We start from the raw sequence: 57,671 nt of genomic DNA on the forward strand, positions 1-57,671 counted from the left end.
TCAAAAATCCAGTAATAACATCTGTCTTTTTCTCAAGAATAAGTTTCTTAAACTGGTCTTCAGGAATATCCACACCTGCTACCTTACCTACATAGAAGCTGCAGCTATCCACATTGTCCCTAATATTATTCTTACAGCGATACCCAAAATGATTCTTAATAATTGGTTCACCGCATTTAGGGCACTTAAGACCTGGCATAACCTTTTCTTCATCCTCAAAAACAAACTTAATTCCAGATACCTTGCCATTTTCATCCTTGTTAAGTGCTAGCTTGGCATCAAATTTTGTTCCTTTCTTTGATTTAAAGCCAGATATAGTAGATGTTATACCTTCTTTTAATAATTCTTTAACCTGTGCTTCCTTAATCTTAACACCAGCAATTTGGCCAATGTTAAAGCCACAGGAATTATCAGGATCATCCTTTTTATAATTGCTACAACCGTAACCAAATGGTGTTACAACTATCTTGCCCCCACAAATAGGACATGAGACACCCTTAATATCCTTAGCTTCTACATTGTCAAAATCAAAAGAAACTTCGCTTTTTCCTGTTTCTTCATTCTTTTTAAGAAGCAGACAGGCATCAAATTTCTTTCCTGATTTTCCTTTAAAGCCCCTGATAGTCTTGGTATGGCCTTCTGTTAACAGCTCCTTGGCATCAGCATCTGTAAGCTTTTTGGATGCTATTTCTCCAAGAACAAAGCCACATTTATTGTCACTATCAAAATACTTTTCACAGGCAAAGCCAAAATTAGTCTTAATAATCTTGCTGCCACAGTCCGGACAAGCTACATCAGCTAAATAGTTTGGCTCTACATCATCAAAATCAAACTGTGCCTCAGTTCTACCAGTTTCTTCGTTTTTCTTAAGAACAAGCCTTGCATCAAATTTCTTTCCTGACTTTCCTTTGAATCCACGTATAGTTTCTGACTTACCATTAAGTAGCAGCTCAGTGACAACTCCTCCTCCAATATTCTTACCTGCAATAGTCTTTCCTATATAAAATTTGCAGGAATTTTCATCTTTGGCATTAAAGTTAGCACAGCCATATCCGCTAGGACGTATTAATATATCTCCTCCACAATCAGGACATTTGCAGCCTTCTAGCTTTTCAGCTTCTATTCCATCAAAGTTAAAGCTAAGAACCTTCTTGCCTTCTTCGTTTTCCTTAAGCTGAATCCTTGCGCTAAATTTTTGATTGGTTTTAGATTTAAAGCCTGTAAGGACTTCTGTAATACCATTTTCCAAAAGTGATTTCAGTTCATCTTCAGATAGCCTTCTAGAGGCAATTTCTCCAACAGAAAAATAACACTGATTTTCTTCCTGGAAACGATGCTCACATGCAAAACCATAGCCTGTTTTCGCAATCCTGCCACCACAAACAGGACAATTCATTCCTTCTATATATTCTGTAGGTGTTTCAGAGAAGTCAAAGCTTACATTAAACTCTCCGTCTTCATTCTTGCCAAGCTTAAGAACTGATTTAAATGGTTTGTTAGATTTGCTCTTAAATCCCTCTATTAAATCTGTCTTACCTTCTAAAATAAGCTTTTTAAATTGTTCCTCTGGAAGTTCAACTCCAGCTATAGTACCAATACTAAATCTACATTTAATTTCATCGTTAGTGTAGTTACTGCAGCCATAGCCAAATGATGTAGTTGTAAGCTCTCCTCCGCAGGCTGGACACTTTATACCAAGTGGCTTTCTGGTGGCAAGTCCCTTAGATTCCTTACCTGTAAACTGATTAATATTAAGAGCAATTGTCTGTGTTAAATCCTGCTCTATCATATTCCTGGTTTCAGTACGGATGTATTCCTCTAGCTCATTACGATAATCACCAAACTCAACTGTTCCATTAATGATTCCCTCTAAGCCCTTTTCCCAGTTTGCAGTCTGCTCTGGCTTAAGAAGACTTGGGGTTGTAAGAAGAACTACCTCGTAAATCATCTCTCCCAGCTTTTCAGGAGTAATTACCTGAGTCTTGTTGTTCTGATTTAAGTAACCAATTCTTACAAGCTTTTCTAATATTTCACCTCTGGTTGCAGATGTGCCTATTCCAGTTGTTTTAATCTGTTCTCTAAGCTCTTCATCCTCAATAAGCTTTCCTGCATTTTCCATTGCAAGAATCAGAGAACCTGAAGTATATCTCTTAGGTGGAGATGTCTTACCCTCCTTTAATTCAAAACCGTTAACATCAATAGAATCACCAATGTTACAGCTTTCTACAAACTCTACAAACTTCTCTTTTGAGAAATCATCTTCTTCGTTTTCAGAATCATCTTCTGAATCTGTTCCTTCATTATTTTTGTTCTTTGGCAAACCTGCTATTTCTAAATAGCCAGGCTTAACTAACAATTTAGCTCCTGCAAAGAAACTTTCAGATTCTATCTTAACTTCTATCTTTACATTTTTATATTCTGCTGGTGGATAGAAAATAGACAGAAACCTGCGTACTATCAAATCATAAACCCTTTGACTAAGACTGGAAAGATTCTCTATACCATTACACTGACCTGTAGGAATAATAGCATAATGGTCAGTTACCTTGCTATCATCTGTATAGCTGGTCTTCTCAATTCCTATATATTTTCTGTCTGCAAGTATTTCATGTACATATTTAGCTGTTGGGCCGTAAGATTGGAGCTTATTAAGATTCTTATTAATCTCCTTAGCAACAGCTGTAGTAAGTACTCTAGCATCTGTACGAGGATATGTAGTGTACTTTTTCTCGTAAAGCTCCTGAATAATATCAAGTGTCTGAGCTGGAGAAATCTTAAATCTCTTTGAACATTCAGACTGTAGCTCCGCTAAGTTAAATAATAAAGGAGCTCTTTTCTTAGAAATACCTGAATCCTTATCAGTAATTGTAGCATTCTTGTTTGTTAAATCTTCAATTAATTTTTCAGCGCTAGCCTTTTCTTTAAAGCCGTTCCCCTTATCTCCATATAATAGAGAGGATTCGAAATACTTAGATGACTCTACAGCCTTCCATTCCGCTGGGAAATTTACATCAGAAAACTTTCCAAGCACCTTAAAAAATGGATCCTCATTAAAGCCCCTAATTTCCCGTTCTCTTTCTACAACCATGCCAAGGACGCAGGTCATAACTCTACCTATTGCTATAGCTGAATAGCTGGTTGTAGCGGCGGCATCATTAATAAGCCTTCCATATTTAACAGATAATGCTCTGGAAAAATTAATTCCCAGGCTATAATCCTCTATGGTACGCATAATACCAGACGCACCAAGCCTAGCGTAATCGCTCATTGGCTTAGCTTCTTTAATACCACGCAAAATCTCATCATCAGTCTGTGAATCAATCCACACACGAAGCTCTGTCATGCCTTCACGAACACCACCGTAATTTCTGATATTCTCCTCGATTGTCTGTCCTTCTTTTCCCGAATCACCTGCCCAGTAAACAGTGTCAATATCCTTTCTGTGAAGCAGCCCGTTAACTACCTTATACTGATCCTTAGCGGATTCCACAACGCCGTATTTGTAATCCTTAGGTAAGAATGGCAAATCTTCAAGATTCCAGGTTTTGTATTTAATATCATATTCTTCAGGATAAACCATCTGCACCAAATGACCGTAGCACCAGCTGATGACATATTCATTATTCTCTATAAAGCCATTCTGATTGCCAGAAACCTTTAGTACCCTGGCAAAATCCCTTGCAACAGATGGTTTCTCTGTGATAATTAAACTCTTTCCCAAATCATTAAACTCCCTAAAAATTAATTTTAAAATTAACAAAAGTCGAAGCCTTTGCATTGTACTGCAAAGGCTTCAATCATTATTAACTATTCAATTATATCAATTATAGCTCTGTCATGTCTACCAGAACAATAGATTTATTTTCCTTTGAAAGCTGGGTAAGCTTGCTGTCAAATCTGGTAGCTGAGAAAAGGAAAATTGTATTTGCTGTGATCCTTGCCTGCTTCATAGATTCTAAAAGCTTCTCATAAGATTCATAGCCCATAGACTTTTCAGTCCAATTGCAAATACCAACAACATTCTCTCTGTTATCACTTTGACCAATTACATCAATAGTTCCTTCCTTACCAAGCCATGTTCCAATCTTTGTAAGCTTAATTGGAAGCTGACCTACCATATTAAGCAGGTGTAGGTATTCTCTACATACATCTACAAAATAATTTTGCAAATACTTATCCAGGTTTGGTGCAATAAATGTATCGTAAAATCTTTCAGGAGTGAAAGAAATCAATTCTGAAAGATGTGGATATACAAATGTAAACCAAAAATTAATGTATGGGTCTACAATTCTGTATATACCCTTTTTAGTATTGTCCCATCCTCCTGTTTCAAAGGATACCACCTTATCAACCACATCAAAGGCTGCAAGATTCTTAATATAAACAGAAATCTTAGCTCTTGAATAGCCTGTATCCTCAAACAAATCATTAAGCTTTTCATTACCTGCAGCTATGGAGCCAAGAATAGTATCATAGCAGGATAATTCTCTAAGCTCAGAAGCAATATAGTCCTCTGCTTCTGTATATAAAAATCCTGTAGGTGAAAGAATATTTTCGCATACATTAGCCTTAATAGACTTCTTAGCGTTCCATCTATCTAAATAATCAGATACACCTCCTATAATTCCATAGGTACTTACGCACTGAGCCACACTATAGCTAGGGAATGCTCTAACCACATCAAGGAATGAATGATTCTCCATTTTTATAGCTTCATCAATATAGGATTTAGAAGCGAAAGCAGGATCGTTAAGCCAATTATTAGTCCACACAAGTGAGGAACTAACCACAACTATCATAACCTTACCAGGATAAAGCTTCTTATTCTTTAAAGAAATGAGGCTACTAAATAAATCATTAGTCTTCTTAATTGCATATTGAGCTTCATCAATAATAACAATAAGCTTTGATCCATCCTTAGATGAAAACTTCTTAAAGGATGCCTCATAACTAGTACTGCCTTCAGCTTTATTATATGTAGATGAAATCTGATCATCCAAATATTTTAACTGCTTGGCATCTGAACACTGACGACTTCGATAGTAAAAATAAGATTTACCGGTAGTAAACTCGTCTAACAACGCTTCCTTGCCACAACCAAGCCTGCCGTAAAGCACTACTAAATTGTTTTCTGCAGATTGGTAAATAGCATCCAACTTCTTCACTTCATTTGTGTGTGTCATAATCACTATCTCCCTAGTTTGTGCATTACTTAACTAATTCGTGTAATATAATAACACATTTCACTTTAGCAGACTACACTAAAAAAGAATTTTATTTGAATTTAATTTATCTTATTTGTAAATTGTCAAAAAAATTCCGCATCACAAAGGATGCGGAATTAAAATTTTAATTATTATTTTGCTGTAATATATCCCTGTGCCTTAAGAAGCTCAGCGCAAAGAACAGCACCACCAGCAGCACCACGAACAGTGTTGTGTGATAATCCAACAAACTTCCAGTCGTAAATGCTATCCTCTCTAATACGTCCTACAGATACACCCATACCATTCTCGTAATCTACATCGAGGGCTACCTGTGGTCTGTTATCCTCTTCCATGTAACGAATAAACTGCTTTGGTGCGCTAGGAAGCTGTAGCTCCTGTGGCTTGCCAGAGAAGTTATTAATTGCATCAATAAGCTGCTGCTTTGTAGGAGACTTCTTAAACTTAACAAAAACAGCTGCTGTATGTCCGTTAAGAACTGGAACACGGATACACTGGCTTGTAATCTTTACATCATCTGCAGGTACGATTACGCCGTTTTCAATCTTACCCCAGATTCTAAGTGGCTCTTTCTCTGATTTTTCTTCCTCACCTGAGATAAATGGGATGATATTGTGCTCCATTTCAGGCCAATCCTTAAATGTCTTACCAGCACCTGAAATAGCCTGATATGTAGTAACAACAACCTCGTAAGGCTCAAACTCTTTCCATGCTGTAAGTACTGGTGCATAAGACTGGATTGAACAGTTAGGCTTAACTGCAACGAAACCTCTTGTTGTACCAAGTCTCTTTTTCTGGAAATCAATAACCTGCATGTGCTCTGGGTTAATTTCTGGTACTACCATAGGAACATCAGGAGTCCATCTATGTGCAGAATTGTTTGAAACTACTGGAGTCTCTGTCTTAGCGTATGCTTCTTCAATAGCTTTAATCTCGTCCTTAGACATATCAACTGCTGAGAATACAAAATCAACTTCTTTTGCGACTTCCTCAACCTCGTTAACATTCTTTACAATGATGTCCTTAACTGCATTTGGCATTGGAGTATCCATCTTCCAACGATCACCAACTGCATCTTCATAACGCTGTCCTGCTGAACGTGGGCTGGCTGCAATAGTTGTAACCTCAAACCAAGGATGGTTCTCAAGTAGAGAAATAAATCTCTGACCAACCATACCAGTTCCACCAAGAATACCGACTCTTAATTTCTCGCTCATTTCAAACATCTCCTCACTTTTGTTTTTGTCACACGGACATTTGTCCGTCATTTGAAACGATTATAAACAAATCGCATAAATAATGCAAGTAGAAATTAAACAAATTTACTAACTTAATTTTCAAACATATCTGGAACAGTACTTAAGAATTCTTTACATGCGCTAATTTCCTCTTCCATAGCATTATGTCCCGGTGCTCCTACAGTAAGTCTGGTATTAACACATGTCTCCATAGAAATAGCATCATATATATCCTCTTCAAACACTGGCGAAATAGCCTTAAGCTCAGAAAGGGACATATCATCTATGGCAATTCCCTTATCTATGCAATAAAGAACTACCTGTCCAATAATTCCGTGGGCATCTCTAAATGGAACACCGTGATTAACAAGATAATCTGCAGCATCAGTAGCATTTGTAAATCCATTTCTAGCTGATTTAGCCATATTTTCCTTGTTGAATTTAATGGTTGAAAGCATTCCATCGAAAAGTACAATTGAATCCTGAACAGTTTTCATAGCATCAAAAGAAAGTTCCTTATCCTCCTGCATATCCTTGTTATATGCAAGTGGAATACCCTTCATTGTAGTAAGAAGGGACATAAGTGCACCATATACTCTACCTGTCTTACCTCGTACGAGCTCTGCTATATCAGGATTTTTCTTCTGTGGCATGATAGATGAGCCTGTAGAATATGCATCATCAATCTCAACATATCTGTATTCATTGCTATTCCAGATAATCACTTCCTCTGAAAAACGGGAAAGATGCATCTGAATAATAGAAAGAGCAGATAAGAATTCAATAAGATAGTCTCTGTCAGAAACACCATCCATTGAATTTAATGTAGGTCCCTCAAATTCAAGCAAATCTGCTGTCATATACCTGTCTAAAGGGTATGTAGTACCAGCAAGAGCACCAGACCCAAGGGGACAAGACCACATAGACACCTTTATATTTGAAAGACGAACAATATCCCTTTTAAACATTTCAAAATATGCACCCATGTGGTGGGCAACAGTTATAGGCTGCGCTTTCTGCAAATGGGTAAAGCCTGGCATAATTGTGTCGATATTCTCCTCCATTATGCCTACAATTGTAGTAAGTAAATGTTCAAGTGCCTTAGCTGTAGAAACAACCTGGTCTCTGGTGTAAAGCTTCATATCAAGAGCCACCTGGTCATTTCTAGAACGACCTGTGTGAAGCTTTTTACCGGCATCACCAATTCTATCTATAAGATTTGCCTCTACAAAACTATGAACGTCCTCGTACTCAGAAGTGATTTTAAGAGTGCCGTCATTAACATCTGTCTCGATACTATCAAGCCCCTTAAGGATTTCATCCCTTTCTTCTTCAGTGATAACACCTACGGCTGCAAGCATTCTAACATGAGCTCTGCTGCCTCTAACATCCTGCTCAAAAAGCTTCTTGTCAAAGTTAATAGAAGCGTTAAAATCATAAACCATCTGGTCTGTAGATTTGGTAAATCTACCGCCCCACAATTGTGCCATAACTAATCCTCCATCTTTGTTGCCTGTTTTTGTAGTTGCCTTTCATTATATGAATACACACAGCCGCAATAGTCCTGCCTGTACATATCATATTCTTTAGATATCTCAGTACTTCTCTTGTAGCCTTCTCTCTTTTTAAAATCGCTATAAAGCCAATTAATCCCTAGCTCTTTTCCTATAGAATCGCCTATTTCGTTAAGCACCTGAGAATCTTTCATTGGTGATATTGTAAGTGTTGTAGAAAAAAAGTCAAACCCTTTTTCTTTAGCAACTTCTGCTGTACGTCTTAATCTAAGATCATAGCATCTATGGCAGCGTTTCCCCTTTTCAGGCTCCTTTTCAAGACCTTTAGCTATTTCATAGAAGCTGCTTTTATCATAATCTCCTTCTATGAATTTAACTGGATACTTAGTAGGAAATTCCTTAATAAAACGCTGCTGTTCCTTAACTCTGTGGTAATATTCTTCATCAGGATAAATATTAGGATTATAGTAAAATACTGTAACATAAAAAAACTGACTTAAATATTCAATACAGTAGCTGGAGCATGGAGCACAACAGCTATGTAACAATAAAGAAGGCACTTGGCCTTCTTCAGTAAATTTAATTATTAATTTATCTAATTCCTTTTGATAGTTAATCTTATTCATTATCTATTAGCCCAAATATACAAAAATGCTGTTGCAAACACATAAATAAACACCATAAAAATCATAAATGGTACCTGAGATGCCATTATGCCACATACAATCTGAGCAATAAAAACAAGCCCATGAATCCAAAGTGGGATTCTGTTAAGTGTAGCTGCAAGTGCTGCCTCAAGAATAACCATCACACAGGCAATAACAGGATTAATTGAAAATGCCACTATGGAAATTACGATTGCAACAATTGCAAAAATGCCTACAAATATAAGTGATAATAGAGGAAGATTATCCTTGGAAAAAAACTTCCCTAAATTAATTGATGCTGTATTTTTCTTCTTTGCTTCCATTATATATTCTCCTAAAGGTTATCTTTTTTCGTACAAGTGTCATTATAATAAAAACCCTGTTTTTTCTCAACAATTTCGTTGATTTTTTTCTTTTAATATATTAATATTTCTATGGTTAGCTCCGATAGCTCAGTTGGTAGAGCACCTCACTCGTAATGAGGGGGTCGTCAGTTCGAGTCTGATTCGGAGCTCTTTTTATATATAGGAGGAAAATCTTTTGGAATTTATTCAATACGACCACGTTTCAAAAAGCTACGGCAAGCAGCTGGTTCTAGATGAACTAAACCTGTATGTTAAGGAAAATTCATTTGTGACCTTACTTGGTCCATCAGGCTGTGGCAAAACAACTACACTTAGATTATTAGGAGGCTTCGAAAAGCCTGATTCAGGTAAAATCTATCTTAACGGAAACGACATCACTGCTCTACCTGCCAATCTTCGTCCAATCAATACGGTATTTCAAAAGTACGCTTTATTCCCACACATGACAATTGCAGAAAATATCGCCTTTGGATTAAAGATTCAAAAGAAATCCAAAGAATATATTGATGACAAAATAAAATACGCCCTTAAGCTTGTTAACCTTGACGGCTTTGAAAAACGTTCCATCGATTCACTTTCCGGTGGACAGCAACAGCGTATAGCCATTGCAAGAGCTATTGTTAACGAACCAAAGGTTCTTCTTTTAGATGAGCCTCTAGGTGCTCTTGATTTAAAGCTCCGTCAAAGCATGCAGTACGAGCTTATGAAGATTAAGCAGGAGCTTGGCATTACATTTATATATGTAACCCATGACCAGGAAGAAGCTCTTACTATGTCTGATACTATAGTTGTTATGAACCAGGGCTACATCCAGCAGATTGGAACTCCTGAGGATATATATAACGAGCCTGAAAACGCCTTCGTTGCTGATTTCATTGGTGAGAGCAATATTATAGAAGGAATCATGATTAAGGATGAGCTTGTTTCATTTCTTGGTGTTCAGGTTCCTTGCGTTGATAAGGGCTTTGGTACTATGAAGCCTGTAGATGTAGTTATCCGTCCAGAGGACGTTGAGCTTGGCGAACCAGGTAAAGGCTTCATGGATGGAGTTATCACTGATTGTCTATTTAAGGGAGTACACTACGAATTAGATGTTCAATGCGGACAGTACGAATGGCTTGTACATACAACCAAGTACTTTGAAGTTGGTCAGCATGTATCCTTGAATGTTATCCCATTCAACATTCAGATTATGAACAAGCCTGAATCTGAGGACGAGGAGGTAATGAAGGAGAATGATTAATAGGCTTCGCACCAGCTTCCTGGCTATGCCATATGCCATTTGGGTATTAATTTGTACTATCCTTCCATTATTTTATATCCTTGGATATGCAATTAATACAGGTGACGGAAGCTTTACACTTTCCAATTTAATTGCAATTACAGACCCAGTCCACCTAAAATCACTTGGTCTGTCTATTCAGATTGCACTTATTACAACCATTATATGCCTTATTTTAGCCTACCCTGTTGCCTTGATTTTGCACAACCTTAAGATTTCCAACAAGGGTTTTATTGTATTTTTATTCATCCTTCCAATGTGGATGAATTTTATGCTTCGAATACTTGCCTGGCAGAACATATTATCAAATAACGGAATCCTTAACAGTATACTTTCAGCACTTGGTCTTCCTACCATTCATATTCTGTATACAAAGGCTGCTGTTATACTTGGTATGGTTTATGATTTTTTACCTTATATGATTTTGCCAATCTACAATTCCTTGTCAAAGATTAACGATGAGGTTATAGAAGCAGCCTCTGACTTAGGTTCAAGCTGGCTTAACACCTTTTTTAAGATTACTCTTCCACTTTCTAAGGACGGTATTATTTCTGGCATTATTATGGTATTTGTGCCTGCACTTTCATCCTTTGTTGTATCTAACCTGCTTGGAGGAGGTAAGGTACTTCTTATTGGTAATGTTATTGAGCAGGAATTTACACTTGCCAGAAACTGGAACTTAGGCTCAGGCCTTTCAATTATACTTATGCTATTCGTCCTTGCTTCAATGAGCATTATGAATAAGGTGGATGATTCTGAAAATGGAGGTATGCTTATATGAAAAAATTTAAAAAAGGCGCCTCTTATACTTACCTTGGCTTAATATTTTTGTTTTTGTATGCTCCAATCCTGGTGCTTATAGTTTTATCCTTTAATAATTCTATGTCACGTACTGTTTGGGGCGGCTTCACACTTCAATGGTACCTGAATCTGCCTAGCAACGATACTATTATGGATGCCCTTTTTACAACCCTTCGTATCACTCTTAGTTCAAGTATACTTGCAACTATTCTAGGTACATCTGCTGCCATTGGTATTAACCGCATGAAAAAGCATCATGCTGCCATTATGCTTGGTGCCACTAATATACCGCTTTTAAATGCGGATATTGTTACAGGTATTTCTCTAATGCTTCTTTTTACCAGATTTACTTCCCTAGGAGAATTTTCTGTAGTTTTGGCTCATATAGCATTTTCAGTGCCTTATGTAATATTTAATGTGCTACCACGTCTTCAATCTATGTCAGACGCCTGTATAGAGGCAGCCATGGATTTAGGGGCATCACCAGCTTATGCCTTTTACAAGGTTATCCTTCCTGAGATATTCCCTGGCGTTTTATCAGGATTTTTGATGGCATTTACTATGTCACTTGATGATTTTACCATCACATATTTCACCAAGGGTGCCGGTGTAAACACCCTCTCCACTATGCTTTATACAGAGTTGAGAAAGGGAATTCAGCCAGAGCTTTATGCTCTTTCTACTCTTTTGTTTTTGCTTGCATTCATTATGCTTATTGCAACAAACTTTAAGGGAATGAACAAGAAGGAGGTTGTAAGATAATGAAAAAGAAATTATATTCATTAATCAGCATTTTTTGTCTTACTCTTACAAGCTGCTTTTCATTCACAGCCTGCGGTAATGATGCAGAAAGTGCCGATACTTTGGTAGTATTGAACTACGGCAAATATATTGAAGCAGATGTACTCAAACGCTTCCAAAAAGAAACAGGTATCACCGTTAAATACGAAGAGTATGAATCAGTTGAAGATATGTATGCTAAATACAAAGCTGGCTCAATTAATTACGATGTTATCTGCACCTCAGATTACATGATAGAAACCCTTCGAAAAGAAGGTGAGCTAATTCCAATTGATTACAATTCATTACAGAATTATAAAAATGTCGACCCTGCAATTATAGAAGCCTCTGCCTCTTTTGATCCTAATCACAAGTATACAGTTCCTTACTTCTATGGTACTGTGGGAATTCTCTATAATACTGAAAAGGTGGATGAAGAAACTGTAAGCTCCTGGAACTGTCTATGGAATCCTGAATACAAAAATCAAATCGTAATGATTAACTCTCAAAGAGATGCATTCATGGTTCCACTTAAAATGTTAGGATATGATATCAACACTACAGATACAGCCCAGTTAGACAAAGCGTTCGACATGCTCTGTGATGAAAAGAAGTATGTATACGCATATCTTATGGATGAAACATACGAATGTATGGTTTCCGAAGACGCAGCTATGGCTGTCTGCTATTCTGGCGAAGCCGCTATGGGCATGGAATATAATGACAAGCTTGCATACGTAGTTCCTAAGGAAGGTGGCAATCTATGGGTTGATTCATGGTTTGTACCTCGCACCTGTAAACATTATGATGCTGCCATGAAATGGATAGATTTCATGTGTGAGGAAGAGGCAGCTACCCAAAACTTTGAATATGTTTGGTATGCTACCCCCAACCTAACTGTTGCAGCAGGCATGGATGATGAAACACTTGCCGATGAAACAGTATTTCCTACCAAGGAAACACTTTCTAGGTGTGACATCTACTCTGCCTACGATGATAAAACATTAGATTACACCACCACACTGTGGAAAAAGCTTAAAGCTTACTAATTAGCATAGCTTAACACATTAGTTTCTTTAGAATAATAATAAAGGTTGCTAGATAATACCTCATCCTCAGGGATATTTGTTCTGTTAACATGATCAATCATTTCTCTAAGGCTTGCAGTATCAATCTCGCAACCTTTTATTGATTTTACAACGATTATCTCATGTATTGAGCATGGAATAATATATATGTCCGACTTAAGCTTTGCTGCAATAGCCTTCAACAAATCCTTATATAACAATACCGCTGCTCCATAATAGCTTATGCTATTACTTACAACATACAAAGGTATCTCGCTCTCCTCCTTCTTACTAATCTCAAACAGGCTGAAATCCCCCATATATTCCTTGATTGTAGAAAAAATTCCTCTAATTTTAACACCCATAATTCTTTGAGTATTATCACTTGCAGCAAGCATAAGATCCGATGGATTAGTTTCCCATAATTTAGCCTGAGCATTTGTAATAAGCACTGCTTTCTTTTCTTTACTATCCACAGTCTCAGGAATAATACGGTAGAACACAATAGCAAGATCTAAGTAATTAACATAAGGCACAGTGGATAGAAGCTCCTTATTCCTATCATGATTAATCACCTTGTAAACTATATAGTCCTTAACATTATTAAATTGTTCATTTGCCATAATAATAAATAGGCTTATTGGAAAAATAACGACGAAAAAGAATCCGCATGTTTCCATGCGGATATAAATATAACAGGTGTTATAAAAATAGTCAAGATTGATTTTTATACTTTTTTGCTAACTCTAACATTTCTTTTGCATTTGTAAGCACTGCCTCTGTGATTGCACTACCCCCAAGCATTCTTGCAAGCTCGTAGGCAGTTTCATCATCATAAAGCTTCTTAATTCCAGAAATAGTATGACCGTTAGCTACGCTTTTTTCAATTAAGAAATGTGTATCAGCCATAGCTGCAATTTGAGGTAAGTGTGTAATACATATAACCTGATGACTATCTGCAACAGTAGAGAGCTTTTCAGAAACAGCCTGAGCCGTTCTTCCAGAAATACCTGCATCTATTTCATCAAAAATAAGTGTATCAATACCACCCTTTGAAGCAAGAACCGTCTTTATAGCAAGCATAATACGGCTCATTTCACCACCTGATGCAATGTCCTTAAGAGGTCTAAGTGGCTCACCAGGATTGGTACAAATTACAAATTCACCTTCATCAAAACCATCTGCAGTAAAATAGTCTAATCTTTTTAGCTCTACATCAAACTCGCTGTTAAGGAAGTTTAAATCACTCATTGCTTCCTTCATTTTTTCAGAAAGCTCTTTAGCTTTTTTCTTTCTAATATCAGAAAGCTTACAGCAAAGATTTTCAAGCTCCTTTGTAGCCTTATCTACATTAGCCTTAAGCTCACTTAAATATTCGTCAAAGGATTCGTATTTTGCTTTCTTTTCCTGACGGTCAGCAAGCTCTTCTAAAATAATCTCAATAGTGGCGCCATATTTGTCCTTTAGACGATTGATTTCGTTAAGTCTAAGCTCCACTTCATTAAATCTGCCTGCGTCAAAGGAAGCATCAGCCATATAGCTAGACAACTCTCTATTAAAATCAGATATTATGCTATCTGCATCATTAAGCATAGATAAAAACTCTGATGCTCTATCATCTATGGACTCAATGTATCGTATATCCGATATAGCAGAGCTTATAGCATCAGAAACCCCACCATCTCCTGCCATGGCTTCATGTGCTCTGCCAAAATATTCCATAGTGCGGCTAAAATTAGAAAGACGCTTATATTCATCCTCTAACTCTTCATCCTCCCCTGGTCTTAAATTAGCAGATTCAATCTCATTTATTTCATGTTCAAGAAGAACAATCTCTCGCTCCTTAGATATATCACTCTTCTTAGCATCCTCAAGCTCCGCTTTCAGTGCTTTGTACTGCTTATAGCCTGCAGATACCTGATTCTTAAGGTCTCCTATTTCATCCTTAGCATACTCATCCAAAAGCTCCATGTGTCGCTTTGTATTAAGCAAAGACTGATGTTCCTTCTGACCATATATATCAAGAAGCAGAGCCCCCACTTCTTTCATTTTGGCAGCTGGCACCTGCTCACCATTAATCTTACCAACACTTCTAGTGTCTGTAATACGACGGCTCATTATTACCTCATCATCGTATGGTTCAACATCCAGCTCTCTTAAAGCTTCCTTTGTAGCCTCATCATCAACAAGAAAAACCGCCTCAACAAAAGCTTCTGAATCAGCATCTCTAAGAAAATCCTTAGATGCCTTATCTCCAAGACTTAAATGTAGAGCTCCTAAAATAATAGATTTACCTGCTCCGGTTTCACCGGATAAGATATTGAGCCCCTTTGAAAACACTATCTCCTCTTCATCAATAAGGGCCAAGTTTTTGACATGCAAACTTGCTAGCATTTTATTCTCCTTTTCCGCCCGACTTACCAAAATAAAAGGATACTTGCACTTACCTTTTCTCTATAACCTTCTTTAATTTCCCCATTAAAGAAACGGTGTCATCTAAGCTTCTGATGGCACACATTATTGTGTCATCACCTGCAATAGAACCAACTATCTCTGGAAAATCCATGTGGTCTAGTGCTGCCGCCACAGCCATAGCCATACCAGAAACAGTTTTAACAACCAATATATTACCAGCATTATCCATAGAAATAAAACCATCTAAGAAAATGCGGATATATTTCTCATTCATATCATCATCCGTAGACCTATATGCAACATAGCGAAGCTTACCTTCACCATCTGCAATCTTTGTAAGCTTCATCTCACGGATATCTCTCGAAACAGTAGCCTGGGTTGCATTAAAGCCTGCTTCTTCAAGCCTGGCTGTAAGCTCCTCCTGGGTGCCTATTTCGTTTTTAACTATCAACTCTAAAATTTTAGCTTGTCTTTCAACCTTCATTTAAATCTCCTGCATTCTTGCTCTAATTCTTTCAAGGAAATTAACATTCTCCAACATAACCATATTGGAGGTTGATTTAGATTTATATATTTTTAATACTTTGTCTTTTCCTAGTGTCTGACGATAGGTTCCATCATAAATAATGTTAGCCTTAGGCTCATCCTCTTCGTGACGAGCACTAACTGTCACCTCTACCTCATCTGTAGAAGCAAGAATAATACTTCTGGAATTAAGGGTGTGAGGATTGATAGGTGTAAGTATAATGCAATCTGCATGAGGACTGACAATAGGTCCATTTGCAGATAGATTATAAGCGGTAGAGCCTGTAGGTGTAGCTACGATCAGCCCGTCACAATTGTGAGAATAAAGCTGAATACCATTAACCTTAACAGTAAGATTAAGCACATATAATCCTGCCGCATCAGAAGCTACCACTATATCATTAAGTGCTCTGTAGTGATTTTCATGATCTGTATTTAAATCACCCTCAAGCATCATTCGCTCATCTAATTTATAATTGTCGCTAAGAAGCTGATCTAGACAGTGCTCTACATTATCAACTGTCATATCACACAAATATCCTAAGTGCCCACAATTAAGACCAACTATAGGAACCTTACGATTTGTAACATTTTGGGCAACCCTAACAACAGTGCCATCACCACCAACAGTAATAATACATTCGATATCATCAGCCACAGTAACCTGAGTTTCAGAGCTATCGGGGCAGGTATCTAAATCAAGTATGCACATACCACCATGGGCTGTAATGTAGTCTCTGATGATATTAATATATTTTTCATGTAAATCACTAAAAGATCTTGCAACAATTAAAAAGTTTTTCATTATTTGTCTAAGCTGTTATGTGCCATCTTAACTGTAGCAGACACATCAATTGCTTCCCCCTGTTTTTCCTTAGTAGCAATGTGTATAAGATATTCGATATTACCTTCTGGTCCCTTGATTGGTGAAAACTCAAGGTGTAAAACATAAAAACCTATTTCTCTAACAAAATCAATTACTGTATTAATTACTTCCTCATGGACAGCAGGGTCTCTAACAACACCCTTCTTGCCCACCTTTTCTCTGCCTGCTTCAAATTGAGGCTTAATAAGGCAAACCATTTCAGCATCATCCTTTAAAAGTGCCTTGGCAGGGCCTAAAACCTTTGTAAGGCTGATAAACGAAACATCTACAGATGCAAAATCAAGCTGCTCTCCTATATCATCAACAGTGACATAACGTATGTTAGTCTTTTCCATGCAGACAACCCTAGGGTCCTGACGAAGCTTCCAGGCAAACTGTCCATAACCTACATCTACGGAAAATACCTTAGTTGCTCCGTTTTGAAGCATACAATCGGTAAAGCCTCCGGTTGATGCTCCAATATCCATGCACACTTTATTCTCAAGGCTTATGTTAAAATGTGTCATAGCTTTTTCTAATTTAAGTCCTCCACGGCTAACATATTTAAGCTGTTGACCATGAATCTCTATTGGGGCATCCACATCGATTTTGGTGCCAGCTTTGTCCTCACGGTTTCCCTTAACGAAGACATTGCCTTCCATAATCATTGTTTTTGCCTTTTCTCTAGAAGGCGCAAGCCCTCTATCTACTAAAACTACATCAAGTCTTTCTTTCATACTAATTTCCTAATACTTTTAAAATTCTCTCTGTTATGGATTCTGAATCCATGTGAAGCTCTTTAAATAAAAGTGTTACACTACCATGGCGAACAAATTCATTTGGTACTGCAATCTTTAATACCTTGCATTTGTAATCATTATCATACAAAAATGCCTGTACCTGCTCACCAAAGCCACCTGTAAGAACATTTTCTTCCATTGTGACAATTAAATCATACTGCTTCTTAATATTCTTTAAGTAGCTTTCATCAAGAGGCTTTGCAAATCTGGCATTGCAGATACCTGCATCTATGCCATGTGCCTTAAGCTGCTCACATACCTCTTCGGCTTTTTTGACCATGGAACCAAGTGCAAAGAGCATTACCTTAGAGCCAGGCTTAATCTCCTCTGCCTTACCATACTCTATAGGTGCTCTATGTTCCTTAAGCCCACAGTATGCTTCACCTCTAGGATATCTAATGGCTATTGGGCCATTATGCTCTGACACAGCATATTTCATCATGTCAGAAAGCTCCCATTTATTCTTAGGTGCCATAACAGTCATGTTAGGCATAGATGTTAAAAATGACACATCAAAAACGCCCTGATGTGTGCTGCCATCTGCCCCAACAAGACCAGCTCTGTCTATAGCAAATACCACATGAAGATTTTGTAAGCAGACATCCTCTAGTATCTGGTCATAGGCACGCTGCAAAAATGAAGAATAAACAGCAAATACCGGAACCCTGCCACCTAATGCCAGGCCTGCAGCAAAAGTAACTGCATGCTCTTCGGCAATACCTACATCAAAAAATCTATCAGGGAACATATTTCTAAATCGCTTTAGGCCTGCCCCCTCTGCCATGGCAGCTGTAATTGCAACCACCTCTGGATTTCTATCTCCCATCTTGCGCATAACAGTTGAGAAAACATCTGTATATCCTGGATTAGGATTGCGCTTAGGAAGTCCTGTTTCTATTTCAAAAATATCTGTGCCATGGAATCTGGAAGGATGGCGCTCTGCCGGAAGATAGCCATTCCCCTTCTTAGTTATTACATGCACAAGCACTGGTCCTTTAATCTTAACAGCCATACGAAAAGTCTCAAGCATAGCCTTGATATTATGACCATCAACAGGACCTAAATACATGATGCCAAGGTCTTCAAAAACCATATTAGGCACCATTAAGGATTTAATTCCATTTTTGGTACTGCGAATTTTTCTTATAAGCTTCTCACCGTTTGGCCAAGATTCAAGTGAATTAAGCACATCATTTTTAAAGCCAACATATTTAGAACTGGTACGAAGTCTTTCAAGATTTGTGGACATACCACCTACATTCTTTGAAATAGACATTTCGTTATCATTAAGAATGATTAAAAAATTAGACTTATTAAGTCTGGATGCATTATTGAGAGCCTCATAAGCAAGACCACCAGTAAGCGCACCATCTCCAATAACAGCAGCCACCTTATAGTCCTCACCTGCCAAATCCCTAGCCATGCAATAGCCTAAGCCAGCTGAAAGGGAGGTGGAGCTATTGCATGTATCAAAACTATCACAGTCACTTTCCCCTCTCTTAGGGAAACCGCTGATTCCACCATATTGACGCAAATGGTCAAACTCATCAGCTCTTCCTGTAAGGATTTTGTGGGTATAAGCCTGATGACCTACATCCCAAATCAGCTTATCATTTGGAAAATCCATAAGTAGATGAAGAGCTATTGTAAGCTCTACTGTTCCAAGATTAGAAGCCAAGTGTCCACCAGTCTTAGATAGATGGTCAATTAAAAATTCACGTATTTCAGCAGGAAGAGCCTTAATCTCCTCCTCAGATAAGTTCTTTATATCATTAGGTTGCTTTATCTTATCAAGGACCATAATACTTAGTTGTCTCGGTAGACAAGGTACTGAAGTAAATCCATAAGGAAATCATTTTCGTATGGAAGCTTCTTAAGATTATCTATTGCCTCATCTGTAAGACGTTTCACCTCTTCTTTAGATTTTTCTATACCTTTGAATGTAACATAAGTTGATTTTTCATTGCGTTCATCTGAGCCAATTGGCTTTCCAAGAACTGCCTCGTCTCCCTCGATATCAAGAATATCGTCCTGAATCTGAAATGCCATTCCAATCTTAGATGCAACAGATTCAATAAGCTTTATTTCATCCTCCGATGCCCCAGCAAGTACTGCGCCTATCTCCATTGATGCTTCAATGAGTGCCCCTGTCTTAAGCTCGTAGATAAAATCAATTTTTTCTTCAGTCATGGTTTCATGCTTCTTTTCAGATTCCACATCTACAACCTGACCGCCAATCATACCAAACACTCCAGCCTTTTTTGATAAAATCTGTAGTGCTTTTATATTTCTATCAATAGATGCACCTTCTACATTAAAGGATTTAAGTGCTGTCTCAAAAGCATAATTTAAAAGTGCATCTCCAGCAAGTACCCCCATTCCTTCACCATATACAGCATGTGTGGTAGGCTTGCCTCGCCTTAGCATATCATTATCCATGGATGGTAAATCATCATGGACAAGGGAATATGTGTGAATCATTTCGATAGCAGCCATGAAACAATCAATTGCCTCACCCTTGCCACCAAACAGCTTGAAGGTTTCACTCATAAGTACAGGGCGCAGCCTTTTACCACCGGCCTTAATACTGTATTCCATGGCTTCAAAAATAGTGCGCTGCATACCTGATACTTCAGGAAGATACTTAACTACTATTTTTTCAGCTTCTGCTGCTCTGTCAGTTAGTCTCGTTTTAACATCAGTTGCCATTTATTCTTCCTCTTCAAAAACTTCAAGACCGCCATCCTTGCTTATAGCCATGACAGCTTTCTTGGTTTGTTCTATTTTATCATTTGCCTGCTTTAGCTCTTCCATACCATTTTTGTATAAAGCAAAGGATTCATCCAATGAAATATCTGAGGATTCAAGCTTAGTAATTATTTCTTCAAGTGCCTCAAAGCTTTCTTCGATAGTCTTTGTATTGTTTTCTTCCATTTGTTCTCCTACTTGGTAAACTCTATTTCAGTAACCTGACTCTTTATTGTGCCGTCTTTAATTCTAACAATCATGCTTTCGCCAATTGCTAAATCAGCTGCGCTATCTATTCTCTTTCCTACTTCATTTGTAACATAACCAAAGCCTGTAGCAAGCTTCTTAGCAGGCGATAATCCATCCAACCTACCTGAAACAGAAATTAACCTGTTCTCATATCTGGATAGCTTGTTCTCCATAAGGGATTGTAGCTGTTTAAAGTAAAGCTTAAGTTGAGTTTCATTTGCTTTAAGCTTGTTCTCAGGCCTAAGTGCATTAAGACGAAGCTTATAGTTTTCAACTAACTGAGCTGCATTTAAAAGCTTATAATCCAAAGCACGATTAAGCTTATCTGAATATCTATCTATTCGACCTGCGAAATCATCATAAACAAAGTTAGCAAGCTCCGCTGCCTGTGATGGTGTAGCTGCCCTTTTATCTGCCACAAAATCTGCAATGGTAAAATCTGTCTCATGACCAACGGCAGATATAATAGGCGTATTAGCGTGAAATATTGCTTTTGCAACTATCTCCTCATTAAAAGCCCAAAGATCTTCAATGGAGCCACCGCCTCTACCAACAATAATTACATCCAAGCCCATGGAATCAAGGCAATTGATACCTGCCACGATAGTGGCTGCTGCCCCCTCACCCTGTACCTGTGCTGGATAAAGTATTAGCTGTACATAAGGATTCCTGGTCTTGGATACACGTATGATATCGTGAACCGCAGCACCTGTAGATGCTGTAACAATACCTATCTTCATGGCGTGTGTAGGAATTGGCTTTTTGTACATAGCATCAAACATTCCGCTTTCTTCAAGCTCCTGCTTCAACGCCTCAAACCTTTGGTACAAATCTCCAACACCAGCAAGCTCAATAGTGCTTGCATAAACCTGATATCTACCAGTAGCAGCATATATGCCTACATAGCCCGTGACAACTACCTGGTCGCCATCTTTCATAGGAAACTTGAGCCCCTTAGCCCGCTTTCCAGCAAACATAACACAGCTAATGGCACTCTTTTCATCCTTAAGGGTAAAATAAATGTGACCTGTATGATTGTATTTGCAATTAGAAACCTCTCCGCTAAGTGAAAGGTTTCCAAGCATAAAATCATCGGCAAACATACGCTCAATATATGTATTTACCTGTGATACACTATATATATTTTTATTCATTATACTAATTTAGCTAAAGCTCCATTTACAAAGCCTGCTGAAGAATCTGTTCCAAATTCGTCAGCAAGAGAAACTGCCTCATTAATAGCAACACCTACAGGAAGATTCTCAAACTTAATCTCATACAAAGCAAGTCTGATAAGTGTTAAATCTACCTTAGCCATACGTGTAGTCTTCCAGCCATCAACAGACTTATTAATCATCTCGTCGATTTCTGTAAGCTTAGAAATAATATCCTCCGCCTTGGTCTTGATGTAAGCCTCGTCCTCTTCTGTTTTGTTGTTCTTAAGAAGATCCTCCTCCTCGGCGTTATCTCTTCCATCAAGGAATGTGTTTATAACCTGATTCATCTCTTCTGAATCATAAAACTCATTCATAAATACAGCCTTGAATACTTCTTTTCTGATTTCGTGTCTATTCATAAATAATACTCCTGAACTTCTATAACTTTAGACTAATATAGGGTGCTATCTAAAATAGCACCCCATAATTATACATTAATATGCATAAAAAATAAATAACTGTATACTAGTTTGTACCAGCAACACTAACTGTTGCGATGCGGATATCAACAGCTGTAACCTCAAGACCTGTCATAGTCTCAACAGCAGACTTAACCTTTTCCTGAACCATACCAGATACCTTAGGAATCTCGTAGCCGTATTTCATGTTGATAGCCATGTGTACTGAAATCTTACCTGGCTCATTATCAACTACCTTAATAGCCTTAGCAAGCTTGCCTGCGCCAGCCTTAGAAATGCTGTCAGATGTAAGATTACCAGCAAGTGATTCAACACCCTCAACCTCTACAGCGCCAAGGCCTGCAATAATACCAACAACTTCCTCAGAGATGTTAACACCACCATCTCCATTTACATTTATTACAAAATTCTTATTCTCTGCCATAACTGCCTCCTAAAATCATAGAAAAACTAATATGATTATAGCAAAGTATCACATTTTGGTAAACCTGTTTTTAATTCTTTATATTAATCTATCTATTATCCACCTTTTCCGGATACATATCGTGATTGATAAGCCTGTGAGTTGCTACCTCCTCCCATTTTGTGCCTGGCTTGCCATAGTTGCAATATGGGTCGATGGAGATTCCTCCTCTTGGAGTGAACTTGCCCCAAACCTCAATATACTTAGGGTCCATAAGCTTAATTAAATCCTTCATAATGATATTTACACAGTCCTCATGAAAATCCCCGTGGTTTCTAAAGCTGAATAAATACAGCTTTAAGGATTTGCTTTCAACCATCTTTTCCCCTGGCACATAGGATATGATTATGTTTGCAAAATCAGGCTGACCTGTAATAGGGCAAAGTGATGTAAATTCAGGGCAGTTAAATTTTACAAAATAATCATTTTCAGGATGTTTATTCAAAAATGTCTGAAGCATTTCTGGTGCGTAGTTATCTGGGTATTTATTATTCTTGTTTCCAAGTAATGTAAGTGTTCCTTCGTCTTTTCTGTTGCTCATTTCATATCCTCCAAATTATTCTTCGTATTCTATAGGGTCAACTGTTTTATTTAATTCAAAAGCCTTTTTTCTATCGATGCAGGTACCGCATCTGCCACAAGCCTTATCATGGCCCTCGTAGCAGCTCCAGGTAAGCTCGTAAGGTACATTTACCTCAAGTCCCATCTTCACAACACCTGCTTTGTTAAGCCCAATGAATGGTGCCTCTATTTGTAGCTGCTTGCCACTGCCTTCATAAATTGCAGTGTTCATGGCGTTGTTAAAATCACTGGAGCAATCCGGGTACGCATTTCCTGCAGCATCATCTGCATGAGCGCCATAATATATCTTAGAGCAGCCCTTTGAAAGAGCTATGGCAGCTGCGCTTGAAAGAAACAATCCATTTCTAAATGGCACATAAGTACTGACTGGCTTTCCATCTGTCTCCTTTAACTGTTCATCATAAGCCCCCTCTGGAATCTCTCCCTCTGAATGCTTAAGAAGTGTGCAATCACTAAACTGAAACATTGTAGATAAATCAAGGGTAATATGCTCCACCTTGTAATAATCGCAAACTGCATCTGCAGCCTTTATTTCTTTATCATGTCTTTGTCCATAAAAAATAGAAAGACCTACCACATTTTCATTTCCATATTCTTTTACTGCAAGAGCCAGACATGTGGTGCTGTCCAATCCTCCGCTTATAAGTACTAGTGCCTTCATATTACATAATCCTTTCCATTAAATCTCTATCGGTTTTAAATCTGCCCCTGAGAGTCTGAGTCTGTGTCCTTGCCCCTGCGTTCTTAATTCCTCTAGCTGTCATACAACTGTGACTTGCTTCTATAAATACAGCCACATCCTCTGAGCCTGTCACCAGCTGAATAATCTCTGCTATATCATTGCCGATGCGTTCCTGAAGCTGCAGCCTCTTGGCTGCCATATCAGCAATACGTGCAATCTTTGAAAGACCAATCACCTTGCCCTTTGGAATGTAAGCAACACTTACCTTCATGTCATACATAAGAGCCAGGTGATGCTCACAATAAGAGAACACCTCTATATCCTTTACTACAACCAAATCCTGATTATTTTCATCATAGTAATCCTCATCAAAGGTCTTATTGAACATATCTGCAATCTGTTGATTGGTATAATTCATTCCTTCAAAAACTTCCTCGTACATTCTTGCGACTCTATCAGGAGTATCTTTAAGGCCTGCTCTATCTGGATCATCCCCAAGGGCGATTAATATATTTCTAACACTTTCTTTAATTAATTCCTTATCAATAGCCATCATCTATCCTTTCTACTACACTCCTCTTTTATTTGGATCCCAAATAAATTTGTGAAGCTGAAGCTGTAATCTTATGTCATTTCTTTTGTGCGTAATCAGGTAATCTACCATATCAGCTGGTTCAATTCTGCCGAATACAGGGCTGATTAGTGCTGTGCATTTATCGGATATACGATACTTATCAACTATTTCACATACCCTATCAAGCTCACTAACATCAGAACACACAAACTTGACTGTATCCTTTGATGAAAGATATTTAAAATTGTCTGTAAGCATCCTATTTTCCACGCCAGAGCCTTTAAGCTTGTAATCAAGTGTAAACGCTGGTGGATTATCAATCTCTGTAAATGGATGTATATCTACACTTCCATTAGTCTCTATCTCCACAAAAATATCCTTATGTGCTGCTAATGCCTCTAACAAATCAATCGCATTATCCGCAAGAAGAGGTTCGCCACCAGTAAGTGTTACTCGTTTCACACCTGTAGAAATTACATAAGATACAATCTCAGTCTCCGTCATCTCCTCTGCCTTTGCATCTTCAGTACAGGCCCACCTGGTATCACAATAGCTGCACTTAAGATTGCAGCCCCTAAGCCTTATAAAAACCGCCAGCTCTCCTGCATGTTGCCCTTCACCATTTATGCTTACAAATTTTTCTACTACATTAAATACTGACATTACATCCTCCTAACTGCTGTAGCTTGCCATGTTATTAGGAGTCTCGTAGACAGTAACCTCTGCCACATCAAATCCATATTTTTCAGTGAATCTATCATAAAAATACTTTGACAAGTTTTCTGCTGTAGGTCTAAAATCCACTATTCTCATAAGAAACCCCTCGTCATTAAGGGCTGCTACAGTAGCAGGCTTTAGGGTATCCTTTTCGTAAATAAAAGTATGGTCAAAGAAATCTGTCTCTTCCTTAAGAGCGGCTTTCACATCTCCAAAATCTACAACCATGCCTCTTTGTTGGCCATCAGGCTTCAATTCATATGATTTAATTTTTAAAATCACCCTCCATCTATGACCATGAAGATTGGAGCATTTGCCCTCGTAGCCTGATAAAAAATGAGCTCCATCAAAGGATGCTTCTGCAGTTAAGTAATACATTGAATTCCTCCTGAACAGGACGTGAATTTCCCCAAAGAAAAAGGCTGTAGAACATACCTACAGCCTAAATTAATCATAAAGAAAAAATAGTCCTGGTTTTGTTTAGGGACAGGATGGTACAAACGAACTGTCCTATTTAATTTGCTTTTGTATGATAAACCCTTTTTACGAATAATGCAACAGCTAATAGCCAATATTATTCACTATTCCAACTGATACATAATTATCGGTGATTGCTCTAAAATCTGTGCCAGGCTCATTCTCTTCATTATAATGACCATTTACCATGTAGCGTATGCCACCGTTATCAAGCTTTTCCACCTCATCATAGGTGTCCTTATAAAACATTCCTCTTGATATCTTTCTATCATAAAGAATGCCCTTGCAATCAGCCAGTGCACAGCTAGGAAAGTTCACATTGTGAACAATTCCAGGAGCTAGAGGTGTATCTATTAATTCCTTTAAAATCTGTTTTACATATTTGTCAGTTACCTCATGACAATCACAGGCGCCCTCAGATAATGCTATGGCATGATACCCCTGAAAGGCTGCCTCAAAAGCCGCTCCGCATGTGGCGGAATACTGAATATCAGATGCCACATTATATCCATAGTTAATCCCTGAAAGTACTAAGTCAGGCTTTGCAGGCATTACATTAAGTCCACCTACTCTTACACAATCCCCTGGAGTACCACTGCAATAATAGGCATGCACACCATCTATCGGAAAATCCTCGCAAGGATAAATATCTATAGTGTTATGCAATGTGATGCTATGGCTCGCAGCACTTCTTTGGCTCTCTGGTGCTACTACCCACACTTCCCCAAATTCTTTAGCTGCCCTTGCAAGGCGCACTATGCCATCAGAACTAATTCCATCATCATTTGTAATTAGTATTCTCATTCTATTCTCCCGTTTAACCTAATTTCTTTTTCTGCTGACGACCAGTAATCTTAACTAAAATTGGATATGGCACCAGATGTAAAAAGATTGCCGCAAGCTTCATTGTAAATGAAGGAACAATTATTAGCTTTCCAGCGTCTAATCCTCTGATAGCCTCATCTACACACTGATTAGCACTTATTCCCTTTAATGCAAATACAACATCCGCTCTTTCATTAAATTCAGTATCAACTGGTCCTGGGCATAGAGCACTTACCTTTACCGAGCTTCCCATTTCCTTAAGCTCCATTGCAACAGCCCTTGTTAAGCTTGTAACATATGCCTTGCTTGCATAATATGTAGCCATATATGGCCCAGCTGGAAGAAGTCCAGCTGAGGATGCTACATTCAAAATATGTCCGTGACCATTCTCATGCATCTTCTGAAGAATCCCTTTGAACAAAATATGCATGGCCATATCATTAACCTTTATCATATTAACTTCTTTTTCTATATCGGTTTCAAGAAATGCCCCTGCAAGACCAAAGCCTGCATTATTTATAAATATATCAATATCTTCATCCTTGATAGCCTCTAACAATTCAAAGCATTGCTTCTTCTTACCTAAATCATAAGAGTAAATCTCTACAGGAACCTCCAACTCTTCCTTAAGCTGCTCCATTCTATCAGTTCTACGTCCTGTAATGATTAGCCTATATCCTTTTGCTGCGTATCTTCTGGCAAACTCCATTCCAATACCTGATGTTGCCCCTGTAATAAGTGCTGTTTTCATAACTGCCTCTCCTTTTCTTGCCTGTTTAACTAGTTTCATAATAACTATTTTAAAGAATATGCACTTATAAATCTATAGATTCTTGAAAAACATCACTTTTACAGAGACCGACAGTCCTCCATTTATCACCATTTGCATTATTCTGAGGTGCATTATTCAGGAATTAAGTTTATTTATTATAAATTCTTTTTTCACTTAACAATTTTTTTCTTCTCTTTAAGTGAAAATTCATTTTTCTGAGATTCACTTAAAATCCTCTTTCCCTATTAAGTTTTTCTCCCATGAAATTTTTTTCCACTTAACTTTTTCACCACGATTTTCACCTCAGTTAAGTGAATATCTCGTTTCCCTAATTTCACTTAATAGGTACTTAAGTGAAATTCTCATATATCCACATACACTTAACTTTGATTAAAATTATTTACCTTTACTTAAGTGAATTTATTTTTTTATTATTCACACTTAACTCACTTTCCAGTTTTTAAGTGAAATCTTCCATCTTTATTAATTCACTTAAAAATGTAACAAGATAATCTCTTATTAATACGGCAGGTCATCAATCAGTTCTTGAAATTGACAACCTGCCCTTAATAGTCATATCTCCTTTGCTAAAAGCTTTTCCCATTCTTCATCAGAAATCTTACGCCAGTCTTCCACGTCGCTGTGGTCTATTTTTTGATAAGTCTCCATTAACATCTTTATAACGTCTTCCGCTGTTAATGCCTCCCCAGTTGTTTGATTCACAAACTTATAGTCCGATTCTGATACATTCTTTGTCCAATCAAGTTTTTTACTAACAGCTTCATCAATTGATTTACACTCCATCCCGCCTAGAGGATCCATCATGCTTTTCAAAGCACTCCAACTGCCAAAATGAGTATTAGCAACACCTGCCCCTATTGAATCTGCATACTGACAATATGCAAACATCTCTATTGCTGTTGCATTTCTAGGGTCAACTTCATTTAGATTTACATCATATTCCTTGCCGCCTGATAATTTGACTCTTACAATCAAATCCTCTGAGTCAGGATTTATTATCTGCCTTGCAGTCATTCCAACTCCTGAGCCTGGTGTTAGCAAAAAGCCCATACCAAGGTCTATTGTTCGTTCATCATCTACCGATTCCGCTTCATCTACCTTTTCTGTAACCCCTGATTTATTGTATTCAAAATCCAAAGTTGAAACAGAACCAACGCTTCCAGACATACCAGAATTCATCAACACTTCCATAAGTCTGTTGATATGAGGCATTAAGCTTTCGGCTGTAAGATTGCTAAATCCCATCATTTCATATTTGCTAATATTTGCAGAGAATGCAGAAAGATAATCCATCTGCTTGAAAATATCAGTATCAGCTATTTCACTAACAAAATTCATGGCCTTATCCGCAATATTTTCTGTCTCACATATATAGCTGCAAAGTGCAGCAAACTCTGTGAAATCTGCATCCGTTGGGTCTACATTATATGGATCTATCTCCTTTGAAAATGGGTTTCCATCCTTATCAGTTCCCACTGCTGTATATGTTCTATCTTCCCCATTAACGTCTATACGTATTTCAAATTTTTGCATCAAACCCTGATATGAATATGCTACTCTTCCATCAGCTCCTGTCTGAGCCATCATTTGGCTGCTCATTACGGTAGCAGATACTATACGCGTATAAGCGTCAGCATTGTTTGTAGATGCACCAGCCAATTCATTCATATTTAGTTTTTCATCTGTAGAAGCCTTCATTACACTGTCAAAATCACTGCCACCAGTTAAATTTGAAAAATAAAAGCTACTACTTGCAAAGCTGCTTGATAGCAGCATGCTATTTTCTGTTAAAAAATCTGCCATAAAAAACCTTTCCGCAGTTTCTCTGTCAATCAAAACTGCCTCACTTCCCCAAAGGGTCCAAGCGGGTTAAACAATACCATCTACCTGCTTCTCTCTAATTTTTGCAAGGGCAGCACCTCCTTCTTTTTTGTAATCTATTAAAAGCTGCAAATAGTTATGAGTGCTTTCACTTTCTCTTAAAAGCAGACGCATATCCGCAGCTTTTTTTACCAAATAGCATAGCTCTCAGACTCCTTTTTTAATGTTATTCTTATTTATAGTATCACGACATAATATTAAAACTTGGCATTGCATCTATCACTTCCTGCAATGGAGTCCATGACATAACATCAAAATCGTCGTCTTCATCATTTCCATTACCTAAAATACCTTTGTCATCCTCATCCTTTGCCCTCTTTTTTGTCTTTATTTTATCCTCAGTCGCATCCTCCTTTTTATCAGGAAGATTTTTATAGCCATCTGACTTTTTGAATTCCTTTATTACCTCATCCATTGCCGCAACTATGGCTGCCTTAAATGGGTCTTTATCCGAAACACCATTAATAGACTTAAAGATAATATCATTCACTTCTTCTTTGGAATTGGCATTCTTCAATTGTTGTTCTAATGCCTCTGCCATCTTTCTAATCCGTACATATTGCTGATAAAGTTCAGGATTATGTTCCTTAAGATATGTTTCTTCCTTAGATGTTAGCCGCTTTCCACTTTTGATCTTTGCCTGGATTTTCTCCATCATTTTAGAATCATCCTGTTTTTCAGATTTTGATGCCTGTTCCCTTAGACCTCTAACTACATCAGAAAGCTGATTAGATACAGATTGTCCAGTAGCATGACCATCATTAAATGATATTGTTCCCAGGTTAAAAGATATCTGCATAGCGTTCTCCTACTTACACAAAAAGGTTCATGGCATATCATCCATGAACCTTAAACTATCCTTACATATTAAAATTTTAAATCATCAACCCCTTGGCATTGTAATTACCAGAGCCCATTGCAAGAGCCTTGTTAATGATTGTGTCTATTGAGCTGACAGCGCTTGCTATATTTTTATAATAGCTAGATGAGCTTCCAAGCAGCGCCTTTATATCTTCAGGCTTCGCGGCAGAAAGCTTATCTTGATCTATCACCAGTTTATTATCAGAACTCATAGTAATTCCAATATTTGCGAACTCATCCTTTTTAGCTTTAAAAGCTTCTTCAAACTCAGTCTTAAAGCTGTTATTTAAAGCCCCACCGCATTTAGTTAAGTTTGTTATGGCACTGTTGTAGGCAGTTACGAAGTTGCTAACGCCTTTCAAAAGTCCAGTGTTATCATATTCTTTCCCTGCTTCAGCTTCATACAAGGATTTATCATCAAGCTTTTCTAAAGCATCTAAAAGATTATTTGCAGCCTTATCTACATTTTTGTATTTGCTGTTGGAACCATCAGCTGAAAGCCCCATAGATTCCATCTTTCGCTGGAATTTCAAATCATTGTTAGAAATGATTTGGTCAATAAGGGCATTACCACTCTTTTTACTGTTTAGCATCGAAAGCAAGCCTTGATTACTCTGATAATATTCCATTGAATTATGTATCGTACTCATCAAAACCCTCCTTACATCATTTGCTAAATCATATATCGGAGAAGTAATGCCACAAATTAATAGTAAAGTTCACAAAATTATTCTGCCTTAGTAACCTCATCAAATTCCACTATAGCTTTAAACAAATCTCCATCAATCTCAAGCCTCATAGCTCCTCCCATAGATTCTGTAAGGCTCTTTGCTATAGAAAGGCCAAGGCCATTGCCATCTGTGTATCTGGATTTATCTCCTCTGACAAATCTTTCCATAAGCTCATCTGCAGATATGTTAAGCTCGTTTTTAGATGTATTTCTAAATACAAATCTAACCTTGCCATCTTCTCTTTTCAAGTCAATATAGGCTCTAGTGTTGCTTTGCGCATATTTTACTATATTGGACATAAGATTATCGAAGACTCTCCAAAGGTAACGATTGTCTGCCATCAAATAAATTTCCTCTGATGGAAAATCTGTTACAACAGTAACATTGCCAGCTTCAAGTCTTTCAGAAAACTCACCTATAGACTGATTTAATAGTACCCCTGCATTAATGCGCTCAATTGTAAATTTGATATTTCCAGTAGATGCCTTAGATGCCTCAATCAAATCCTCTATAAGCTTTTTAAGGCGGGCTGACTGGCGGCTTAGCACCTCAAGATATTCCATAGCCTTTTTATTATCAAGCTTCTCTTTGCTAAGCAAATCCACATAATTGATTATAGATGTAAGAGGTGTTTTTATATCGTGTGAAACATTTGTAATAAGCTCTGTCTTCATTCTCTCACTTTTGGTTCGCTCCTCTAATGCTACATTGATTCCTTCCTGAATCTGATTCATTGCCATGGCATGCTCCGCCATAAATAGTGGCATTCCATTAAGCTCTACCTTGGCAGATAAGTCCCCTGCCGCAAGTGATGTGGCTGTTTCTTTGATTCTTGCATAGCTAACCAAAAGCTTGTGCAATACTACTGCAAATGCAATCTTTTCAATTGCCCAGAAAGGAGCTATACCAGTAGTATCTATTGAAGTCATGACAACAAAATACTCAATTATCGTAATTACGATAAAGATAGCCCATATTCTTCTGCTCCATTTGATATTCTTTCTTACCTTTATTGATTCCTGATGAATGATTACAAGCTTACTTTTAAGCCATTTTATAATACGAGCTGCAAATGAATGCTTGAAGAATCGATGTAGCTTCACATTTACCGCTAAGTTTGCAGACCACATAAGCCCTATAGTCATCATAACAGCCGCAAATATTCCAAGCACAGCAATTGTCATTCCTATAGAAAGATTGCAATCTCTCATATAAGAAGAACAGCTATATATAATTGCAAATATGATATATTCAAAGATTAAAAACAGCCAAAATGCTGCATCAGTACACATCCATCCTATCCAGCCTGCCTTAATTTCAGAAGAATTTTTCTGATGTCCTGCGGCACACATAAACAGTACGTAGCAAACAATTGAAAGCACAAATGCTAAAAATGCCACTATCGGAAATACGAATTTCATATCCTCAGCAAAGCCTATAAACCATTTGGCCTGACCATAAAAATCAACATTACCATTGTATGGTGTCTTAGGGAAGCATACAAAAGTATACGCCACAGTATCAGAGCTAGATTCATATACTCCAAATTCCGATACACTATCAAATGAAGCGTTTGCATCTACAATCTCAGATAGGGAGTCATGCATAGGTGAGAAATCTGCCACATATTTGCCAGATATCATAGCGCTCTCGCCCTCATCTGTATATATCTCAAAAACATACTTAGAATTAACATCCTCTAAAGTACCAAATGCCATATCATCTATATATAGATAATCCTGACCGCTCCTACTTGTATCTTGAGTTAACTGTTCAGAAGGAAGGTAATCAACTGTAGTTTCTTCAGCATCATTATTCTCATCCGAAGCCTGTTCATCCTCTATCACATAGGTTGTCTCATCTTCTTTATTTGAAGAATCAGTAACTGCCTCAGGCACATTATTTTCCCATATTTTCTTATAAACAATATTAGCTGCTGAATTTAAATCATCATTACCTGATTCCTCATCTAACCCATCTACTCCACAATAGTAATATTCATCATTTACCCCATAGAATTTACCATTGCTATAAACATACGCCTTCTGACCAATAGAATCATAGCCAATGCCATCAATCTGATATGTATTATAGACTTCATTATAGCTATCAACTATCTGATTGCCTGACCATAAATCAAAGAATTTATCACTTAATACAAACTCTGTGTCCTCACTAATATGAAAAGTTCTTACATAAGCATTATCCGGTACTACGTTCTTACCAAAATTCTTATATTCATAAATGGACTCATCATCTAAATTCGTATTTTCGTTATAAACTCCCTTTATGATTCCATAATAGCAGTTCATATCCTTTAGCTTATCTTTGTTAAAGTCATCTTTGTAATCAGATAATGCTAAAGCAGCATATCCATTTCCTGCCATTTGGTTTACGCTATCATAAAATTCATCCTTCCTGTTTGAATACAAGCCCAAGCTTTGAAAGAATGCACAAACCAGTAGTGATATCACACTGATAAATGCAAATATAGAACATCCTATACCAAGTAAAATCTTACTGAGATTATTATAAAATATTTTCATATCATCCTCCTGATGAATCAATCATCAATCTTGTACCCGTGCCCCCAGACTGCCTTTAGGTATCTTGGATTGGCACTGTCGTATTCTAATTTTTCTCTGAGATGTCTGATGTGAACAGCCACTGTGCTTTCTGCACCAATCACTGTATCATTCCAGACCTTCTCGTAAATGTCACGTGGTGAGAGAACTTCACCCTTATGTGTCATAAGAAGCTTTAAAATATCAAACTCAAGTGGTGTAAGATTAACAAGCTCTCCGTCAAGAGTTACTTCCTTGGACTTATCATTAAGCTCGATGCCACCGATAGCAAGCACACTGCCATCTTCTTCCACCTTACCTGTAGATGCTCCAAGAAGTGTGTATCTTCTAATCTGAGATTTAACCCGTGCCATTAGCTCCACTGGATTAAAAGGCTTTGTTACATAATCATCAGCACCTATAGTAAGCCCCATCACCTTATCTGCATCCTCACTTTTTGCAGTAAGCATGATGATTGGCACATTGGAAAATGTCCTGATTTCTGCCATTGCAGCTATACCATCCATTACCGGCATCATTACATCCATAAGGATAAGCTTGATATCAGCCTGTTCTTTCATGGCATCTATAGCCTCTTTTCCATTTCCTGCGCTAACAACCTGAAACCCTTCACTTTCCAAATAGATTTTTAGAGCTGATACAATATCTGGCTCATCATCACATATAAGAATTCTGTTCATAGTCTCTCCCTGTATATATATTGGCTTTTAAATAAGCCTTATGATTAATCACAAACTTATTCTATTGTATATTATTTTAAGTTCCAATAGGGTAAATTATTAAGATTTGTTTAAGAAAAAAGGGATTGCAAATTGCAATCCCAATCTAAGCATTATTTAGAATAAAGAGCCATTAAGAATTCTTCCAAGCTCTGAGTTTTGGTCGAGGATAATCACATTGTCATCCCCTACCAATGAATTCAAAGAATCAAGACTTCTAACGAAATTGTAAAAGCTTGCCTTGGCAGGGTCGTTGTAGGCTTCTGATAGAATACGCATGTATTCAGATTCGCCCTCACCCTCTAGCACATCTGCCTGCTTCTTAGCTTCAGCAACAGTTACAGTCACCTGCTTATCAGTCTCGTTCTTAATCTTCTGAGCATCTGCATCACCCTGGGCTTTGTAACCTGCGGCGATATTATTTCTTTCCGAAATCATACGCTCGTAAACAGCGTTCTTATTGTCCTCAGGCAAATCTAGGGCTTTAATCTCAGCCTTTCCTATTGTAATACCATACTGGGAAATATCTGAGTTAGATTCCTCTGTAATCTTCTTAGTAAGAGCACTTCCTCTTGATGCAATAATTTCATCCTGAGTCATTGATGATATAGTCTTTTTAGTAGCATTATATACAGCCGCCTCTATACGCTCATCAGCCCTGCCCTGAACAGCATTAAGTGTTTGGTAATACTTAACCGGGTCTGACACATACCATGTAACATAGTTATCTGCAATCATAGATTTCTTATCGGAAGTAATAACATCCGATGTAGGTATATCGTAAAGGATGTTTGCAGTATAAATGGATTTGGTAGCCTGTATAAAAGGTACCTTAAAATGAAGTCCTGGCTTATCCTCCACATACTGAACTTTTCCAAACTGGGAAATTAGAATAGCTTCATCCTCGCTAACGCTATAGGTTGATGAGCCAAGTATTATAAGTGCTGCAATAACAAGCACTACAGGTATAATCTTTTTCATTTATTCGCCCTCCGTCTCATCAGAAATAGCTGCATTCTTAGCAGATGTTCCGTCGTTAAGAATAATCTTTGACTGACCATCTGTAATTATTACACGAGTGTTAGGTAAAATTTCTTCTACCTTTTCAAAGAACATTCGCTTCTTAGTAATCTCAGGATACATTGAATACTGCTCGTACATCTTGTTAAACTTTGAAGCCTCACCTGTTGCTTCTGCGATTCTTGCATCCTTAGATGCTGTTGCATTTTGAACAATCTTATCAGCCTTAGCCTCTGCCTTTGGAATCTGCTCGTTCTTGTACTGCAATGCATTATTCTTAGCTGTATCAGCACCCTGCTTAGCAGTTTCTACTGCCTTAAATGCAGCAATAATATCTTCAGTAGGAGGTTCAGAATCCTGGATAGTAATATTCTGAACAGAAAGTCCTATCTTAGTATCTTCTAGAGACTTAAGCATGGCTTCCTTAACTTCCTGCTCGATAAGCCCCTTGGCTGTAGTCATAGCCTCATCAACAGTGTAATTAGATACTACTGTTCTGATGTTAGCAAGAGCTATATTTTCTAAGATTTCTTCAGGAGTCTGAGAATTATATAGATAGGCCACTGGATCAGATACCTTATACTCCATATAAAAATCAATATTAAGCAGGTTGAAATCAGATGTAATCATAATGCCATCTTCTTCTGATGCAATATTCTGTCCATCCTTAACATAATATCCAATTCCTGTGCCATGTGTTGTTATATCCACAGTTTGAAGTGATTGCCATGGAGCCTTAAAATGCATTCCTGCCGTATCTACCCTAACAACCTTTCCAAACTGGGTAACTACACCATTCTTTTGCTCGGAAATAAAATAGATTGAACGAAATGCTATAATAGCAACAGCAATGACAAGCACAATTATTTTCCAATAGCCCGACATATCCTTAATGCCATCACTCACATTATCTTTAAATTTGTTTTTCATACATACATCCTTTCCCTTAAAATAATAAAACTATTATAGCAAAACAGAATGCATAGTTCTACTAAATAAAACACAAAGCTGCCTATGTGTTACAAAACACTTAGGCAGCTTATAATTGATTTAATTGGCACTTTGATTATTTGTTACTATAATGCTAAATCCACATGGGCCACAGTCCCTGCAGCTCCTGTGCTTTCCTTCAGATAGATTCCTGTCTTTCTAAGGACAGCATCAGTATTTCCCATACCATCCTTAAAGCTAAATTCCGTATCTAGGTTTCCAAGATATATGGCTCCCACATCTGCTTCCTTAAGGCTTAGTAGCTTATCGTTACCCTCCTCATCCTTGGTCCATACCTTCAGCTTATTAAAGATTTCATCATTTTCATCTATCCAACCGTTTTTATCTTTGTCATATCCAGCTAAATCCTTGAAGCCATCGCCGGATTTCGTTCCAAATAATTCAGAGCCATCATTTATCTTGCCATCCTCATTTTTATCCAGCGCCAAAAATCCACTTCCTTTTCCTGTGAAAGAGATTTCGTCCTCATCTCCATCAGAATCAATATCAAATTTAAATTTCTGGTCTGATATAGAGGTGGCATTAGTATCCATATTAATTACAAGAGGGTCTGTTAGAATCCTTGTGTAGGTTTCATCCTTTAAGGTATCAATCTTTTGAACAAGGCTTCGCCCTAGTGTAAGCTCTACATTAAATGATAAGCTTCTTCCATCAGATGTCTGCACCTCACCTGTACTTTTAAAGCTGGTGTTCTCAAACTCTGTGTGAGTTCCTGATGTGGCTGTAATCCTTTGCCACACCTGGGTACGTGACACCGATTCCATTGAAGAAAGATTTAGCGTCTTTTGCGGTGTTCCATTTAAGCTTAACTTCACTTCATCCGCACCACAGCCTCCAAAGATTTTCTTTTGCCAATCATTAAAGGATTGTAGCTGCTCTCTTAACCTTTTGTCAGCAGGACTGGTTCTTCCATTTAACAAATCAAGAATCTTTTTCACAAGACTGATTTGCAAATCTTCCATATCCCACTGGCTCATACCAGCATTTGCTTCTCTAACCTGCTTGTCATGCTCTGCCATCCGGCTTAACATATTCTGCAGATTCTTTTGCTGCCGTTCCTTGGCAGCCTCTTTTTCATTTTTTTGTAGTTGTTCCAGTGATTCCTTGTAAGATTTTTCCCCTTCATCAGACAGCTTCAGTATTGCACCAAGCGTATCCACATTCGCTCTCCGTTCAATTGTAAGCTGTTCAACCTGGGTATTTGAATAAGAATTGTGACTAGATGCCATGTTTACATGGCTGTTTTCAATCTTCATAGCGGACTCCTTTCCACAAATAAAGAATACAAAAAGTGCCAAACGCTTGAAGACCTTTGCACATCCCTATGCCTGGTCTTCTATAAGTGTATCGGCACTCCTTTAATAAGTTTTTATAGTAAAAATCCACTATGATGTTATTTTATATTTATAGAACTTGCCACCCTTTTGAGCCAATCAAGCTCCCATTTAATTCGCACACTCAAAGCCTCTATCTGCTGATTTATAAGATTATCTATTGTCTCTTCCTTTGAAGTAAGTGCCTTCATAGTTTCTAATGATTTGTACATATCATCATACTGATTAACCTTATTGTTGTACTCGTTCATTAGCATGGAAGATATCTTATGACTATCTATAATCTCAACCGATTTCTCATGAACCTGAGTCATCTTTTTATATAGTTCTTCTAGTTTAGTTGTATCCATTTAGTTTATCCTTTAGTGTCTGCGTTTCTATGATTGTCTAATTAAAATACTTAAGCAGCTCCTTGCAGCGTTCCATTGTCATTGTTGCATAGATATCATTGTAGTCAACAGCTGCCTGACTACCACCTAAATGCTCTGAGGTAGCTCTTTCAGCACTAGCATCTCTATCCTTAAGCCACTGTCTTTGCTCCTCAAGAGCTTTGTTAAATGTATCTTCATCTGTATTGTACTTTATTATTCTCCAGATATAGTTAAGACACTCATCCGAAACTCTAATCTGATTTGATGTAGCCTCTACCATATCTACAGTAGTAGCTGCCTCTGAAAGTAGGCCCGCATAATAATCATAGCTCTCTTTATATGTATTATAAGTACTCTCAGCATCTTCCTTAGGAGTCATTCTAGTAGAGCTTGTAATACCCTGATTTTCATTAACATTTACAAGTGCCATATTTTCCAGTGTATCCTGCTGATCCTGGTAAGAAATAAACAGCCAAGTTCTAACTTCCTCATCAATTTCTGAAACAGGTTTACCTGGCATATAAATTTCTACCATATCAGCATTATTAAGTGCATAAGGTGTTAATGGAATATACCTTACACCATCTTCAATACTTTCCTTGTCATCATTTAAGATTGTGATATCCTTCATATGCATTTTATATGTGAATTCATCCACCTTTTGAATGTTTTCAAAATGACCTTCATATTCGCAGTAATAAATTGTTCCATCAGGATAATCATCACCAGTATCACCCATATCAGAATCATGATAACTGCCTTGGAAGCTGCCATCCTTTTCTATATCAAAATCATCTTCCCATCCACCTGCACCACTGGTAAATGAATAGCTATATTTTGCTAAATCCTCAAATGTAATTGTAGTATCATTGGCCTTGGTTGTTTCTGTAACATCATTCTCTGCCTTATTTGTGTCTGTTGTATCACCTACATCCTTTGTATTATTTGTACTTTCCTCATCCACTGTAGTATCAGCTCCGCTTCTATTTACCAAGAAATAAACACCACAGCCAGCCACAAGCACTAATGCAACCGCAATCAAAACAATACTTATTCTTCTTTGAGTCCTTTTCTTATGTCTTTTGTTCATCGTCATTCTCCTTCTAGTGTCATCAACACTAATAATTTCATTTTAATACAATAGTAATCCTTTTACCATGACTTCTTGTGGGCTGCTTAAGAAAGAGCCAACAACAACTTGAAGTTGCCAAATAATATTTTTCTTCAGAAAATATTGGTATAGCTCCAGTTCCTGTTTTCTGATAAAAAACCAAAACCTATGACTTCTTGCTGACAAAACAAGGAAATTGTCAGCAAGAATCCTGCTTTGCAGGACATGAAAATAGATAAATCTATTTTCATGGTATTTACGATTCCTGAAAAACTGATGTTTTTCAAGAATCTATACAAACCCATTTTCCATGAATCTACTACCTACACATATTAATTGCTCATAGATAGTAAGGCTTTCCACAAAAGCTACTATCTAAACAAGATTTTCTTTCTAAGATAGTAGCTATTTTTGCTACCCTTACTATCTACACATATTTTTTCCTCATAGATAGTAGCCATCTACAGAATAACTACTATCTATGCCATATTTTTCTTTTCAGATAGTAGTCCAACCTTTAATTACTACTATCTGCTGATAGATTTTTCTCGCAGATAGTAATACCTCTGAAAAGCTCTACTATCTATATCCATTTTTCTCTGTAAGGTAGTAGTAAAAGAGAAATTTATTACTATCTGCCAAGCTTTATTCCTATAAGATAGTAGCATCTACTTAATCTAGATATAGCGCATTAGCTATTCTGCATTAAATCAGATATCTTTTAATTTTGTCCTCTACGAGTTTTACATCAATCCCTATTCCAGTAGCCTCAGCGGTAACAATTAAATTATCCCCTACTACAATTTTGGATTTTTCATACTTCGCAAGCTTTGCTAGATTCTTTTCTGAATATCCTACATCAGACCCTAGTCCAAAATGTTCCCAAAAGAATGTCTTTCTTTCTCTTAGATTTAAAAGGGCAAAATCCGGATAGCTCTTTCGTCCATCAAATAATGTGATTTCTGGTTCATATTTATAGATTACTCCGTGCTTATCAAATAAATCTGCCAAAATCTTTTCTGATTTTGAGCGAACCTCCTCTCCTTTATTGGTAGTGTAAGATGTAGTTAAATCAAATGTGTTTTGCTCACCCGTAAATTTGTTATTCCATTCTTCAATAAATTCTTTATCCGTTTTTATTATGGGCTGCACCAATCTCTTTTTTCCTTCTGCTAAAACTTCATATGATTCACTAGTATGTGCTACATTATATTTTTTTACAAACCTTTCTATGGTCTTTTCCTGGGTGTAAAGATTGATGAGTAGTTTTTCATAATATTCTTTTTGAGCCAATCTTTTCGCTATGTCTCTTTCTGAAGAAGCTATGTATTTCAAATCTCTATTTTCTTCTCTATAATAGTACTGATAACAGCCATTGCTTTTCTTTTGCACTAAAGTGTAATTCATAACATCCTTATATTTTTCTAGTTCTTTTAAAACATGCTCCTTCTGCCTTTTTATAAGCTCCAATTCTTCATTTAATAATTTTATATTCATATACTTTTACATCCTTTCAACAGACTTTACTATCTATACAAATTTTTTAACAGCAGATAGTAGCTATTTTTTTAGACCTACTATCTACATATAATTTTCTCGCACAGATAGTAGCCCTATCACCTACAACTACTATCTATGCCTATTTTTTCTTCACAGATGGTAGTCATTCAACTGTCCATTACTATCTGCAAAGTTTTTCTCTCTGTAGATAGTAGTCATTCCTATTTTTACTACTATCTAAACTTCTATTTTCTTCACAGATAGTAATACTCTATAATTTCACTACTATCTGTAAAGCAATTTTTACCCAAGGTAGTAACAACTCCAAAAAACTTACTATCTAAAACCATTTCCACAATACAGATAGTAAAATATCTCACTTCGCCCCTATATATTCATCCACACCACCTACCCTCACTCTCACGCGGCCAGAATTCATGGTGTAATATACTTTGCCTGCCGCGGATGAAAGGCGTTCTACGGCCTCGGCGGATGGGTGTCCGTAGCGATTTACTTTAGCACAACTTATTACAGCCACATCAGGTGACAGCACTGATAAAAACTGCTCGTTTGAACTATATTTGCTGCCGTGATGACTGACCTTTAGCAAATCAACATGCCCAACCTGACCGCTAGCTGCTATTGCCTTTTCCTGTTCTGCACCTATATCTCCTCCGAAGAAGCCTGAGTAGTCACATTCTCCGTCGCAGTCTTTATCATATTCCATCAAAAGAGACAATGATAAAGCGTTAATATCATCAGAGGTAATTCCGTCAAATGGATATACGCATTTAAAGGATAAATGCTTGGTCCCACAGATGTCGCCCTGACTCATGTAAACAATATTTGTACCATTAGCCTGAGCCAAAGCAATAAGCTGGTTCAAGGTATCTCCACTAGGAATCTCAGAAGAAAGTACGATATTATCAATTCTGTAGCCTGTGCTAAGAAGCTCCAGCACACCAGAAACATGATCTAAATCCATGTGGGATAAAAACCAATAATCAATATGCCCTGCTCCCTTGTATTTCAAAAATGGCAACAGAGTGTACTTTCCAACAGCATCCGAGCTGGTGCTACCACCATCTATAAAAAATCTAGCTCCATCACCAGAGCTTATATAGATTCCATCCCCCTGTCCTACATCTATAATATCCACCTCAAAGCCTTGCTTTTCTGGTATGAGCCAAACAACGACACAAATCAAAGAAAGAACAATGGTCTTAACAAGCATAGCTTTATATCCCTTTAGTATTTCCCTTGGATTATCCTGTGGCTTTTTGCCAAGCAATGTGTATTTTACAAATTTAACTACCTTGGAAAAATTCACTACTACCAAAAGCACCAAATAATAAACAACAATCTGTAATAATCCATGCCTTCCTATGATTACTTTTGAAAAAGGAATATCTAAAGTATGTGCAGCTATTACTTCATATAGGTAGATTATATAATGAGGCAAGTATAATATGATTTGTGCTGCCTCTATACTAATAAGCCCTGTGAAACCACCAAATAAACCAAATGCCAAAAGAAATGGCATAAGCGGTAATACCAGTCCATTTAAAACAACAGAATATAAAGGTGTTTCGTAATAAAAATAAGTCACAATAGGCAGCATAGCCGCTGTGATACCAAATGAAAATATTATGCTAGAGACAATCCACTCTCTAACCCTATCGAAGATAGGTGGCTTTTCATCATAGTTAAATCCATTATCGGAAATACGAAGTCTTTGCTTCCATTTACATATATTTTTATAGTTTTCACTTATAGGCAGTGCAATAAAAAGAATCCCTATTATTGCCCCAAAGGAAAATATAAAGCTTGTATTTTTAATATAAAGAGGATTTTCAAATAACAGTAAATCCGCCATAACAGCAAGGGCTGTTCTTGAATCATAGGCTTCACCTAAAATATCAGCCAGAATGTATATCAAAAACATGCCTATTGCCCTAACAGAAGAAACACTTCCCCCAGTAAGCATGCCATACAAAATCGCTACCACGCCTGCTAAGCAACCACTGCCAAAAAAGCCTAACCCACGATTTCTAACAAATCTATAAAGCGCCATACACACCACAGATACGTGCAATCCTGAGACAGCCAAAATGTGAGCAATACCAACCATCTGAAACAATTCTCTCAGTTGTATATCAAGCTCACTTTTATTACCAATGCATACGCTGCCTAAAAATCCAGCCTCTTCGCCACTAAGACATTGATTGTATACACCTTGGATGTTCTTACTTAACCTATAGAGAATATCAAATCCAGTAATTACACCAGTATCAACTGCCTTTACAGCTACATTATCAAGCCTGAAATAATAGCCTAAAGAATTATAGTAGTCTCTTTCATCAACCCCACCTTCATTGGTAGCTCTTTTAAATAGACTAATATTTCCTTCAATATTTAATTTACTTTTGTTTGGAATTTTATCGGAATCTAATTTGAATATAAAAGAAGTATTTGTTAATGTGCCATTTTCACAGTTCACAGTAGCATCATTAACATAATAAATAGTTGAATCTTTTTTGATTTCCTTACGAACTATATTGCCTGTTGCCGTAACACTAGCGCCTTCAGAAAAATGCTCAGAAAATGCGTCAGCCTTAGTGTATGCCCCTATTAAATCCAAGGGGCCATACACACTAAAAGCAACAATAAAAATATATACCAAGGAAATCATGCATAGCTTTCGCCGCAAGTTATTTCCTCCATTTCTAGCCTAACTATTCAGCTGGCACCTTTTCATCTTCTGTGTAGCCCTCTGAATAATCTTCATCTAAATATTCCTGCTCATCTTCAAAATTAAGATTTTGTTCATTAATAATATCTTCGTTTCTGGATATTGCCTTAGACATATCTATATCCACGTTTGATATATGTGGAGTCTCACCATTAACAAGTATCTGAACCTGCTTAACATTGTCTAGCTCTGTAAGAGAATTGACAATGGAATAAACAGTAACATTCTCTGTTACACCAGAAACAACAGTTTCAATGGCTCCATCAAAATTGACGATACACACACCATTTTCTGAAACTGTAATAGAATTAAGCTTAGTTCCAGTAGGTATAGCAGAAAGCAAGCCATCTGTATCTGGTCCCTTTAGAAGCTGGTCTATAACAAGCTTTTCTAAGGATACGTTTCTGCTATAGTATACTTCCCTTGTTTCAGGCACTGTAGATACACCATCAGCGCTTGCAAAATACAATTTCAAATCTGTATGCAAAAGTGAATCTGTTTCCTGTCCAAAATCCTCTATAAAGGTATCAGCACTCATTGCACCAATTGCCTCCCCTGTAGAATCTGTAAGTGGAGAATCATTCACAAAAATAGAAACAGAATTAACCCCTTTAATTTGAACCAAGGTCTTAACAATAGCAGCCCTAACTAATATTTCAGTGTAGGTATCTAATGATTCATAATCTCCCACTAAATAAAGGTCAAGACTTTTATTATTAAGCTCCCAATTCTTTACATCAACGCCAGAAGGTATTGTATTGATAGCATCTATATCATCAACATCAGAAGCAAGCTGTTTAAGGGCCTCCGAAATAGCACCGTCAGTATCTGTACTCTCAAAGTTGTACTTAAATGGTATAATACCAGCCTTGTCAGCCCTGACATAATATATCTTTCCGTTAGATATAGCGGTAGTCTTTTCACAAGCCATGGTACACAAAGACATTACAACTATCATCAAAATAGAAAGCACACGTTTTAGATTTTTCATTTAGTGCACCTCCTTTTTAATATAGTTAAGTGGAACTCTTACATCAAATGTTGAGCCCTCACCAAGGGTTGAACGAACCTTAATCTCACCATTATGCATAGCAATAGAGCTCTTGGTAATAGCAAGTCCAAGACCTGTTCCACCTATTTCCCTGGAATGAGATTTATCAGCACGATAGAATCTCTCAAAAATATGGTCAACTGAATCCTCAGGTATACCAAGACCATTATCCTCTACCTTGATGTAGAAGAATTGATGATCTGAATTAAGAGAAATATGTACCCAGCCGCCTTCATTATTATATTTAATGGCATTTTCTACAAGGTTTGTAATAACAAGTGTAAACTTAACCTCATCAACCTCTGCAACAACAGGCCTAAAGGATTCATATACAACCTCCACGTCTGCCTTTTCCGCAATAGGCTTAAGGCGCTTAAGTATATGGTCTATAAGCTCATTGATATTTACAGGAGTAACATTAAGCATCGCTCCACTTTTATCCATTCTAACAAGGCTAAGTAAATCGTTGATGATTTTAGTTTCACGGTCAATCTCATCCCCGATATCCACCATGAATTCCTTGTACATCTCTATAGGAACATCCTCTGAACCATTAAGAGAATCAGCAAGTACCTTCATAGATGTAAGAGGTGTTTTAAGCTCATGAGACACGTTAGAAACAAACTCCTGTCTAGACTCATCTATAGAGTGGAGCTTACCAATAACCTCGTTGAATTTATCCGTAATATTCTCGACTTCAGTAAATGATTTTTCCTCCGGAAGAAGGGTATCAGATTCTCTGATAATTGAATCCAGGGAATTAGACATTTTCTTAAATGGTCTGGAAAAATATATATGTGCAAAAATCGCAAGTATAATGGTCAATGCAAGTATTACAACTGCACCTATTAATATATAAGAATAAAATGTATCCTCGTTTTGAACCATATAGTCCATGGACTTGTTCATAACAAGTGCCCCAACAATATCGCCATCAGAATTAACAAGTGGCACTGAAACGATAAGATAATTAGTCTCCTTATCATAATGGTACAAGGATTCTCCCTGCATTGAATAAATAATATTTTCCCAAATTACAGTTTTTCCAATATCTGCCATAAATGAATCCCTAACGATTTTTAAAGCAGAATTGATAATGAGAATACGACCATTATAGCTGTCAGCGACAGACTTAAGCTTTGTATCTAGTACCTCGTTATCCTCTCCTTGAGCATAACCGCTTGTAACTATTTGATTATTGTAGGAAATTGCTTCCGCCATAAGATTGGTGGCATCTGTGTGAATAGAAACTGATTCGTATGCACGCAAAGAAATAGGCACACATACCATAAAAGGTAAGATGCCTATGACGATTATAATAAATGCTACTTTAAAACCAATACTGCGAAAATAATCCAAGCTAAATTTATTTTTCATTTTAACTCACTTTACATATAATAATAGCCTACACCCCATTTTGTACGAACGTACTTAGGCTCCTTTGGGTTAGGCTCGATTTTTTCTCTGAGACGTCTAACATGTACATCTACTGTTCTTTCATCTCCTGGATAATCCTCACCCCAAATCTTATGCAACAAATCCTCTCTAGAGAAAACCTTCTTTGGATTTGTAACAAGCAATACAAGCATATCAAACTCTTTAGATGTAAGATTGTATTCTTCTCCTAATATGGTAAGTCTACGATTGCTCTTATCAAGAACTAAATCACCATCCTCGATAACATTCTCTTCCCTGTGCTCAGTTCTAACTGACTGTCCAAGAGATGCTCTTCGCATGATTGCTTTTATTCTAGCCTTAACTTCAAGGATATTAAATGGCTTAGTAATGTAATCGTCTGCGCCATATTCCAATCCAAGGATTTTATCCATATCATCACCCTTTGCTGTAAGCATAACGATAGGCACAGTGGAAAACTCTCTGATATTCTGACAAACCTCAAAACCATCAAGCTTTGGAAGCATTACATCAAGAAGAATCATATCGTAATGATTTGATGTAGCAAGGTCAAGAGCCTCCTGTCCATCATAAGCACAGTCTACCTCCATGCCATCCTGTTCCAAGGAAAATCTAATTCCCTTAACTATGAGTTTTTCGTCGTCTACAACTAATACTTTTTTTGCCATTTCTTCCCTCTAAACCATTCTTAAATTTTGATAAGTGAATTTATTTGATTGAAAATGCCATCGCCTATTCCAGACACCTTTTTGATATCATCAATTGAAGAAAAGCTTCCATTGGCTTCGCGATATGCCACAATCTGATTTGCCTTTGATTGCCCAATACCCGGTAAGCTCATAAGCTCTGTAGCGGTGGCTTTATTTATGTTGATAAGTCCATCATCGGCTTCCTTAGCTTCTTCCTTGGCTTCAAGCTCTTTAATTTCATCTGTTGTAAAGATATATAGCTTTTGACCATCCTCTAAGACTGCCGCCTGATTTATATCATTATCGTCTGCTGATTCAAGTAGACCACCTGCAGCTTCTATTGCTGCATAGACTCTAGAGCCTTCCGGAAGTTCGTAAACATCAGGCTTTTTAACAGCCCCTGCCACCTGAACATAGATTGTAGTTGGCAGAACATCATCCACCACCTGTTCCTTAGCAGCGCTTTCGTTATCTACTTCTTCCACTAGCTCTGTTGATTGAAAGTATGATGCTTTACTGCAGCCTGAAAATAAAAAGAGGCTACAAAAAGCAAGATAAAATAATTTTTTCATTAAATCTCCTTTTCACATTAAGGAGATTACAATATCGTCTTGCTTATTGTAGCGAATTTTTTTATATATTACAAGAGTTTTACAGAAATATGTCAAGGGTTTTTTCGATTTTTTCTTTAAACTCATCAATATCCTGTTCTGTAATAACAAGTGGTGGTAAAAGTCTAAGAACATCTGAACCTGCCGACAACACAACAAGGTGTTCATCTAAAAGTGCCCTGGTTACAACCTCCTTTACAGGAATAGTAAGAACAAGGCCTTGCATAAGCCCCATTCCTCTTCTTCCGGTAACAAAATCGTATTTTGCCACCAATGTGTCAAGCACCTGCTCAAAATAAGCTGTAATCTCATTAACATGATCAAGGAGCTTATAATCCTCAAACATATCTAATACCTGTGAAACTGCAGCTGTACAAAGTGGATTACCACCATAAGTAGTTCCATGGTCTCCTGGTACTAAGGAATTATCTGCCACATCCTCTGTCACCGCAAATGCTCCTATTGGAACGCCATTTCCCAAGGCCTTAGCAGTTGTTAGAATATCAGGCTTAATTCCATACTGTTGATATGCATACATACTTCCAGTACGACCCATTCCACATTGAACCTCATCAAGAATAAGAAGTATTCCTTCCTCATCACACAGATTTCTAACCTTTGTAATGAATTCCTTATCAGCAGGATACAAGCCTCCCTCACCTTGAACAGTCTCCATAATAATAGCGCAAGTCTTATCAGTAAGATTAGCAAGAACGCTGCCAAAATCATTGAAGGTAGCAAATTTAACGCCTGACATAAGTGGATAGAAAGGCTCTCTATAATGGTCAGTGCCTGTAACAGAAAGGGAGCCTACTGTTCTACCATGGAAAGAGTTTTCCATAGCTATTATTTCATATTCATCTGAACCCTTTTTATTGTATGCATATTTCTTAGCGGTCTTAAGTGCTCCCTCGATAGCCTCCGCACCAGAATTTGTAAAGAAAACCTTATCCATACCTGATGCTTTACAAAGCTTTTCGGCAGCCTCAATCATAGGCTGATGATAATATAGATTTGATGTATGAGTGATTCGCTTTACCTGGGCAATAAGAGCATTTTCGTAATCTTCATTTCCATATCCAAATGCCATTACACCTATTCCAGAAGCAAAATCAAGATATTTTTCATCTACTTCATCATATAGATGCACCCCTTTACCATAATCAAATACTACAGGAAATCTATTGTACACATGAAAAAGATTTTCCTCAGCCTTTTCAATCATCTGTTTTTTATTCATTGTAATACCTCGTATCCTTATCTCCTATAATTGCTGTTCCAATTCCTTTGTTTGTAAAGATTTCAAGAAGTAAACAATGTGCAATTCTGCCATCCAAAATATGCACTCTAGAAACCCCTTCCTCAATCGCTTCGATACAATTATTAAGCTTTGGAAGCATGCCTCCACCAATAAATCCGTCTCCAATAAGCTTCTTTGCCTCTTCTACAGATAGCTCAGAAATAAGTGTGTCTGGGTCATCCTTATCCTTGTAAACACCTTCTATATCAGTTAAAAACGCAAGCTTTTCAGCACTAACAGCCTTTGCAATGGCACATGCAGCATCATCAGCGTTGATATTATAGGTTACAAAGTTTTCATCCATTCCTATAGGACAAACGATTGGTAAGAAGTCTTTTTCCAATAAATCCGTAAGAATCTTTGGATTAACCTCTGTGATTTCTCCAACAAAACCAATGTCCTTGCCGTCAGAAAGCTTTTTTTCCACCTTTAATAGGCCGCCATCCTTGCCGGAAATTCCTATGGCATTAACTCCAAGAGATTGAACATTCTGTACTAAGGATTTGTTCACCTTATTAAGAACCATCTCAGCTATTTCCATTGTAGGCTCATCTGTTTTTCTAAGTCCATTAACAAACTCAGGGGTCATACCTGTTTTTTCAACCCACTTGGAAATTTCCTTACCGCCTCCATGAACAATGATTGGCTTAAATCCAACAAGTTTAAGAAGTGTCACATCCTGTATAACCTGCTTTTTAAGCTCCTCGTCAATCATGGCACTTCCGCCGTATTTAACTACAATAATCTTACGATTGAAGCGTTGGATATATGGCAATGCCTCGATTAATACTTCTGCCTTATCCATTGCTTTGTCCATTACCTTCTGCATACTTACGTCCATAACATCCTCCATATTAGCTGCGATAATCTGCATTAATCTTCACATAATCATAGGTCAGGTCACATCCCCATGCTGTGGCACAAGCTGTGCCCTCATGCATATCAACATATACAGTGACTGCATCAGCCTTCATTATCTTAAGTGCCTCATCCTCATCAAATACAATAGGTGTTCCTTTATCAAAAACCTTAAGTGTGCCATTTTCACTTTTAAAATAAAGCTCCACATCATTTTGATCAAAATCAGCTCCTGAATAACCCATAGCACATAGGAATCTGCCGAAATTAGCATCGCATCCAAATATTGCAGCCTTTGATAGATTAGAGCTTACAATGGCACGGGACAATGTCTTGGCATCTGCTTTTGATTTAGCGTTAACTACTGTAGCTTCAAAAAGCTTGCTGGCTCCTTCACCATCTGCTGCCATCTTCTTTGCAAGAGCTTCACATACGTAAGCTAATGCTTCCTTAAATGTATTATAATCTTCACCCTTTTCAGTAATCTTAGGATTTTCAGCAAGGCCATTTGCCATACATATAAGAGTATCATTTGTAGATGTATCGCCATCTACGGTAATCATATTGAAGGTGTCTGCAACCACATCACTGACCGCCTCCTGAAGAAGGGATTTTTCGATTGCCAAATCTGTTCCAAGAAAAGCAAGCATTGTGCACATATTAGGATGAATCATGCCTGAACCCTTGCTCATGCCGCCAAGAGTAACAGTTTTTTCACCAATCTGAAACTCTACTGCAAGCTCTTTATTTACAGTATCAGTTGTCATTATGGCCTTTGATGCTTCTGTTCCAGCTGCTATGCTTTCATCTAATTTAGCTGACATCATATCTACGCCAGCTACTAACTTGTCCACTGGAAGCTGCATACCTATAACACCTGTAGATGCAACAGCAACTCCCTTATATGGAACATCAAGCTTTGCCTCTACAGCCTTAGCTGTGGCTTCACAGGCATCAAAGCCTTCCTTACCTGTGCAGGCATTTGCAATACCTGAATTAATAACAACTGCCTGCAGGGGCTCTTTGGATTTTACAATCTCCATATCCCACTGAACGCAAGCCGCCTTTACCACATTAGATGTAAATGTTCCTGCACTAACACATGGTGCCGTAGAATATACAAGAGCCATATCGGTTCTACCTTGATATTTTATCCCAGCTGCAGCACTAGCTGCCATAAACCCCTTTGCTGCAGTAATTCCTCCATTAATCTCCTTCATAATCCGCTCCTATTTATTGAATGCTATTATATTTTCATCATTTAATACAAAATCATACACATTTAAATCAGTACGTGCTTTCCACTGCTCTGACTTCCAGAAGCTGTTTCCAAGCTCGTTTTCTGTAAAGGCTACAAGCTGTATCTTGGTAATCCCCTCAGCCTTAAGCCTAACCATAGCTTCCAGGGCCATGGCTCTTCCGATACCCTTTTTGCGATAGTCCTCATGAACACATACATGATAGAAGCAAGCGTGTCTGCCATCATGTCCTACCAGAATAGTTCCCACTATTTTATTATCAGCTACCGCTACTACAGAAAGATGTGGGTTTCTATCAAGCATTCGCTCAACCCCTTCTTTGGAATCATCGATGCTTCGCATAGCAAAGCCGTGGATTGTAGTCCAAAGCTTATAGACTTCATCATAATCTTCCTTTTCCATAGTTCTGATTGTGTAGTCCATATTAACTCCTAAATTAAGTGAAATCTGAAAGGTATCTTTTGTAATCATAGGTCCCTCCTTATTGCAAATTAGGGATACATTGGTGCAAAATCAAGTCCCGTTTTTTCATCAAGTCCAAATAATATGTTCATATTCTGAACAGCCTGTCCTGCAGCTCCTTTTACTAGATTATCAAGGGCGCCCATCATAACAATTCTTCCAGTACGCTCATCAATCTTGCAGCTCACATCCACAAAATTGCTGCCCTCAACCCATTTTGTTTCAGGGCACTCACCATATTCCAAAACTCTAACGAAAAACTCATCATCATACATATCATGATATGCCTTCATTACCTCTTCCTTAGTTGGAAGCTTCCCATCCTTCTTATTAAGGGTGGCATACTCTGTAACAAGAATACCTCTATTCATAGGAACCAAGTGAGGTGTGAAGTTAATCATAATCTCTTTACCACAGGCGTATCCTAACTGCTCCTCAATCTCTGGTGTATGTCTGTGGCTGGTAACTCCGTATGCCTTTATGCTTTCGTTAACCTCGCAATAAAGATTAGGGAGCTTAGCCCCCCTGCCTGCACCACTTGTACCAGACTTAGCATCAATAATAAGAGTAGAAGGGTCAATAAGACCAGCCTTAACAAGTGGATAAGCTGTAAGAATTGAACATGTGGTGTAGCAGCCAGGATTAGCAATAAGTCGCACTCCTGCTTCCTTATCCCTATTGATTTCACAAAGTCCATATACAGCCTCTTCTATAAACTGAGGACTTGCATGCTTAATGCCATACCATTTTTCATATACAGATACATCCTTGATACGATAATCAGCAGACAGATCGATAACCTTACAATTATTTAGAATCTCTTCTGTAAGAACCCCAGCCAAAAAGCCCTGTGGTGTAGCAGTAAAAATAACATCTACCTGCTTCGAAAGCTCTAGGATATTATCATCCAAGCACTTATCCTCCACCAAAGTGAACATGTTCTTATATATAGAAGCAAATCGTTCATCCACATAAGATTTTGAACCATACCATACAATCTTAACTTCTGGATGTCCGTATAAAATTCTTACAATCTCTGCTCCTGCATAACCAGTAGCTCCAATAATTCCTACTTTTATCATACCCTCAAGTCCTCCTAATAAACGTCTGAGTAAATTGTAGTACAATACTTTTATGAAGTAAAGTGTTACAGTAAATTTTTATCGATTAATTATGCATAAATATACACCGTAATTCCTACATTTTCAACATCATTTTTCACAAATCTCATTTTTATACGTTATTTATGCATATATTTACACTTGTATTTTTGACTTTAATGTAGTAAAGTATGAATCAACAAAGCCAAATGGCTTACAGGGAGATTTTTAATACACTATAGATTAAGGAGAATTTAAACATGGCACAAGAAAAAGTAATACTCGCTTATTCAGGCGGACTTGACACAACAGCTATCATTCCATGGCTAAAGGAAAACTACAATTATGAAGTAATCTGTTGCTGTATTGATTGTGGACAGGGGGATGAATTAGACGGACTTGAGGAAAGAGCTAAGCTCTCTGGTGCATCTAAGCTTTATATTGAAGATATCGTTGATGATTTCTGCGATAACTACATTGTTCCTTGCGTACAGGCAGGTGCCGTATACGAGAACAAATATCTTCTTGGTACTGCTATGGCTCGTCCAGGTATTGCAGCCAAGCTTGTAGAAATAGCTAGAAAAGAAGGTGCTACAGCAATCTGCCACGGTGCTACAGGTAAGGGTAACGATCAGATTCGTTTCGAGCTTGGTATCAAGGCTCTTGCACCAGACATCAAAATCATTGCTGCATGGCGTAGCGACAAGTGGAACCTTCAGTCTCGTCAGGAAGAAATAGACTACTGCAAGGCTCATGGCATCGACTTACCATTCTCAGCAGACCAGTCATACAGCCGTGATAGAAACCTTTGGCATATTAGCCATGAAGGTCTTGAGCTTGAAGATCCTGCTACAGAGCCGAACTACGATCACCTTCTTGTACTTACTACTCCACCAGAGAAGGCTCCTGAGACACCTGAATATGTAACACTTACATTTGAAAAGGGTGTTCCAACATCTGTAAACGGAAAGAAAATGAAGGTAAGCGATATTATCAAAGAGCTTAATGTGATCGGTGGCCGCAACGGAATCGGCATTATCGATATTGTAGAAAACCGTGTTGTTGGTATGAAGTCACGTGGCGTATATGAGACACCAGGTGGAACAATTCTTATGGAAGCACACGAACAGCTTGAAGAGCTTATCCTCGACCGCGCGACATTAGAGGTAAAGAAAGAAATGGGTTCAAAGCTTGCACAGGTTTGCTACGAAGGCAAATGGTTCACACCACTTTGTGACGCTATCCAGGCCTTTGTAAAATCAACTCAGGAATATGTTACTGGTGAAGTTAAGATTAAGCTTTACAAGGGCAACATCATCAAAGCAGGCACTACTTCACCATACTCACTCTACTCAGAGTCACTTGCATCATTCACAACTGGTGACCTTTACGACCACCACGACGCCGAAGGCTTCATCACACTCTGGGGCCTCCCACTAAAGGTACGTGCACTTAAGCTTCAAGAAAATAAGTAAAATAAAAACACTATGTAGCATAAAACCTACATAGTGTTTTTTTAATCTCTAGACTCACAGACGATTAGGTAGCCCTCGTCCACGTGGATGGTGGCGAAGTCATCTACGATTTCGTTGCTGACTGTGAGGGTGTTGAAGCCCCCTAAGGTGGCCCGATGAAGTGGATATTTGAACCCCTTCATGGTGACGCCATCTGCGAAGCCTGCGTATGGAAATACGGAAATGTATTTGCCGAATTGGTTGCCCTTTTCTAGTTCTAAAGTCCAACCTGGGGCAAGCATTAGGATGTAGTTGCGCTCGTCCACAAGGATAACATCACGGTCGTGCTTTAGGCCAAGGCCAAGTAAGTTGATGTTTCCTAGAGTGTGGTCAATGCGGGCGCCTGTGCCACCTAATATGTAGATTTCATCTATATCTTTTGTACGTTTAAAAGCTATGAGCAACGCTGCTTCTGTATCAGTATCATCCTTTATAGGATTAAGCTTTACTATTTCTGCACCTGACTTCTCAATACTAGAAAAACCTTCGTCAGAAACAGAATCAAAATCTCCAACAACAATATCAGGGCTGACACCAATCAACTGACATGATTCAAAACCACTGTCGCAAGCAATAAATAAAGTCTTATCAAATGAGTGGTCCGCTATAAATCCTTTGGCAAATTCAGGATTAAGCTTACCTCCTGCTATTATAAAAACTATCATCTCATTTTCTCCAATAGTGCTTCGGCGTTAGCTTTTACATCGCCCTTGAATACAGCCGAGCCTGCTACAATGATATTGGCACCTGCATCAAGTGCATCATCAATGGTGTCTATGTTAATACCACCATCAACCTCAATATCAATTTTCACACCAAGCTTATTGCACAAATCACAAAGCTCGCGAACCTTATCAATAGTGTAAGGGATTAGCTTCTGCCCACCAAATCCCGGGTTAACTGTCATAATAAGAACCATATCTACCTTATCAAGTACATGCTTGATAGTAGAAACTGGTGTAGCCGGATTAATAGCAACGCCAGCCATGGCTCCACATGATTTAATCAAATCAATAGTAGCATCTAAATGCTTGCAGGCCTCTGCATGAACAGTGATAATATCTGCTCCTGCCTCAGCAAAATCCTTAATGTATCTTTCAGGATCAACAATCATAAGATGTACATCAAATAACCTGTCGGTGTACTTGCGAATACTTTTAAGTACTGGCATTCCATAACTGATACTAGGCACAAAAACCCCGTCCATTACATCAAAATGAACATACTGTGCGCCAGCATCATCGATAAGCTCAAGCTGTTCCTTTAATACCCCAAAATCAGCTGATAAAATTGATGGTGCTAAGCATTTTTCCATTTTAATCACCTATACTTGTTATTCCTTTCGTTTACCATTTCCCCATAGATTTGCAGATAATTTTCATATCTGCTCTTTGCTATTTCTCCATTTTCCACTGCAAGCTTTACCCCACACTTAGGCTCCTTATCATGAGCACAGCCTGTGAACTTACAGTTAGCCGCCGGTCCAATAAACTCCGGAAACAGCGTATATAAATCAACTGGTTCCAGCTTCGGAACAAACAGCGATGAAAACCCTGGCGTATCCATAATGAATGTATCTTCCCCAAGATACAAAAGCTCAGAATGTCTAGTGGTATGCTTTCCTCTTCCAATCTTTTCGGAAACCTCTCCCGTTTCCATAGATTGGCCCTCAGTTAGCATATTTACTATAGAGCTTTTCCCTACACCAGATGGTCCTGCTACAGTTGATGTTTTACCTTGCAATATCTGTTTTATTTCATTAATACCTTTATCTTCCTTAGTAGAAGAAAAAATAACCTTATAGCCTGCCCTTTCATAGGTATCTCGCATTTTTTGCTCGAACCCTTCATCTGCAATATCCTCTTTATTAAAGCAAATTACAATAGGCAACTCCTGCTCTTCCATCATACACAAAAATCTATCAAGAAGATTAAGATTAGGTTCAGGATTCTTAGTAGCAAAAATGAGCAATGCCTGATCTACATTTGCTACTGCAGGTCTGATTAATTCAGTCCTGCGTGGCAAAAGCTTAACTACATTGCCCGTTTTTTCCTCTTCAGAGATGACATCAATAATGACGTCATCTCCTACAAGAGGTTTTATCTTATCTTTTCTGAAGGCACCCTTTGCCTTACATTCGTAGATGCCTGAATCTATTACATGTACATAATAGAAACCTGCAATTCCTTTGATAATCTTTCCTGTCATAGATTAATTGGCTGTTCCTTGTACAGTCTGTGTCTGTGCTGTTCCCTCAACACCTTCTACAGGTGTAAGTGTGACTGTAAGCTGTGACTTTGTAACATCTGATATATTGATTGCACCACTCTTTGGAATAGTACCTGACTTGTTAAGCTCAGCAATTGAATATGTGCAATCACCTTCAAATGGATTAGCAATTGTGTAATTGTATGTAGTGGCCTTTGCACCCTTGCTGATTACAAGTGTAATTGTTGTATTAGCTGCAACCATCTCACCTGGAGCAATTGACTGGCTGATAACCTGTCCCTGTGGAACACTATCAGAAAACTCTGATGAAGTGCTTGTAACAACAATATTCTTTGCATCAAGTACTGTTGTAGCCTCTGCCTGAGTAAGACCAACAACACTAGGAACTGCTACCTTCTTAGAGCTGTCTGCATCTGTAGAAGTGTTAGCGTTTGAATCAGTTGCTGGTGTCTGTGTAGTAGCATTGTTTGTATTACTATTTGCATTATTGCTTGTGCTGTTATTTGAGCTATTTGAGCTGTTAGAGCTTGTGCTATTACTGCTTGAACTACTGTTATCCTTTGAATCCTGGTTTGAAGAATCACCTGAAGCAGAACCATTATCTGCTGATTCATCACCTGCAACAGTAAGTCTAAGTGTATCATTTAAAGAGAATTCATCACCCTCTTTAGTAGACTGATTCATTACAACACCGTCTTCATAGTCATCAGTATCCTCATAAGAAACTAAAATATTGTCCTCATCCAAGCCAATACCAGCAAGCTGTGATTCAGCCTCCTCTAACTGGGTACCAACAACATTAATCATTTCTACCTTTTTAGCGCCAAACTTAAATATATCAAAATGTGTACCTAAAATAGCAACAAGAATAACTACGATTGCTATACCAGCTACGATTCCAGAAATAGTGATAATCTTATCCATTCTAGAATCATCTTCCTCATCCTCATCGTCGTAATACTCATCGTCATATTCGTCGTCATAGTACTCATCATCGTAGTACTCTTCTTCATCATCATCGTATTCGTCATCGAAGATAAGAGCCTGGGCAGCCTTTTTAGTAATAGATTCCTCCTGCTCAGGAGTAATACGGCTCATAACCTGTGTCTTACCAAGATCTGAGGCTTCCATAATCTGAACAAAATCCTCATTAGGACTAACAAGAGCCTTCTTTAAATCCATAAGCATGTCAGAGATAGTTGGATATCTTCTGTCTGGCGACTTCATTGTAGCCTTAAGGATAATCTTCTCTAATGAAATAGGTAGGTCTGGTGCATAAGCACTAGGTGCTACCATCTCTTCCTGCAAATGCTGAATGGCAATGGCAACTGTGTTATCTCCATCAAAAGGTACACGTCCTGTAACCATTTCGTACATAACAATACCAAGAGAATAAATATCACTCTTACCATCAACAAAACCATTTCTAGCCTGCTCAGGTGATGAATAATGAACAGAACCCATCACATCAGCATGTATTGTGTTAGAGCTTGCTGCTCTGGCAATACCAAAATCAGTAACCTTAACCTTACCCTCTGTAGAAATGATAATATTCTGAGGCTTAATATCTCTATGAATAATGCCCTTCTGGTGAGCAGCCTCAATACCACGTCCTACCTGAATAGCAATTGAGATAGCTTCTTTGAAATTAAGCTGTCCTTTCTTTTCGATATAGGTCTTAAGGGTAATACCCTCTACATATTCCATAACGATGAAATACATGCCATTCTCAGAACCTACATCATAGATGTTAACAATATTAGGGTGCTCTAAGCCTGCTGCTGACTGAGCCTCAGTTCTAAACTTAGCAACAAATGTTGCATCCTCAGAGAACTCCTGCTTTAAAATCTTGATAGCAACTTCTCTTCCTAAAATATGATCCTTAGCACGGTAAACATCTGACATTCCGCCAGCGCCTACCTTATCAATTACTTCATATCTGTCTGCTATAAATACGCCTTGTGTAATCATTTATTCTCCTTTTTACTACTCAATAATTATGACTGAAACATTGTCCTTGCCACCATGTGCATTGG

General features: G+C 37.8%; 56 protein-coding genes and 1 tRNA gene (1 of these 57 running past the window's edge). 6 read left to right on the forward strand and 51 right to left on the reverse strand.

Annotation, left to right across the window (positions count from 1 at the left end):
* The 6 genes from IJ535_RS06305 to IJ535_RS06330 all read right to left on the reverse strand — a co-directional run.
* The coding region (locus IJ535_RS06305; RefSeq protein ID WP_294300247.1) for a DNA topoisomerase III at positions 1–3,721 on the reverse strand (3,721 nt) is incomplete at its 3' end.
* A 103-nt stretch (positions 3,722–3,824) separates the two neighbouring features.
* Positions 3,825–5,183: an ATP-binding protein gene (locus IJ535_RS06310; RefSeq protein ID WP_294295376.1), complete on the reverse strand. Its 1,359-nt coding sequence runs from the start codon at positions 5,181–5,183 to the stop codon at positions 3,825–3,827.
* 173 nt (positions 5,184–5,356) lie between these two features.
* Positions 5,357–6,442: an aspartate-semialdehyde dehydrogenase gene (asd, locus tag IJ535_RS06315; protein WP_294300250.1), complete on the reverse strand. Its 1,086-nt coding sequence runs from the start codon at positions 6,440–6,442 to the stop codon at positions 5,357–5,359.
* 113 nt (positions 6,443–6,555) lie between these two features.
* Positions 6,556–7,953 carry an argininosuccinate lyase gene (argH, locus tag IJ535_RS06320; RefSeq protein ID WP_294300251.1) on the reverse strand — a complete coding sequence of 466 codons (1,398 nt, stop codon included), beginning with the start codon at positions 7,951–7,953 and terminating at the stop codon, positions 6,556–6,558.
* 2 nt (positions 7,954–7,955) lie between these two features.
* On the reverse strand, positions 7,956–8,603 hold the full coding sequence (locus tag IJ535_RS06325; RefSeq protein ID WP_294300253.1) for an epoxyqueuosine reductase QueH: 648 nt from the start codon (positions 8,601–8,603) through the stop codon (positions 7,956–7,958).
* The gene (locus IJ535_RS06330) at positions 8,603–8,947 is read right to left on the reverse strand and encodes a hypothetical protein (RefSeq protein WP_294300254.1); all 345 of its coding nucleotides are present in this window, start codon (positions 8,945–8,947) and stop codon (positions 8,603–8,605) included. The genes IJ535_RS06325 and IJ535_RS06330 overlap by 1 nt, the downstream gene beginning before the upstream one ends.
* A 118-nt stretch (positions 8,948–9,065) precedes the next feature.
* On the opposite strand from IJ535_RS06330, the gene IJ535_RS06335 reads away from it, so the two are divergent.
* From IJ535_RS06335 to IJ535_RS06355, 5 genes are all read left to right on the forward strand, one after another.
* A tRNA-Thr gene (locus IJ535_RS06335) sits at positions 9,066–9,138 on the forward strand.
* 26 nt (positions 9,139–9,164) lie between these two features.
* Positions 9,165–10,232 (forward strand): ABC transporter ATP-binding protein, encoded by a 1,068-nt coding sequence (locus tag IJ535_RS06340; RefSeq protein WP_294300255.1) that lies wholly within the window; start codon positions 9,165–9,167, stop codon positions 10,230–10,232.
* Positions 10,225–11,052 (forward strand): ABC transporter permease, encoded by an 828-nt coding sequence (locus IJ535_RS06345; RefSeq protein ID WP_294300256.1) that lies wholly within the window; start codon positions 10,225–10,227, stop codon positions 11,050–11,052. The genes IJ535_RS06340 and IJ535_RS06345 overlap by 8 nt, the downstream gene beginning before the upstream one ends.
* Positions 11,049–11,834: an ABC transporter permease gene (locus IJ535_RS06350; protein WP_294300258.1), complete on the forward strand. Its 786-nt coding sequence runs from the start codon at positions 11,049–11,051 to the stop codon at positions 11,832–11,834. The genes IJ535_RS06345 and IJ535_RS06350 overlap by 4 nt, the downstream gene beginning before the upstream one ends.
* Positions 11,834–12,901 (forward strand): ABC transporter substrate-binding protein, encoded by a 1,068-nt coding sequence (locus tag IJ535_RS06355; RefSeq protein WP_294300260.1) that lies wholly within the window; start codon positions 11,834–11,836, stop codon positions 12,899–12,901. Before IJ535_RS06350 ends, IJ535_RS06355 begins: the two co-directional genes overlap by 1 nt.
* Here the strand turns inward: IJ535_RS06355 and IJ535_RS06360 are convergent.
* The 40 genes from IJ535_RS06360 to argC all read right to left on the reverse strand — a co-directional run bounded on the left by IJ535_RS06360 (position 12,898) and on the right by argC (position 51,874).
* Positions 12,898–13,542, reverse strand: coding sequence for a DUF5688 family protein (locus IJ535_RS06360; protein WP_294300262.1), 645 nt, complete (start codon positions 13,540–13,542; stop codon positions 12,898–12,900). The two genes, IJ535_RS06355 and IJ535_RS06360, sit on opposite strands and share 4 nt — an antisense overlap.
* Before the next feature lie 91 nt (positions 13,543–13,633).
* Positions 13,634–15,313, reverse strand: a complete 1,680-nt coding sequence (gene recN, locus IJ535_RS06365; RefSeq protein ID WP_294300264.1) for a DNA repair protein RecN — start codon at positions 15,311–15,313, stop codon at positions 13,634–13,636.
* Between the two features lie 49 nt (positions 15,314–15,362).
* A complete protein-coding gene (gene argR, locus IJ535_RS06370; protein ID WP_294294194.1) occupies positions 15,363–15,818 on the reverse strand; it encodes an arginine repressor in 456 nt (151 codons plus the stop codon).
* Complete coding sequence (locus tag IJ535_RS06375; protein ID WP_294300266.1) at positions 15,819–16,664, reverse strand: NAD(+)/NADH kinase; 846 nt, start codon at positions 16,662–16,664, stop codon at positions 15,819–15,821.
* Entirely contained in the window at positions 16,664–17,461 is a 798-nt protein-coding gene (locus IJ535_RS06380) for a TlyA family RNA methyltransferase (RefSeq protein ID WP_294300268.1), read from the reverse strand. The genes IJ535_RS06375 and IJ535_RS06380 overlap by 1 nt, the downstream gene beginning before the upstream one ends.
* 1 nt (position 17,462) lies before the next feature.
* On the reverse strand, positions 17,463–19,325 hold the full coding sequence (dxs, locus tag IJ535_RS06385; RefSeq protein ID WP_294300269.1) for a 1-deoxy-D-xylulose-5-phosphate synthase: 1,863 nt from the start codon (positions 19,323–19,325) through the stop codon (positions 17,463–17,465).
* Between the two features lie 5 nt (positions 19,326–19,330).
* Entirely contained in the window at positions 19,331–20,233 is a 903-nt protein-coding gene (locus IJ535_RS06390; RefSeq protein WP_294294213.1) for a polyprenyl synthetase family protein, read from the reverse strand.
* Positions 20,234–20,458, reverse strand: a complete 225-nt coding sequence (xseB, locus tag IJ535_RS06395) for an exodeoxyribonuclease VII small subunit (RefSeq protein ID WP_294294217.1) — start codon at positions 20,456–20,458, stop codon at positions 20,234–20,236.
* 8 nt (positions 20,459–20,466) lie between these two features.
* Positions 20,467–21,675 carry an exodeoxyribonuclease VII large subunit gene (gene xseA / locus IJ535_RS06400; protein ID WP_294300270.1) on the reverse strand — a complete coding sequence of 403 codons (1,209 nt, stop codon included), beginning with the start codon at positions 21,673–21,675 and terminating at the stop codon, positions 20,467–20,469.
* Positions 21,675–22,097, reverse strand: a complete 423-nt coding sequence (gene nusB / locus IJ535_RS06405; RefSeq protein ID WP_294300272.1) for a transcription antitermination factor NusB — start codon at positions 22,095–22,097, stop codon at positions 21,675–21,677. The genes xseA and nusB overlap by 1 nt, the downstream gene beginning before the upstream one ends.
* Positions 22,098–22,203: 106 nt before the next feature.
* Positions 22,204–22,581: an Asp23/Gls24 family envelope stress response protein gene (locus IJ535_RS06410; RefSeq protein WP_294294226.1), complete on the reverse strand. Its 378-nt coding sequence runs from the start codon at positions 22,579–22,581 to the stop codon at positions 22,204–22,206.
* Between the two features lie 88 nt (positions 22,582–22,669).
* Positions 22,670–23,161 (reverse strand): preQ(1) synthase, encoded by a 492-nt coding sequence (gene queF, locus IJ535_RS06415; RefSeq protein ID WP_294294241.1) that lies wholly within the window; start codon positions 23,159–23,161, stop codon positions 22,670–22,672.
* 15 nt (positions 23,162–23,176) lie between these two features.
* Positions 23,177–23,863 (reverse strand): 7-cyano-7-deazaguanine synthase QueC, encoded by a 687-nt coding sequence (gene queC / locus IJ535_RS06420; RefSeq protein WP_294300273.1) that lies wholly within the window; start codon positions 23,861–23,863, stop codon positions 23,177–23,179.
* A 1-nt stretch (position 23,864) separates the two neighbouring features.
* Positions 23,865–24,437 (reverse strand): GTP cyclohydrolase I FolE, encoded by a 573-nt coding sequence (gene folE / locus IJ535_RS06425; protein ID WP_294300366.1) that lies wholly within the window; start codon positions 24,435–24,437, stop codon positions 23,865–23,867.
* Between the two features lie 15 nt (positions 24,438–24,452).
* The gene (gene queE, locus IJ535_RS06430) at positions 24,453–25,121 is read right to left on the reverse strand and encodes a putative 7-carboxy-7-deazaguanine synthase QueE (RefSeq protein ID WP_294300275.1); all 669 of its coding nucleotides are present in this window, start codon (positions 25,119–25,121) and stop codon (positions 24,453–24,455) included.
* 9 nt (positions 25,122–25,130) lie between these two features.
* A complete protein-coding gene (locus tag IJ535_RS06435) occupies positions 25,131–25,553 on the reverse strand; it encodes a 6-pyruvoyl trahydropterin synthase family protein (protein WP_294300277.1) in 423 nt (140 codons plus the stop codon).
* A 183-nt stretch (positions 25,554–25,736) separates the two neighbouring features.
* Positions 25,737–26,456, reverse strand: coding sequence for a 5'/3'-nucleotidase SurE (gene surE / locus IJ535_RS06440; RefSeq protein WP_294300278.1), 720 nt, complete (start codon positions 26,454–26,456; stop codon positions 25,737–25,739).
* 13 nt (positions 26,457–26,469) lie between these two features.
* The gene (locus tag IJ535_RS06445) at positions 26,470–27,228 is read right to left on the reverse strand and encodes an SDR family NAD(P)-dependent oxidoreductase (RefSeq protein WP_294300280.1); all 759 of its coding nucleotides are present in this window, start codon (positions 27,226–27,228) and stop codon (positions 26,470–26,472) included.
* A gap of 594 nt (positions 27,229–27,822) precedes the next feature.
* Positions 27,823–29,073: a hypothetical protein gene (locus tag IJ535_RS06450; RefSeq protein ID WP_294300282.1), complete on the reverse strand. Its 1,251-nt coding sequence runs from the start codon at positions 29,071–29,073 to the stop codon at positions 27,823–27,825.
* Positions 29,074–29,139: 66 nt separating this feature from the next.
* Entirely contained in the window at positions 29,140–29,286 is a 147-nt protein-coding gene (locus IJ535_RS06455) for a hypothetical protein (protein WP_294300283.1), read from the reverse strand.
* Between the two features lie 49 nt (positions 29,287–29,335).
* Positions 29,336–29,950 (reverse strand): hypothetical protein, encoded by a 615-nt coding sequence (locus IJ535_RS06460; protein WP_294300284.1) that lies wholly within the window; start codon positions 29,948–29,950, stop codon positions 29,336–29,338.
* Between the two features lie 76 nt (positions 29,951–30,026).
* A complete protein-coding gene (locus IJ535_RS06465) occupies positions 30,027–30,662 on the reverse strand; it encodes a hypothetical protein (protein WP_294300286.1) in 636 nt (211 codons plus the stop codon).
* A 77-nt stretch (positions 30,663–30,739) separates the two neighbouring features.
* Positions 30,740–33,289 carry a sensor histidine kinase gene (locus tag IJ535_RS06470; protein WP_294300288.1) on the reverse strand — a complete coding sequence of 850 codons (2,550 nt, stop codon included), beginning with the start codon at positions 33,287–33,289 and terminating at the stop codon, positions 30,740–30,742.
* A gap of 17 nt (positions 33,290–33,306) precedes the next feature.
* Complete coding sequence (locus tag IJ535_RS06475; RefSeq protein WP_294300290.1) at positions 33,307–34,008, reverse strand: response regulator transcription factor; 702 nt, start codon at positions 34,006–34,008, stop codon at positions 33,307–33,309.
* Positions 34,009–34,164: 156 nt separating this feature from the next.
* Positions 34,165–35,028, reverse strand: coding sequence for a protease modulator HflC (hflC, locus tag IJ535_RS06480; protein ID WP_294300292.1), 864 nt, complete (start codon positions 35,026–35,028; stop codon positions 34,165–34,167).
* The gene (hflK, locus tag IJ535_RS06485) at positions 35,029–35,997 is read right to left on the reverse strand and encodes an FtsH protease activity modulator HflK (RefSeq protein WP_294300294.1); all 969 of its coding nucleotides are present in this window, start codon (positions 35,995–35,997) and stop codon (positions 35,029–35,031) included.
* A 146-nt stretch (positions 35,998–36,143) separates the two neighbouring features.
* Positions 36,144–37,334, reverse strand: coding sequence for a hypothetical protein (locus tag IJ535_RS06490; RefSeq protein ID WP_294300296.1), 1,191 nt, complete (start codon positions 37,332–37,334; stop codon positions 36,144–36,146).
* 137 nt (positions 37,335–37,471) lie between these two features.
* On the reverse strand, positions 37,472–37,762 hold the full coding sequence (locus IJ535_RS06495; RefSeq protein WP_294300298.1) for a hypothetical protein: 291 nt from the start codon (positions 37,760–37,762) through the stop codon (positions 37,472–37,474).
* 37 nt (positions 37,763–37,799) lie between these two features.
* Positions 37,800–38,873 carry a lysozyme inhibitor LprI family protein gene (locus tag IJ535_RS06500; protein WP_294300300.1) on the reverse strand — a complete coding sequence of 358 codons (1,074 nt, stop codon included), beginning with the start codon at positions 38,871–38,873 and terminating at the stop codon, positions 37,800–37,802.
* 726 nt (positions 38,874–39,599) lie between these two features.
* Entirely contained in the window at positions 39,600–40,391 is a 792-nt protein-coding gene (locus tag IJ535_RS06505) for a hypothetical protein (protein WP_294300302.1), read from the reverse strand.
* A gap of 379 nt (positions 40,392–40,770) precedes the next feature.
* A complete protein-coding gene (locus IJ535_RS06510) occupies positions 40,771–43,104 on the reverse strand; it encodes a DNA internalization-related competence protein ComEC/Rec2 (RefSeq protein ID WP_294300304.1) in 2,334 nt (777 codons plus the stop codon).
* 25 nt (positions 43,105–43,129) lie between these two features.
* Positions 43,130–44,137 carry a GerMN domain-containing protein gene (locus IJ535_RS06515; protein ID WP_294300306.1) on the reverse strand — a complete coding sequence of 336 codons (1,008 nt, stop codon included), beginning with the start codon at positions 44,135–44,137 and terminating at the stop codon, positions 43,130–43,132.
* Positions 44,138–45,574 (reverse strand): sensor histidine kinase, encoded by a 1,437-nt coding sequence (locus IJ535_RS06520; RefSeq protein WP_294300308.1) that lies wholly within the window; start codon positions 45,572–45,574, stop codon positions 44,138–44,140.
* A gap of 11 nt (positions 45,575–45,585) precedes the next feature.
* Positions 45,586–46,281, reverse strand: a complete 696-nt coding sequence (locus tag IJ535_RS06525; protein WP_294293491.1) for a response regulator transcription factor — start codon at positions 46,279–46,281, stop codon at positions 45,586–45,588.
* A 20-nt stretch (positions 46,282–46,301) separates the two neighbouring features.
* Entirely contained in the window at positions 46,302–46,874 is a 573-nt protein-coding gene (locus IJ535_RS06530) for a helix-hairpin-helix domain-containing protein (protein ID WP_294300311.1), read from the reverse strand.
* Positions 46,875–46,953: 79 nt separating this feature from the next.
* On the reverse strand, positions 46,954–48,153 hold the full coding sequence (locus IJ535_RS06535) for an aspartate aminotransferase family protein (RefSeq protein WP_294300314.1): 1,200 nt from the start codon (positions 48,151–48,153) through the stop codon (positions 46,954–46,956).
* The gene (gene argB / locus IJ535_RS06540; RefSeq protein ID WP_294300316.1) at positions 48,146–49,054 is read right to left on the reverse strand and encodes an acetylglutamate kinase; all 909 of its coding nucleotides are present in this window, start codon (positions 49,052–49,054) and stop codon (positions 48,146–48,148) included. The genes IJ535_RS06535 and argB overlap by 8 nt, the downstream gene beginning before the upstream one ends.
* A gap of 13 nt (positions 49,055–49,067) precedes the next feature.
* Positions 49,068–50,291, reverse strand: coding sequence for a bifunctional glutamate N-acetyltransferase/amino-acid acetyltransferase ArgJ (argJ, locus tag IJ535_RS06545; protein WP_294300318.1), 1,224 nt, complete (start codon positions 50,289–50,291; stop codon positions 49,068–49,070).
* 9 nt (positions 50,292–50,300) lie between these two features.
* Positions 50,301–50,801: a GNAT family N-acetyltransferase gene (locus IJ535_RS06550; RefSeq protein ID WP_294300320.1), complete on the reverse strand. Its 501-nt coding sequence runs from the start codon at positions 50,799–50,801 to the stop codon at positions 50,301–50,303.
* A gap of 20 nt (positions 50,802–50,821) precedes the next feature.
* Entirely contained in the window at positions 50,822–51,874 is a 1,053-nt protein-coding gene (argC, locus tag IJ535_RS06555; protein WP_294300321.1) for an N-acetyl-gamma-glutamyl-phosphate reductase, read from the reverse strand.
* A gap of 278 nt (positions 51,875–52,152) precedes the next feature.
* Here argC and IJ535_RS06560 point away from each other — a divergent pair, with 278 nt between their 5' ends.
* The gene (locus IJ535_RS06560; RefSeq protein ID WP_294300324.1) at positions 52,153–53,367 is read left to right on the forward strand and encodes an argininosuccinate synthase; all 1,215 of its coding nucleotides are present in this window, start codon (positions 52,153–52,155) and stop codon (positions 53,365–53,367) included.
* Positions 53,368–53,408: 41 nt separating this feature from the next.
* Here the strand turns inward: IJ535_RS06560 and IJ535_RS06565 are convergent, their stop codons facing one another.
* The 5 genes in view from IJ535_RS06565 to IJ535_RS06585 are tightly spaced (at most 15 nt apart) and all read right to left on the reverse strand, a layout consistent with a single transcriptional unit that may run on beyond the window.
* The gene (locus IJ535_RS06565; protein ID WP_294300326.1) at positions 53,409–54,071 is read right to left on the reverse strand and encodes a thiamine diphosphokinase; all 663 of its coding nucleotides are present in this window, start codon (positions 54,069–54,071) and stop codon (positions 53,409–53,411) included.
* Entirely contained in the window at positions 54,068–54,721 is a 654-nt protein-coding gene (gene rpe / locus IJ535_RS06570; RefSeq protein ID WP_294300329.1) for a ribulose-phosphate 3-epimerase, read from the reverse strand. Before rpe ends, IJ535_RS06565 begins: the two co-directional genes overlap by 4 nt.
* A gap of 5 nt (positions 54,722–54,726) precedes the next feature.
* Entirely contained in the window at positions 54,727–55,614 is an 888-nt protein-coding gene (gene rsgA / locus IJ535_RS06575; protein ID WP_294291724.1) for a ribosome small subunit-dependent GTPase A, read from the reverse strand.
* Positions 55,615–55,617: 3 nt separating this feature from the next.
* Positions 55,618–57,606: a Stk1 family PASTA domain-containing Ser/Thr kinase gene (pknB, locus tag IJ535_RS06580; RefSeq protein ID WP_294300332.1), complete on the reverse strand. Its 1,989-nt coding sequence runs from the start codon at positions 57,604–57,606 to the stop codon at positions 55,618–55,620.
* Positions 57,607–57,621: 15 nt separating this feature from the next.
* Positions 57,622–57,671, reverse strand: partial view of a Stp1/IreP family PP2C-type Ser/Thr phosphatase gene (locus IJ535_RS06585; RefSeq protein WP_294300335.1) — the 3' portion only. Its footprint extends 670 nt past the window's final position; 50 of the gene's 720 nt are visible here — the last part of the coding sequence; the start codon falls outside the window, past its right edge; it ends in the stop codon at positions 57,622–57,624.

The sequence above is a fragment of the Pseudobutyrivibrio sp. genome (assembly GCF_017471675.1).
GTDB lineage: Bacteria > Bacillota > Clostridia > Lachnospirales > Lachnospiraceae > Pseudobutyrivibrio.

Bases quoted from the DNA above. Each gene is read 5' to 3' on its own strand.
- IJ535_RS06310 (WP_294295376.1), bottom strand. From the start codon at position 5,183: ATGACACACACAAATGAAGTGAAGAAGTTGGATGCTATTTACCAATCT.
- asd (WP_294300250.1), bottom strand. From the start codon at position 6,442: ATGAGCGAGAAATTAAGAGTCGGTATTCTTGGTGGAACTGGTATGGTT.
- argH (WP_294300251.1), bottom strand. From the start codon at position 7,953: ATGGCACAATTGTGGGGCGGTAGATTTACCAAATCTACAGACCAGATG.
- IJ535_RS06325 (WP_294300253.1), bottom strand. From the start codon at position 8,603: ATGAATAAGATTAACTATCAAAAGGAATTAGATAAATTAATAATTAAA.
- IJ535_RS06330 (WP_294300254.1), bottom strand. From the start codon at position 8,947: ATGGAAGCAAAGAAGAAAAATACAGCATCAATTAATTTAGGGAAGTTT.
- IJ535_RS06345 (WP_294300256.1), top strand. From the start codon at position 10,225: ATGATTAATAGGCTTCGCACCAGCTTCCTGGCTATGCCATATGCCATT.
- IJ535_RS06350 (WP_294300258.1), top strand. From the start codon at position 11,049: ATGAAAAAATTTAAAAAAGGCGCCTCTTATACTTACCTTGGCTTAATA.
- IJ535_RS06355 (WP_294300260.1), top strand. From the start codon at position 11,834: ATGAAAAAGAAATTATATTCATTAATCAGCATTTTTTGTCTTACTCTT.
- IJ535_RS06360 (WP_294300262.1), bottom strand. From the start codon at position 13,542: ATGGCAAATGAACAATTTAATAATGTTAAGGACTATATAGTTTACAAG.
- recN (WP_294300264.1), bottom strand. From the start codon at position 15,313: ATGCTAGCAAGTTTGCATGTCAAAAACTTGGCCCTTATTGATGAAGAG.
- argR (WP_294294194.1), bottom strand. From the start codon at position 15,818: ATGAAGGTTGAAAGACAAGCTAAAATTTTAGAGTTGATAGTTAAAAAC.
- IJ535_RS06375 (WP_294300266.1), bottom strand. From the start codon at position 16,664: ATGAAAAACTTTTTAATTGTTGCAAGATCTTTTAGTGATTTACATGAA.
- IJ535_RS06380 (WP_294300268.1), bottom strand. From the start codon at position 17,461: ATGAAAGAAAGACTTGATGTAGTTTTAGTAGATAGAGGGCTTGCGCCT.
- dxs (WP_294300269.1), bottom strand. From the start codon at position 19,325: ATGGTCCTTGATAAGATAAAGCAACCTAATGATATAAAGAACTTATCT.
- IJ535_RS06390 (WP_294294213.1), bottom strand. From the start codon at position 20,233: ATGGCAACTGATGTTAAAACGAGACTAACTGACAGAGCAGCAGAAGCT.
- xseB (WP_294294217.1), bottom strand. From the start codon at position 20,458: ATGGAAGAAAACAATACAAAGACTATCGAAGAAAGCTTTGAGGCACTT.
- xseA (WP_294300270.1), bottom strand. From the start codon at position 21,675: ATGAATAAAAATATATATAGTGTATCACAGGTAAATACATATATTGAG.
- nusB (WP_294300272.1), bottom strand. From the start codon at position 22,097: ATGAATAGACACGAAATCAGAAAAGAAGTATTCAAGGCTGTATTTATG.
- IJ535_RS06410 (WP_294294226.1), bottom strand. From the start codon at position 22,581: ATGGCAGAGAATAAGAATTTTGTAATAAATGTAAATGGAGATGGTGGT.
- queF (WP_294294241.1), bottom strand. From the start codon at position 23,161: ATGAGCAACAGAAAAGACGAAGGAACACTTACATTACTTGGAAACAAG.
- queC (WP_294300273.1), bottom strand. From the start codon at position 23,863: ATGAAGGCACTAGTACTTATAAGCGGAGGATTGGACAGCACCACATGT.
- folE (WP_294300366.1), bottom strand. From the start codon at position 24,437: ATGGCTATTGATAAGGAATTAATTAAAGAAAGTGTTAGAAATATATTA.
- queE (WP_294300275.1), bottom strand. From the start codon at position 25,121: ATGTCAGTATTTAATGTAGTAGAAAAATTTGTAAGCATAAATGGTGAA.
- IJ535_RS06435 (WP_294300277.1), bottom strand. From the start codon at position 25,553: ATGTATTACTTAACTGCAGAAGCATCCTTTGATGGAGCTCATTTTTTA.
- surE (WP_294300278.1), bottom strand. From the start codon at position 26,456: ATGAGAATACTAATTACAAATGATGATGGAATTAGTTCTGATGGCATA.
- IJ535_RS06445 (WP_294300280.1), bottom strand. From the start codon at position 27,228: ATGAAAACAGCACTTATTACAGGGGCAACATCAGGTATTGGAATGGAG.
- IJ535_RS06450 (WP_294300282.1), bottom strand. From the start codon at position 29,073: ATGGCAGATTTTTTAACAGAAAATAGCATGCTGCTATCAAGCAGCTTT.
- IJ535_RS06460 (WP_294300284.1), bottom strand. From the start codon at position 29,950: ATGCAGATATCTTTTAACCTGGGAACAATATCATTTAATGATGGTCAT.
- IJ535_RS06465 (WP_294300286.1), bottom strand. From the start codon at position 30,662: ATGAGTACGATACATAATTCAATGGAATATTATCAGAGTAATCAAGGC.
- IJ535_RS06470 (WP_294300288.1), bottom strand. From the start codon at position 33,289: ATGAAAATATTTTATAATAATCTCAGTAAGATTTTACTTGGTATAGGA.
- IJ535_RS06475 (WP_294300290.1), bottom strand. From the start codon at position 34,008: ATGAACAGAATTCTTATATGTGATGATGAGCCAGATATTGTATCAGCT.
- hflC (WP_294300292.1), bottom strand. From the start codon at position 35,028: ATGAAAAAGATTATACCTGTAGTGCTTGTTATTGCAGCACTTATAATA.
- hflK (WP_294300294.1), bottom strand. From the start codon at position 35,997: ATGAAAAACAAATTTAAAGATAATGTGAGTGATGGCATTAAGGATATG.
- IJ535_RS06490 (WP_294300296.1), bottom strand. From the start codon at position 37,334: ATGAAGATTGAAAACAGCCATGTAAACATGGCATCTAGTCACAATTCT.
- IJ535_RS06495 (WP_294300298.1), bottom strand. From the start codon at position 37,762: ATGGATACAACTAAACTAGAAGAACTATATAAAAAGATGACTCAGGTT.
- IJ535_RS06500 (WP_294300300.1), bottom strand. From the start codon at position 38,873: ATGAACAAAAGACATAAGAAAAGGACTCAAAGAAGAATAAGTATTGTT.
- IJ535_RS06505 (WP_294300302.1), bottom strand. From the start codon at position 40,391: ATGAATATAAAATTATTAAATGAAGAATTGGAGCTTATAAAAAGGCAG.
- IJ535_RS06515 (WP_294300306.1), bottom strand. From the start codon at position 44,137: ATGAAAAATCTAAAACGTGTGCTTTCTATTTTGATGATAGTTGTAATG.
- IJ535_RS06520 (WP_294300308.1), bottom strand. From the start codon at position 45,574: ATGAAAAATAAATTTAGCTTGGATTATTTTCGCAGTATTGGTTTTAAA.
- IJ535_RS06525 (WP_294293491.1), bottom strand. From the start codon at position 46,281: ATGGCAAAAAAAGTATTAGTTGTAGACGACGAAAAACTCATAGTTAAG.
- IJ535_RS06530 (WP_294300311.1), bottom strand. From the start codon at position 46,874: ATGAAAAAATTATTTTATCTTGCTTTTTGTAGCCTCTTTTTATTTTCA.
- IJ535_RS06535 (WP_294300314.1), bottom strand. From the start codon at position 48,153: ATGAATAAAAAACAGATGATTGAAAAGGCTGAGGAAAATCTTTTTCAT.
- argB (WP_294300316.1), bottom strand. From the start codon at position 49,054: ATGGACGTAAGTATGCAGAAGGTAATGGACAAAGCAATGGATAAGGCA.
- argJ (WP_294300318.1), bottom strand. From the start codon at position 50,291: ATGAAGGAGATTAATGGAGGAATTACTGCAGCAAAGGGGTTTATGGCA.
- IJ535_RS06550 (WP_294300320.1), bottom strand. From the start codon at position 50,801: ATGATTACAAAAGATACCTTTCAGATTTCACTTAATTTAGGAGTTAAT.
- argC (WP_294300321.1), bottom strand. From the start codon at position 51,874: ATGATAAAAGTAGGAATTATTGGAGCTACTGGTTATGCAGGAGCAGAG.
- IJ535_RS06560 (WP_294300324.1), top strand. From the start codon at position 52,153: ATGGCACAAGAAAAAGTAATACTCGCTTATTCAGGCGGACTTGACACA.
- IJ535_RS06565 (WP_294300326.1), bottom strand. From the start codon at position 54,071: ATGATAGTTTTTATAATAGCAGGAGGTAAGCTTAATCCTGAATTTGCC.
- rpe (WP_294300329.1), bottom strand. From the start codon at position 54,721: ATGGAAAAATGCTTAGCACCATCAATTTTATCAGCTGATTTTGGGGTA.
- rsgA (WP_294291724.1), bottom strand. From the start codon at position 55,614: ATGACAGGAAAGATTATCAAAGGAATTGCAGGTTTCTATTATGTACAT.
- pknB (WP_294300332.1), bottom strand. From the start codon at position 57,606: ATGATTACACAAGGCGTATTTATAGCAGACAGATATGAAGTAATTGAT.